Source organism: Streptomyces sp. E-08 (assembly GCF_049913095.1).
GTDB lineage: Bacteria > Actinomycetota > Actinomycetes > Streptomycetales > Streptomycetaceae > Streptomyces.
This window is the reverse complement of the sequence record NZ_CP183971.1, coordinates 1247822-1302918: the sequence shown is the minus strand read 5'-3', so window position 1 is coordinate 1302918 and position 55097 is coordinate 1247822. Positions and strand designations below refer to the sequence as shown.

56 protein-coding genes (2 of these 56 running past the window's edge) are annotated in these 55097 nt (G+C 73.6%); 28 read left to right on the top strand and 28 right to left on the bottom strand.

Translation table 11 applies throughout. The annotated features are described in order from the left end of the window. Positions 1-560: the 5' portion of an NADH:flavin oxidoreductase/NADH oxidase gene (locus tag ACN9MM_RS05910; RefSeq protein ID WP_426362644.1), read on the bottom strand. The gene continues 520 nt to the left of window position 1, outside the view; 560 of the gene's 1080 nt are visible here — the first part of the coding sequence; the start codon lies at positions 558-560; its stop codon lies beyond the left edge, outside the window. Positions 561-683: 123 nt separating this feature from the next. On the opposite strand from ACN9MM_RS05910, the gene ACN9MM_RS05905 reads away from it, so the two are divergent. Next, complete coding sequence (locus tag ACN9MM_RS05905; protein WP_426362643.1) at positions 684-1037, top strand: ArsR/SmtB family transcription factor; 354 nt, start codon at positions 684-686, stop codon at positions 1035-1037. An 83-nt stretch (positions 1038-1120) separates the two neighbouring features. Here ACN9MM_RS05905 and ACN9MM_RS05900 read toward each other — a convergent pair whose 3' ends face one another. Further along, complete coding sequence (locus tag ACN9MM_RS05900) at positions 1121-1771, bottom strand: DUF305 domain-containing protein (protein WP_426362642.1); 651 nt, start codon at positions 1769-1771, stop codon at positions 1121-1123. A 176-nt stretch (positions 1772-1947) separates the two neighbouring features. On the opposite strand from ACN9MM_RS05900, the gene ACN9MM_RS05895 reads away from it, so the two are divergent. Continuing rightward, complete coding sequence (locus ACN9MM_RS05895) at positions 1948-3489, top strand: LVIVD repeat-containing protein (RefSeq protein ID WP_426362641.1); 1542 nt, start codon at positions 1948-1950, stop codon at positions 3487-3489. Positions 3490-3537: 48 nt separating this feature from the next. On the opposite strand, the gene ACN9MM_RS05890 is transcribed toward ACN9MM_RS05895, so the two are convergent. The 4 genes from ACN9MM_RS05890 to ACN9MM_RS05875 all read right to left on the bottom strand — a co-directional run bounded on the left by ACN9MM_RS05890 (position 3538) and on the right by ACN9MM_RS05875 (position 6915). Further along, entirely contained in the window at positions 3538-4161 is a 624-nt protein-coding gene (locus ACN9MM_RS05890) for a TetR/AcrR family transcriptional regulator (protein ID WP_426362640.1), read from the bottom strand. Positions 4162-4290: 129 nt separating this feature from the next. Next, entirely contained in the window at positions 4291-4965 is a 675-nt protein-coding gene (locus ACN9MM_RS05885; protein ID WP_426362639.1) for a phosphatase PAP2 family protein, read from the bottom strand. Between the two features lie 303 nt (positions 4966-5268). After that, positions 5269-6204, bottom strand: coding sequence for a M56 family metallopeptidase (locus tag ACN9MM_RS05880; protein ID WP_426362638.1), 936 nt, complete (start codon positions 6202-6204; stop codon positions 5269-5271). 141 nt (positions 6205-6345) lie between these two features. Then, positions 6346-6915, bottom strand: coding sequence for a DUF5134 domain-containing protein (locus ACN9MM_RS05875; protein WP_426362637.1), 570 nt, complete (start codon positions 6913-6915; stop codon positions 6346-6348). A 172-nt stretch (positions 6916-7087) separates the two neighbouring features. Here ACN9MM_RS05875 and ACN9MM_RS05870 point away from each other — a divergent pair, with 172 nt between their 5' ends. The 5 genes from ACN9MM_RS05870 (at position 7088) to ACN9MM_RS05850 (ending at position 11750) form a co-directional block, all read left to right on the top strand. Further along, the gene (locus tag ACN9MM_RS05870; protein WP_426362636.1) at positions 7088-7639 is read left to right on the top strand and encodes a GNAT family N-acetyltransferase; all 552 of its coding nucleotides are present in this window, start codon (positions 7088-7090) and stop codon (positions 7637-7639) included. 157 nt (positions 7640-7796) lie between these two features. Then, the gene (locus ACN9MM_RS05865) at positions 7797-9203 is read left to right on the top strand and encodes a DUF6421 family protein (protein WP_426362635.1); all 1407 of its coding nucleotides are present in this window, start codon (positions 7797-7799) and stop codon (positions 9201-9203) included. Between the two features lie 35 nt (positions 9204-9238). Continuing rightward, positions 9239-10000 carry an SDR family NAD(P)-dependent oxidoreductase gene (locus ACN9MM_RS05860; protein ID WP_426362634.1) on the top strand — a complete coding sequence of 254 codons (762 nt, stop codon included), beginning with the start codon at positions 9239-9241 and terminating at the stop codon, positions 9998-10000. Then, complete coding sequence (locus ACN9MM_RS05855) at positions 9997-11076, top strand: threonine aldolase family protein (protein WP_426362632.1); 1080 nt, start codon at positions 9997-9999, stop codon at positions 11074-11076. The genes ACN9MM_RS05860 and ACN9MM_RS05855 overlap by 4 nt, the downstream gene beginning before the upstream one ends. Before the next feature lie 74 nt (positions 11077-11150). Continuing rightward, positions 11151-11750: a transglutaminase-like domain-containing protein gene (locus tag ACN9MM_RS05850; protein ID WP_426362631.1), complete on the top strand. Its 600-nt coding sequence runs from the start codon at positions 11151-11153 to the stop codon at positions 11748-11750. A gap of 29 nt (positions 11751-11779) precedes the next feature. Here the strand turns inward: ACN9MM_RS05850 and ACN9MM_RS05845 are convergent, their stop codons facing one another. Next, positions 11780-12502, bottom strand: coding sequence for a lysophospholipid acyltransferase family protein (locus ACN9MM_RS05845; RefSeq protein WP_426362630.1), 723 nt, complete (start codon positions 12500-12502; stop codon positions 11780-11782). Positions 12503-12725: 223 nt separating this feature from the next. Between ACN9MM_RS05845 and ACN9MM_RS05840 the strand changes: the two genes are divergently transcribed. The 6 genes from ACN9MM_RS05840 (at position 12726) to ACN9MM_RS05815 (ending at position 19312) form a co-directional block, all read left to right on the top strand. Next, positions 12726-13037 carry a TlpA family protein disulfide reductase gene (locus ACN9MM_RS05840; protein WP_030686007.1) on the top strand — a complete coding sequence of 104 codons (312 nt, stop codon included), beginning with the start codon at positions 12726-12728 and terminating at the stop codon, positions 13035-13037. A gap of 197 nt (positions 13038-13234) precedes the next feature. Beyond that, positions 13235-13765, top strand: coding sequence for a flavin reductase family protein (locus ACN9MM_RS05835; protein ID WP_426368685.1), 531 nt, complete (start codon positions 13235-13237; stop codon positions 13763-13765). Between the two features lie 200 nt (positions 13766-13965). Next, the gene (locus tag ACN9MM_RS05830; protein WP_426362629.1) at positions 13966-14751 is read left to right on the top strand and encodes an electron transfer flavoprotein subunit beta/FixA family protein; all 786 of its coding nucleotides are present in this window, start codon (positions 13966-13968) and stop codon (positions 14749-14751) included. Between the two features lie 99 nt (positions 14752-14850). Further along, positions 14851-15813 (top strand): electron transfer flavoprotein subunit alpha/FixB family protein, encoded by a 963-nt coding sequence (locus ACN9MM_RS05825; RefSeq protein WP_382860810.1) that lies wholly within the window; start codon positions 14851-14853, stop codon positions 15811-15813. Positions 15814-15969: 156 nt separating this feature from the next. Further along, positions 15970-17262, top strand: coding sequence for a DUF6986 family protein (locus ACN9MM_RS05820; RefSeq protein ID WP_426362628.1), 1293 nt, complete (start codon positions 15970-15972; stop codon positions 17260-17262). 70 nt (positions 17263-17332) lie between these two features. Continuing rightward, on the top strand, positions 17333-19312 hold the full coding sequence (locus tag ACN9MM_RS05815) for a serine/threonine-protein kinase (protein ID WP_426362627.1): 1980 nt from the start codon (positions 17333-17335) through the stop codon (positions 19310-19312). Positions 19313-19318: 6 nt separating this feature from the next. On the opposite strand, the gene ACN9MM_RS05810 is transcribed toward ACN9MM_RS05815, so the two are convergent. Continuing rightward, a complete protein-coding gene (locus tag ACN9MM_RS05810) occupies positions 19319-20353 on the bottom strand; it encodes a LacI family DNA-binding transcriptional regulator (RefSeq protein ID WP_426362626.1) in 1035 nt (344 codons plus the stop codon). Positions 20354-20495: 142 nt separating this feature from the next. Between ACN9MM_RS05810 and ACN9MM_RS05805 the strand changes: the two genes are divergently transcribed. Then, entirely contained in the window at positions 20496-21446 is a 951-nt protein-coding gene (locus tag ACN9MM_RS05805) for an ROK family protein (RefSeq protein ID WP_426362625.1), read from the top strand. Positions 21447-21545: 99 nt separating this feature from the next. Here the strand turns inward: ACN9MM_RS05805 and ACN9MM_RS05800 are convergent, their stop codons facing one another. After that, complete coding sequence (locus tag ACN9MM_RS05800; RefSeq protein WP_382860827.1) at positions 21546-21725, bottom strand: hypothetical protein; 180 nt, start codon at positions 21723-21725, stop codon at positions 21546-21548. A gap of 136 nt (positions 21726-21861) precedes the next feature. On the opposite strand from ACN9MM_RS05800, the gene ACN9MM_RS05795 reads away from it, so the two are divergent. After that, positions 21862-22896 carry an NUDIX domain-containing protein gene (locus ACN9MM_RS05795; protein ID WP_426362624.1) on the top strand — a complete coding sequence of 345 codons (1035 nt, stop codon included), beginning with the start codon at positions 21862-21864 and terminating at the stop codon, positions 22894-22896. Positions 22897-23137: 241 nt separating this feature from the next. Here the strand turns inward: ACN9MM_RS05795 and ACN9MM_RS05790 are convergent, their stop codons facing one another. Together ACN9MM_RS05790 and ACN9MM_RS05785 are read right to left on the bottom strand one after the other, a co-directional pair. Then, the gene (locus ACN9MM_RS05790) at positions 23138-23839 is read right to left on the bottom strand and encodes an MBL fold metallo-hydrolase (RefSeq protein ID WP_426362623.1); all 702 of its coding nucleotides are present in this window, start codon (positions 23837-23839) and stop codon (positions 23138-23140) included. A gap of 119 nt (positions 23840-23958) precedes the next feature. Continuing rightward, positions 23959-25323: a dipeptidase gene (locus ACN9MM_RS05785; RefSeq protein WP_426362622.1), complete on the bottom strand. Its 1365-nt coding sequence runs from the start codon at positions 25321-25323 to the stop codon at positions 23959-23961. Positions 25324-25779: 456 nt separating this feature from the next. On the opposite strand from ACN9MM_RS05785, the gene ACN9MM_RS05780 reads away from it, so the two are divergent. After that, positions 25780-27048, top strand: coding sequence for a geranylgeranyl reductase family protein (locus ACN9MM_RS05780; RefSeq protein WP_426368684.1), 1269 nt, complete (start codon positions 25780-25782; stop codon positions 27046-27048). Between the two features lie 52 nt (positions 27049-27100). On the opposite strand, the gene ACN9MM_RS05775 is transcribed toward ACN9MM_RS05780, so the two are convergent. Continuing rightward, positions 27101-27604: a nitroreductase family deazaflavin-dependent oxidoreductase gene (locus tag ACN9MM_RS05775; protein ID WP_426362621.1), complete on the bottom strand. Its 504-nt coding sequence runs from the start codon at positions 27602-27604 to the stop codon at positions 27101-27103. A gap of 132 nt (positions 27605-27736) precedes the next feature. Between ACN9MM_RS05775 and ACN9MM_RS05770 the strand changes: the two genes are divergently transcribed. The 5 genes from ACN9MM_RS05770 to ACN9MM_RS05750 all read left to right on the top strand — a co-directional run bounded on the left by ACN9MM_RS05770 (position 27737) and on the right by ACN9MM_RS05750 (position 31356). After that, on the top strand, positions 27737-28432 hold the full coding sequence (locus tag ACN9MM_RS05770; protein ID WP_426362620.1) for a TetR/AcrR family transcriptional regulator: 696 nt from the start codon (positions 27737-27739) through the stop codon (positions 28430-28432). A gap of 149 nt (positions 28433-28581) precedes the next feature. Further along, complete coding sequence (locus ACN9MM_RS05765; protein ID WP_426368683.1) at positions 28582-29769, top strand: sensor histidine kinase; 1188 nt, start codon at positions 28582-28584, stop codon at positions 29767-29769. Beyond that, positions 29766-30431: a response regulator gene (locus tag ACN9MM_RS05760; RefSeq protein WP_382860845.1), complete on the top strand. Its 666-nt coding sequence runs from the start codon at positions 29766-29768 to the stop codon at positions 30429-30431. Before ACN9MM_RS05765 ends, ACN9MM_RS05760 begins: the two co-directional genes overlap by 4 nt. Before the next feature lie 68 nt (positions 30432-30499). Next, positions 30500-30934, top strand: coding sequence for a MarR family winged helix-turn-helix transcriptional regulator (locus tag ACN9MM_RS05755; protein WP_426362619.1), 435 nt, complete (start codon positions 30500-30502; stop codon positions 30932-30934). Continuing rightward, positions 30931-31356, top strand: a complete 426-nt coding sequence (locus ACN9MM_RS05750) for a hypothetical protein (RefSeq protein WP_426362618.1) — start codon at positions 30931-30933, stop codon at positions 31354-31356. The genes ACN9MM_RS05755 and ACN9MM_RS05750 overlap by 4 nt, the downstream gene beginning before the upstream one ends. Positions 31357-31389: 33 nt before the next feature. Here the strand turns inward: ACN9MM_RS05750 and ACN9MM_RS05745 are convergent, their stop codons facing one another. Both ACN9MM_RS05745 and ACN9MM_RS05740 read right to left on the bottom strand, forming a co-directional pair. Then, positions 31390-32130 (bottom strand): maleylpyruvate isomerase family mycothiol-dependent enzyme, encoded by a 741-nt coding sequence (locus tag ACN9MM_RS05745; protein ID WP_426368682.1) that lies wholly within the window; start codon positions 32128-32130, stop codon positions 31390-31392. A gap of 47 nt (positions 32131-32177) precedes the next feature. After that, positions 32178-33401: an MFS transporter gene (locus ACN9MM_RS05740; RefSeq protein WP_426362617.1), complete on the bottom strand. Its 1224-nt coding sequence runs from the start codon at positions 33399-33401 to the stop codon at positions 32178-32180. 82 nt (positions 33402-33483) lie between these two features. Between ACN9MM_RS05740 and ACN9MM_RS05735 the strand changes: the two genes are divergently transcribed. Next, a complete protein-coding gene (locus ACN9MM_RS05735) occupies positions 33484-34710 on the top strand; it encodes an ROK family protein (RefSeq protein ID WP_382860856.1) in 1227 nt (408 codons plus the stop codon). A gap of 90 nt (positions 34711-34800) precedes the next feature. Here ACN9MM_RS05735 and ACN9MM_RS05730 read toward each other — a convergent pair whose 3' ends face one another. Beyond that, positions 34801-35277, bottom strand: a complete 477-nt coding sequence (locus ACN9MM_RS05730) for an SRPBCC domain-containing protein (protein ID WP_426362616.1) — start codon at positions 35275-35277, stop codon at positions 34801-34803. A 134-nt stretch (positions 35278-35411) separates the two neighbouring features. Here ACN9MM_RS05730 and ACN9MM_RS05725 point away from each other — a divergent pair, with 134 nt between their 5' ends. After that, complete coding sequence (locus ACN9MM_RS05725; protein WP_426362615.1) at positions 35412-36188, top strand: SAM-dependent methyltransferase; 777 nt, start codon at positions 35412-35414, stop codon at positions 36186-36188. A 20-nt stretch (positions 36189-36208) separates the two neighbouring features. Here ACN9MM_RS05725 and ACN9MM_RS05720 read toward each other — a convergent pair whose 3' ends face one another. Together ACN9MM_RS05720 and ACN9MM_RS05715 are read right to left on the bottom strand one after the other, a co-directional pair. Next, positions 36209-36793 (bottom strand): DUF4865 family protein, encoded by a 585-nt coding sequence (locus tag ACN9MM_RS05720; RefSeq protein ID WP_426362614.1) that lies wholly within the window; start codon positions 36791-36793, stop codon positions 36209-36211. Between the two features lie 31 nt (positions 36794-36824). Next, positions 36825-37406 (bottom strand): TetR/AcrR family transcriptional regulator, encoded by a 582-nt coding sequence (locus ACN9MM_RS05715; RefSeq protein ID WP_426362613.1) that lies wholly within the window; start codon positions 37404-37406, stop codon positions 36825-36827. Positions 37407-37563: 157 nt separating this feature from the next. Here ACN9MM_RS05715 and ACN9MM_RS05710 point away from each other — a divergent pair, with 157 nt between their 5' ends. From ACN9MM_RS05710 to ACN9MM_RS05700, 3 genes are read left to right on the top strand one after another with little or no spacing between them, the layout of a single operon-like run. Then, positions 37564-37875 (top strand): SHOCT domain-containing protein, encoded by a 312-nt coding sequence (locus tag ACN9MM_RS05710; RefSeq protein WP_382860870.1) that lies wholly within the window; start codon positions 37564-37566, stop codon positions 37873-37875. After that, positions 37872-38648: an ABC transporter ATP-binding protein gene (locus tag ACN9MM_RS05705; protein ID WP_426362612.1), complete on the top strand. Its 777-nt coding sequence runs from the start codon at positions 37872-37874 to the stop codon at positions 38646-38648. The genes ACN9MM_RS05710 and ACN9MM_RS05705 overlap by 4 nt, the downstream gene beginning before the upstream one ends. After that, on the top strand, positions 38645-41206 hold the full coding sequence (locus ACN9MM_RS05700; protein ID WP_426362611.1) for an ABC transporter permease: 2562 nt from the start codon (positions 38645-38647) through the stop codon (positions 41204-41206). Before ACN9MM_RS05705 ends, ACN9MM_RS05700 begins: the two co-directional genes overlap by 4 nt. A 24-nt stretch (positions 41207-41230) precedes the next feature. Here ACN9MM_RS05700 and ACN9MM_RS05695 read toward each other — a convergent pair whose 3' ends face one another. Both ACN9MM_RS05695 and ACN9MM_RS05690 read right to left on the bottom strand, forming a co-directional pair. Beyond that, complete coding sequence (locus ACN9MM_RS05695; protein WP_426362610.1) at positions 41231-41824, bottom strand: ATP-binding protein; 594 nt, start codon at positions 41822-41824, stop codon at positions 41231-41233. Positions 41825-41997: 173 nt separating this feature from the next. Beyond that, a complete protein-coding gene (locus ACN9MM_RS05690; RefSeq protein ID WP_426362609.1) occupies positions 41998-42315 on the bottom strand; it encodes a hypothetical protein in 318 nt (105 codons plus the stop codon). Between the two features lie 200 nt (positions 42316-42515). Between ACN9MM_RS05690 and ACN9MM_RS05685 the strand changes: the two genes are divergently transcribed. Beyond that, positions 42516-43646, top strand: a complete 1131-nt coding sequence (locus ACN9MM_RS05685; protein WP_426362608.1) for a PLP-dependent cysteine synthase family protein — start codon at positions 42516-42518, stop codon at positions 43644-43646. On the opposite strand, the gene ACN9MM_RS05680 is transcribed toward ACN9MM_RS05685, so the two are convergent. From ACN9MM_RS05680 to ACN9MM_RS05670, 3 genes are all read right to left on the bottom strand, one after another. After that, on the bottom strand, positions 43606-44106 hold the full coding sequence (locus tag ACN9MM_RS05680) for an SRPBCC family protein (RefSeq protein WP_426362607.1): 501 nt from the start codon (positions 44104-44106) through the stop codon (positions 43606-43608). The two genes, ACN9MM_RS05685 and ACN9MM_RS05680, sit on opposite strands and share 41 nt — an antisense overlap. Positions 44107-44620: 514 nt before the next feature. Beyond that, positions 44621-45055: an SRPBCC family protein gene (locus ACN9MM_RS05675; protein ID WP_426362606.1), complete on the bottom strand. Its 435-nt coding sequence runs from the start codon at positions 45053-45055 to the stop codon at positions 44621-44623. Continuing rightward, a complete protein-coding gene (locus ACN9MM_RS05670) occupies positions 45052-45879 on the bottom strand; it encodes a DeoR/GlpR family DNA-binding transcription regulator (protein ID WP_426362605.1) in 828 nt (275 codons plus the stop codon). Before ACN9MM_RS05670 ends, ACN9MM_RS05675 begins: the two co-directional genes overlap by 4 nt. Positions 45880-46013: 134 nt before the next feature. Here ACN9MM_RS05670 and ACN9MM_RS05665 point away from each other — a divergent pair, with 134 nt between their 5' ends. Beyond that, positions 46014-48413, top strand: a complete 2400-nt coding sequence (locus ACN9MM_RS05665; protein ID WP_426362604.1) for a hypothetical protein — start codon at positions 46014-46016, stop codon at positions 48411-48413. Here ACN9MM_RS05665 and ACN9MM_RS05660 read toward each other — a convergent pair. The 6 genes from ACN9MM_RS05660 to ACN9MM_RS05635 all read right to left on the bottom strand — a co-directional run. Then, positions 48383-50791, bottom strand: a complete 2409-nt coding sequence (locus tag ACN9MM_RS05660) for a right-handed parallel beta-helix repeat-containing protein (protein WP_426362603.1) — start codon at positions 50789-50791, stop codon at positions 48383-48385. The two genes, ACN9MM_RS05665 and ACN9MM_RS05660, sit on opposite strands and share 31 nt — an antisense overlap. A gap of 216 nt (positions 50792-51007) precedes the next feature. Beyond that, complete coding sequence (locus ACN9MM_RS05655; RefSeq protein ID WP_426362602.1) at positions 51008-51616, bottom strand: Rv1733c family protein; 609 nt, start codon at positions 51614-51616, stop codon at positions 51008-51010. A 108-nt stretch (positions 51617-51724) separates the two neighbouring features. Next, on the bottom strand, positions 51725-52549 hold the full coding sequence (locus tag ACN9MM_RS05650; protein WP_426362601.1) for an MOSC domain-containing protein: 825 nt from the start codon (positions 52547-52549) through the stop codon (positions 51725-51727). Between the two features lie 53 nt (positions 52550-52602). Further along, complete coding sequence (locus ACN9MM_RS05645; protein WP_426362600.1) at positions 52603-53097, bottom strand: DUF6643 family protein; 495 nt, start codon at positions 53095-53097, stop codon at positions 52603-52605. A gap of 513 nt (positions 53098-53610) precedes the next feature. Next, positions 53611-53940 carry a hypothetical protein gene (locus ACN9MM_RS05640; protein ID WP_426362599.1) on the bottom strand — a complete coding sequence of 110 codons (330 nt, stop codon included), beginning with the start codon at positions 53938-53940 and terminating at the stop codon, positions 53611-53613. Between the two features lie 237 nt (positions 53941-54177). Next, on the bottom strand, positions 54178-55097 hold the 3' portion of the coding sequence (locus tag ACN9MM_RS05635; RefSeq protein WP_426362598.1) for a serine hydrolase domain-containing protein. The gene runs 253 nt beyond the window's last position; 920 of the gene's 1173 nt are visible here — the last part of the coding sequence; its start codon lies beyond the right edge, outside the window; the stop codon is at positions 54178-54180.

The window sequence follows — 55097 nt, the reverse complement described above, 5'->3', positions numbered from 1 at the left end:
AGGTAGCCGTGTGCGCCGTGCACCTCCAGGACCTCGAAGCCGGCCGCCAGGGCGCGCCGGGCCGCGTCGGCGAACTGTCCGGTGATCTCCCGGATGCGCTCCGCGGTCAGCTCGGTCGGTACGGGGTAGCCCTCGGCGAACTCGACCGGGCTGGGGCCCACGGGCTGCCAGCCCTCGGACGCGTCGACCGGGCCGCGGCCCTCCCAGGGGCGGTTGGTGGAGGCCTTGCGGCCGGCGTGCCCGATCTGGATGCCGGGCACGGTGCCGTGCTCCTTGAGGAATCCGGAGATCCGCCGCAGTCCCTCGATCTGGGTGTCGTTCCAGAGGCCGAGGTCCGCCGGGCTGATGCGGCCCTCGGGGGCCACGGCGGTCGCCTCGACGAGGATCAGTCCGGCACCGCCGGTGGCGCGGGAGGCGTAGTGGGCGAAGTGCCAGTCGCCGGCGACCCCGGCGTGCGGTCCGCTCGTCTGTGCCGAGTACTGGCACATGGGCGCCATCCAGACCCGGTTGGGCACGGTGAGGGACCGCAGGGTGTAGGGCTCGAACAGGGCGACGCTCATGACGGACTCCGTTTCGGGATGCCTCGAAGATGCTCGTACGATAGTCATCGTAGTACGGCATCTGTCAAACTACGAGAGCCCTCGTACAATGGGCGGCATCCCGGATGAAGTGGAGCCGCCGCCATGACGACCACCACCAGCCCGCGCGTCCTCGAACACCCCGCGCGCGACCAGATCCGCCTCGAAGAGGTGCTGCACGCCCTCTCGGACGCCGTGCGCCTGCGGATCGTGCGGGACCTGGCACGCGAGGAGACCGAACTCGCCTGCTCCTCTTTCGACCTCCCGGTCACCAAGTCCACGACCACGCACCACTTCCGGGTGCTCCGCGAGAGCGGGGTCATCCAGCAGATGTACCAGGGCACGGCCAAGCTCAACTGCCTGCGCAGGAGCGACCTCGACGCCCTCTTCCCCGGCCTCCTCGACTCCGTCCTGGCCGCCGCCGGCGCCCAGGCCGACCGCGCGGGGGAGGCGGACTGACAGCCGCGTGGGGGAGAGGGGCCGAAGGCCGTCGCCCCCCACGGGCCAGCGACCGCCGCCCCCCCACGGGCGGCCCGCCACCCCTACAGGGACCGCATCCGGTTGATCTCCGAGGTCTGCTGGGCGATCACGTCGTTCGCCATCTCCTCCACGAGGACGTTGTTCCCCTCGCTCAGCACCTCGGCGGCCATCGTCACGGCACCCTCGTGATGCGTGATCATGAGCTTCAGGAAGAGCTCGTCGAAGGCCGCGCCCTTCGCGTTCCTCAGCTCCTTCAGCTGTGCCTCGGTCGCCATGCCCGGCATCGAGTGATGGTCGTGGGCGCCCTGTTCGCGCGGACCGCCGTTGTTTTTCAGCCAACCTTCCATCGCGTCGATCTCCGGCCGCTGCGCCGCCGCGATCCGTTCCGCGACCTTCTTGACCTGAGGCGAGGACGCCCGCTTCGGGGCCAGTTCCGTCATCGTCAGGGCCTGCCGGTGGTGCACGATCATCATCTGCGCGTACCGGAAGTCGGCGCCGTTCGGGCTCTCGTCGGGGAGCAGCCGGGCGGCCTCCTCGGGGGATATCCGCCGGGCCGGTTCACCGGGCTTACCCGGTGCCACCACCGCGGGCCCGGTCGAGGCGCCGGCCCGCGGCGTGTCCTGGCCGGACCCCGACTCGCAGGCGCCCAGGGCGAGTACGGCGACGGCGGACAGGGCCGCGAGGGCGACGGCACGCTGACGGCGGATCAACAACGCGACCTCCAGATGTTCTTGCGGGGACAGTGACCGTTCCTAGCACTTTTCTCGCGGGGACCGATCAAAAACCTTCATTACGTCTGTGTTGCCATCTGTTGAGATGTGCACGCCACGGAAGATACTGCCGGGGTCCAACACCCGTTCACAGCCGAACGGATACCAGGGAGGACGGAGTGACTTCGTTGCGTACCCCGCGTACCACGTCCGACACGCGAGACCCGCGTGCCCGGTTCAGACGCCTGGGCGTGGCATCCGCCGCAGCCGGGCTGCTGGCCACACTGCTCGCGGCAGGCCCCGCGGCCGCCACCCCCGACCCCGGAGACGCCGGCCCCGCACAGGGCGCGGTCTCCTCGCAGCAGGCGGCCGAAGCCCGCTCCGCCATCCAGAGCGGCGAGATACCCGGCGTGGACGAGATCGTCCACAGCAAGAACATCGAGCATCTCGCGAACGTCCCCAAGGACGCCCTCCAGAGCCTCAACACGGACCTGGCGTTCCAGGGCAAGTACGCGTTCGCCGGCAACTACGACGGCTTCCGCATCTACGACATCAGCGACCCGAAGGCCCCGAAGACCGTCGCGCAGGTCCTCTGCCCGGGATCCCAGAACGACATCTCCGTCTCCGGGAACCTGCTCTTCCTGTCCACCGACTCCTCCCGCAGCGACAACTCGTGCGCCAGCACGACGCAGCCCGCCTCGGTGAAGGAATCGTGGGAGGGCATGAAGATCTTCGACATCAGCGACATCGCCAACCCGAAGTACGTCGCCGCCGTCGAGACTTCCTGCGGTTCGCACACCCACACGATCCTGCCCAAGGGCAAGAACGTGTACGTGTACGTCTCCTCGTACTCGCCCAACGCGGCCTTCCCCGACTGCCAGCCCCCGCACGACGGCATCTCCGTCATCAAGGTGCCGCGCAAGGCGCCCGAGAAGGCGGCGGTCGTCAACTTCCCGGTCCTCTTCCCGGGCGAGGGTCCCGACGGCGGCGGCAACCCGGGCTCGCCCACCAACCCGGGCGTCTCCAAGACCACCGGCTGCCACGACATCACCGTGCTGCCGGAGAAGGACCTCGCGGCCGGCGCCTGCATGGGTGACGGCATCCTCTTCGACATCAAGGACCCCGAGCACCCCCGGGTGATCGACCAGGTCCAGGACAACGTCAACTTCGCGTTCTGGCACTCCGCGACCTTCAACCAGAAGGCCGACAAGGTCGTCTTCACCGACGAGCTCGGCGGCGGCGGCGCCGCCACCTGCAACGCCGAGATCGGCCCGAACCGCGGCGCCGACGGCATCTACGACATCGTCGGCAAGGGCGACAAGCGCAAGCTCGTCTTCCGCAGCTACTTCAAGATCCCGCGCCACCAGGCCGACACCGAGAACTGCGTCGCCCACAACGGCTCGCTGATCCCGGTCAAGGGCAAGGACCTCATGGTCCAGGCCTGGTACCAGGGCGGCGTCTCCGTCTGGGACTTCACGGACTCCTCCGCCCCGAAGGAGATCGCCTACTTCGAGCGCGGCCCGCTGTCCGCCACCACCGTCGCGACCGGCGGCTCGTGGTCCGCGTACTACTACAACGGCCACATCTACTCGAACGACATCGCGAAGGGCCTCGACGTCCTGAAGCTCTCCGACCGTCGTACGGACCCGGCGAAGCGGATCCGGATGGACGAGCTCAACGTCCAGACCCAGCCGGACTACTTCGACGACTTCAAGCACTGATCACCAGGCGGTTCACCAGGCGCTGACCACCTGGTGCCGATCATCTCCTCATGATCGCTGCGCGCCGTCGGGCGGACCCCCGTCCGGCGGCGCGCCCGCCTCCCAGTCGAGCCCGTACCGCTGGAACAGCTCCCACCGCAGGCGCGCCAGCGGCATCGGTGCCCCCGGCAGCAGCACCGCCACCACCGAGCCCATCAGCAGGGCGCGCAGCAGGGGGTAGTCCGTGTCCACGTCCGCGGAGCCGTACCGCGTGACCGTGTCCCGCAGCAGGTGGGCCAGGCGCTGCTGCTCCTCGCACTGCACGAACCCGTCGGCCTGCAGGATGCCCGCCATGTGGGTCCGCATCAGGGTGGGCCGCGTCACCGCGAGCCCCAGGATCGCGTCGATCGCCCGGGCGAGCCGCTCGCGGCCGTCCTCCGTGTGCGGCTCCCGTTCGAGTGCCTCCTCCAGGGTGAGGTGCATCAGCCGGTGCACCGCCGCCTGCAGCAGCACGTGCTTGCCGGGGAAGTAGTACGAGATCAGTCCCCGCGCCGTGCCGGCCCGCTCCGCTATGTCGCCGAGCGTGGTCGCCTCGTAGCCGTGAGCGTCGACCAGGTCCGCCGTGGCCTGGAGGATGCGCTCGCGCGACCTGCGCCGAAGCTCTTCATTGACCGATGGGCTACGCGGGGACATGCTGGACTCCTGCGTTGACTGGCTGCCGGCCAATATACTCGGCGCATCCCGTCGGCATGCCCGTGTGGCATACCGCCGGGGATGCCGTCTGTTCTGGGCGACACGGGGGATCGTCCAGAACAGGCGGCTTCATCTGGTTCCTCCCATTCTGCTCCCGCCGCTCCCCGCGCCGCTGCCGTGTCCCTCCGGTGCGGTCCGCCGGTACGTGAGCACCGCCACGGCCACGCAGCACCAGCCGAGCAGCCAGCCCTCGACGACGTCCGAGGGCCAGTGCACGCCCAGGTAGACCCGCGTCCAGCCGACCCCCAGCACCGAGACGACCGCCGCGCCCGCGAGCGTGCCCCAGCCGCGCCACTCGGCCCGCCAGTGCAGGGCGAGCACCCAGAGCAGCAGCCCGCAGGTGACCGTCGCCGTCATCGCGTGCCCGGAGGGGAAGGCGTCGTACCGCGCGGAGTCGACCGGATCGGTCCAGTGCGGCCGGTCCCGCCCCACCAGCGCCTTGAGGCCCTGCTGGAGCCCGACGGCGAGCAGGCTCGTCCCGGCGACCCACAGCGCCGCCCGCCGCTCCCGCCGCCACCACAGCAGCACCACGGCGCAGGCGGCCAGGGCGCGCATCGTCCAGGGGTCCCACACCCAGTCGGACAGGACGCGGTTGACGTGTGTGAACCCGGGATGCGCGAGGGCGCTGCGGTGGAGCGCCTCGGCGACCGACCGGTCGAGGGAGAGCAGCGGCGACCATCCCGCGGCGACGAGCACGAGCAGGAGCACGGCCAGGGCTCCGGAGATCACGGCGGAGGTGCGCATCCCCCGATCCTGCCCGACGGCCGGTCCCGCGCCGCCGCCCCCGGGCCCGCCGCGCGCCGCGTCCCCGGCAGGGGCGGTGCCTGGGGCGGACGCCCCGTCCGCCCCACGGGGCCCGTCCACCTCGCGGGGCCCGTACACCTCGCGGGCGCCGCCGGCGGTCGGAGCCACGTCAGCGGTCCGAGCGCCGTCAGCGGCCCGAGCCACGGCAGCGGCCCGAGCCACGTCGACGACCCGAGCGCCGTCCCTCGCCCGATTCCCGTCCGCCGCCCGGCCCCCGCCCGTCGCGCCCGCTCGCACCCGTCGTCATCCCAGCGCGCTGAGCGCCGGGACGAAGGCCACGAGCACCGGGACCACGGGCACCAGGGACGCCGCCGCCGTCAGCCGGAGCCGGCGCCCGGCGGTGAGCCGCGGCGCCGCCGTGAGCAGTCGGTCGACCCGCTGCGGGAGGTCCGCGGCAGGGGTCGCTCCCGGGCCGAACACTCCCCGGTCCTCGTTGAGTTCGACCAGGGCGAGGGCGATCGTCAGCCGGCCGAAGCGGCGCGAGGCCACGTCGTCGGCGGCCAGTTCCACCAGGCGGTGCATCTCCTCGCGGAAGGCCGCGAAGACCGGGATCCCCGGGAATCCGGCGGCCAGCGCCCCCGAGCTGTGCAGCAGCCAGTCGTGCCGGGCACGGGCGTGGCCCTGCTCGTGCGCCAGGACCGCGTCCAGCTGGCGCCCCTTCAGGCGCCGCAGCGCCGCGGTCGTGATGACCAGCTGGGGCGTGGAGCCCGCCATCCACCAGGCGTGCGCCCGCTCGCCCTCCAGGACGACGAGCCGCTCGCTGCCCGGCAGCTCCCCGGGCAACAGGGGCGCGCGGACCAGCAGATCGCAGTGGCGCTGCCTGCGCCGGGCACGGGCAAGTCCGATCTCGCGGCCCAGCATCGCCCCGGACCAGAGCCCACCGGCCGCGAGGGCCACCGCGAGGACCGCGGACCAGGGCCCGGACGTGCCCAGTCCGTACGCGTCGACCACCGCGCGCGGCGCGGAGGCGAAGACCTGTCCCCGGACGGCCTGCCAGGCGGTGGAAGCGCTGAAGGTCATGGAGAGTGCGAAGCTCAGCAGCACGGCGGCCACCACGCACTGCCACACCCACAGGGCCACCACGGGTTCTCGCTCCACCCAGTCGGCCCGGGACAGCAGCCGGGGGGCCGCGAGGGCGGTCAGGACGCCGAGCAGCAACAGCGCGAGGGAGACCCACATGGCGTCACCCTATGAGCGCGCTGCTCGCCGGGGGTATGGGCGCGGACGTCAAGTGACGTACGCCACGGTTTGGTTGGCCGGAAGCCGCTGCCGCCGGGCCGGATCCCATGGGGGCTCCCGTGGGCCGGGGCGGCCGGAGCCTCACAGGGTCACCAGCATCGCCAGCATCGCGAGCGCCATGGAGAGCCGGCAGGCGAGGGTCAGCTCGGGCCGTGTCGCCCAGGCGGGCCCCGGCCCGCCGGTGGTCGCCGCCACCGGGACGAGCCGCGTCCCCGCGCGCAGCACGTACGCCATGTAGTAGAGGAGGAGGCCGCCCGTGAGCAGGGGTACGCCCCCCGCCGGTCCCACCGCCCCGGCCGTGTGCCCCGCGTGCGCCCCCGCCGCGCCGGGGACCGCCATCGCCACCGCCATGTAGACCATGGCGAGCGAGCCGACCAGGTGGTGCAGATGGTGGCCGCCGCGCCGGAGTGCCAGGAGACCGTGCAGCGTCGCCGCGCCGAACACCGCCGCGTACAGCGCCCAGCCCCACTCCGGCGGGCTGAGGGCGGCGGCGGGCAGCGCCATCAGGGCCATGCCGAAGCCCATCACCGCCTCGCCGCCCGCGGCCCGCCGCTCCTCGCCGACGCAGGCGCGCATCCGCAGCAGGCAGTACACGCCCGTCGCCGCGCACAGCGCGACGAGCAGCCACCCGGGCAGGGCCGGTCCGTGCACGGGCACACCTCCCCCTGGACGCCGTCCCCTCCAGGAGGGAATGCCCGTCCTGCGGGCGCCGCACGCGGGCGCACGGGCGCGCACAGGTGTACGAGGGGAGTGAAGGGGCGCGCGCGTTAGGCTCGGGACGATCGCGCACGACGATCGTCAGCGCCCGAGGGGAGCCCGAAACATGGACACCGCCACGTCCCAGGAGACCGGCCGGATCAGCTACCGCGAAGCGGTCCTCGACGACGTCCCGGTGCTCGTCCCGCTCGTGGAGTCGGCCTACCGGGGCGACGCCAGCCGGGGCGGCTGGACGACGGAGGCAGACATCCTCCAGGGGCAGCGCACCGACCCCGAGGGCGTGGCCGCGGTCATCACGGCCCCCGGCAGCCGCCTCCTGGTCGTCGAGCGCGACGGCGAGCTCGTCGCCTGCTGCCAGCTGGAGCACCGGGGCGAGGCCGCCTACTTCGGCATGTTCGCGGTCCGGCCCGAGCTCCAGGGCGCGGGTCTGGGCAAGCAGATCATCGCGGAGGCGGAGCGCCGGGTGCGCGAGCTGTGGGACGCGCGCGAGATGCACATGACGGTGATCTCCGTGCGCGAGGAGCTGATCGCCTGGTACGAGCGGCGCGGCTACCGGCGCACGGGCCGGACGACCCCGTTCCCGTACGGCGACGAGCGCTTCGGCCTGCCCCAGCGCGACGACCTGGAGTTCGAGCTGCTGATCAAGCCGCTCGGCTGATCCGTACGGCGGAAGAGTGGCTTCAACCCTGGCGGACAGGAAAAACTTCTGCCGCCAGGGGGGTCGCACAGGATAATTTCCCTTGCCTCCCCTTGTGGGAATCAAGCGTCAATGGTTACGTTGTCTTGACGCAAGGTTCTCCTGTGGAGGAAGAGGCATGACGGAAATTCTTGTGCAGGACGTGACCGGTGGGGGGATATCCACCGACGCTCGTGTGATCGACCACCCGGCCTGGGCCGAGCTCAAGAATGCCGTGGAGGAGATCCGTCCCTGGCAGCGCCCGGACGGCTCCATCGACTTCGAGGCCGAGGGCGCCCCCGCCCGCGCGCTCGTCGAGCTGACCGTGGACCGCCTGGTCGCGGCCGTCGAGCAGCTCTCCCCGCTCCTCCCGCACGACGGCGCCTACCACCGCGCCCTCGTCGCGGACCTGCGCCACTGGGTCGAGGGCGGCTTCGCCGTGCCGGACTTCCTGGACTCCCTCATGGAGTTCCACCCGGCCGCCGGCCGTGCCGACGGGCTCCAGCACCTCGTGCTCTTCCCGATGTACACGCAGAACGGCAACCCGGACCGCAACTTCGAGGCCGTCGTGCTCCGCATGGTCTGGCCGGAGTGGCTCTCCGAGCTGGAGCGCACCCGCTACGACAACCCGGGCTTCTGCGGCATCACCTTCGAGGACTTCACCGCCGGGTACGACACCAACTCGGCCGTCCTCTTCCCCGAGACCGTCGCCGTCCGCGAGGTCCCGGAGCGCTTCACCTGGGGCGGCATCTTCTGCGACCGCGAGGCCGCGCGCTTCCGCAAGGTCACCGAGGCCGCCGTCGACACCCTCGGCGTGAAGCTCCCCGAGGACATCGCCGTCATGCTCGGCGACCAGAAGCGCTGCGAGCAGGCCTTCGCGCTCTGGGACCTGGTTCACGACCGCGCCCACAGCCGCGGTGACCTGCCCTTCGACCCCTTCATGATCAAGCAGCGCCAGCCCTTCTGGATGTACGGCCTGGAGGAGCTCCGCTGCGACCTCACCGCCTTCAAGGAGGCCGTGAAGCTGGAGGCCGAGGGCAACGCGCACGGCCGTGACGTGCAGTACGCCGTCCTCTTCGACCGGATGTTCCGCTTCCCGCTCACCGGCGACCGCGTCCGCAACTACGACGGTCTGGGCGGCCAGCTCCTCTTCGCGTACCTCCACAAGAACGACGTGGTGCGCTGGACGGACAACGTCCTCACGATCGACTGGGAGCGGGCCCCCGAGGTCACCAACCGCCTCTGCGCCGAGATCGAGACCCTCTACCGCGAGGGCATCGACCGCCCGAAGCTGGTCCACTGGTTCAAGGCGTACGAGTTCGTCTCCGGCTACCTCGCCCCGCACCCGGGATCGAAGTGGGCCAAGGGTCCCGACGCCCTCGACCTCTCGCTGCCGCCCCGCAAGCTCGTCGACGACGTGCTTCCGGACGAGTTTCCGCTCAGCATGTTCTTTGAGGCCCTCGCCAAGAAGCTGAAGGGCGTGATCGCCGACACCAAGGGCATCACCGCCGCCGACGTCCCGAGCACCGAGCGGGCCGCCGCGTGAGCGACCTCACCGAGAACACCGAGGAGGCGTCGCCCATGATCTCCAACGGAAACGGCGGACCGCTCGACGGCTCCGTCATCGCGGTCGCCGGCGCGGCCGGCCCCGCGGGTCGTGCCACCCTGCTGCGGCTCGCCGAGGCCGGCGCCACCGTCGTCGCCTCCGACGCCGACCCGGCGCGCCTCGCGGAGGCCGTCGACGCCGCCCGCTACGCGCACGGCGGCGCCAAGGTCGTCGGGGACACCGTCGACCTCCTGGACCTGGCCGCCACGCGCGACTGGGCGGAGAAGACCGAGAAGGAGTTCGGCCGGATCGACGGCCTGGTCCACCTCGTCGGCGGCTGGCGCGGTGCCCCCTCCTTCACCGAGGCCGACCTCAAGGACTGGGACTTCCTGGAGAAGCTCCTGATCCGCACGGTCCAGCACACCTCGCTCGCCTTCCACGACGGGCTGCTGCGCGCCGGCGGGCGCGGCCGGTACGCCCTGATCAGCCAGTCCGGCGCGCACAAGCCGGTCGCCAACAACGCCGCGTACAACGCGGGCAAGGCGGCCGCCGAGGCGTGGACCCTCGCCATGGCGGACTCCTTCCGCAAGCTGGGGGGCGACGACGGCCCGCAGGCGGCGGCTGCCATCCTGGTGATCAAGGCATTGGTGCACGACGCCATGCGCGCCGAACGCCCCAACGCGAAGTTCGCGGGCTTCACCGACGTCAAGGACCTGGCCGAGGAGATCGCCGGGCTCTGGGACAAGCCCGCCCAGGAAGTGAATGGACAGCGTCTGTGGCTGACCCCCAAGCCGTGACCGCGGCACTCGGCCCCAGGACCGACGCACGTCGTCACCACGACCCGTCGGTCCGGGGCTTCGCCAGCGACAACTACGCCGGCGCACACCCCGAGGTCCTCGCGGCCCTCGCCCTCGCCAACGAAGGCCACCAGGTCGCCTACGGCGAGGACCAGTACACCGATCACCTCCAGCGGATCATGCACAGCCACTTCGGCCCCACCGCCGAGGCGTTCCCGGTCTTCAACGGGACCGGGGCGAACGTGACCGCCCTCCAGGCGCTCACCGACCGCTGGGGCGCCGTCATCTGCGCCGAGACCGCCCACATCAACGTGGACGAGGGCGGCGCGCCGGAGCGGATGGGCGGCCTCAAGCTGCTCACCGTCCCCACCCCGGACGGCAAGCTCACGCCCGAGCTGATCGACCGGCAGGCCTGGGGCTGGGAGGACGAGCACCGGGCCATGCCCCAGGTCGTCTCGATCACCCAGAACACGGAGCTCGGCACCGTCTACACGGTGGAGGAGATCCGCGCGATCGTCGAGCACGCCCATGCCAAGGGCATGAAGGTGCACCTCGACGGGGCCCGCATAGCCAACGCGGCCGCCTCGCTCGACGTGCCGATGCGCGCGTTCACGAACGCGGTCGGCGTGGACGTGATCTCGTACGGCGGGACGAAGAACGGCATGCTCTTCGGCGAGGCCGTCGTCGTCCTCAATCCCGACGCGGTCAGCCACATGAAGCACCTGCGCAAGCTGTCCATGCAGCTCGCCTCGAAGATGCGCTTCGTGTCGGTGCAGCTGGAGGCCCTCCTCGCGAAGGACCTGTGGCTGCGCAACGCCCGCCACGCCAACGCGATGGCCCGCCGCCTCGCGGCCGGGGTGCGCGAGGTCGACGGGGTGGAGATCCTCTACCCCGTGCAGGCCAATGCGGTCTTCGCCCGCCTCCCGCACGAGGTGAGCCGACGCCTGCAGGAACGGTTCCGCTTCTACTTCTGGGACGAGGCCGCCGGTGATGTCCGCTGGATGTGCGCCTTCGACACCACGGAGGACGACGTGGACGCCTTCCTCCAGGCACTGAAGGAAGAGCTGGCCCGCTAGCGAGTCATGCATGAATATGCGGCCGGACGGAAAGTCATTGACTCCGTCCGGCCCTCTTCATAGGGTCGTCCCGCATGGAACTCATCCAGCAGAACCCCGACATCGAGGCCTACCTCGCGCCGAGTGAGGCCGTCGATCATGAGCACCCGCTCGTCAAGGCGGTGTCCGACCGCCTCGCCGGCGATCATCCCGACGCATACTCATACGCCGAAGCCGCCTATGCGTACGTCCGCGACACGATCCCGCACTCGATGGACTCCGGCGACCTCCGCGTCACCTGGCGCGCCTCCGACGTCCTGGAGCTGCGCACCGGCATCTGCTACGCCAAGTCCGTCGCCTACGCGGCGCTGCTGCGGGCCCGCGGCATCCCCGCCGCCCTCTGCTACCAGCGGCTCACCGAGGACGACGGCTCGGACCCGGTGATCCACGGCCTGGTCGCCGTCCTGCTGCCCGGCGGGCACGCCTGGGCCCGCCAGGACGTGCGGGGGAACAAGCCGGGCGTCGACGCCCGGTTCTCACTGGGGGAGGAGCGGCTGGCCTGGACCGTACGGCCGGAGCTCGGAGAGGTGGACCACCCCGAGCTGTACGCCGAGCCGCACCCGGCCGTCCTGGGCGCGCTGAAGGCCGCCCCGGACCGCTCGTACCTCGACCGGACCCTGCCCTCGGAACTCTGACCCGGGCGGGGAGTGCCGAAACGGTTCCGTCAGCCGGCTTCCTTGACCTGCGCCGGCGTCGGAGCCGTACCGCCGAGGTGTGCGGGCACCCACCAGGTGTCGCTCGCGTCCTTCGGGCGCACCGGGTAGGCGCGCTGAGCGGCCTCCAGGAGCTCCTGGACGCGCTCGCGCAGACGCCGGGTGATCGCGCCCGCGTACTGGTCGGCGGGGGCCTCGACGGGCTCGCCGACGCGGATCGTCACCGGGATGTGGCTCCGCTTGAAGTTCCGGGGCCGGCCCTTCGTCCACAGCCGCTGGGTGCCCCACAGCGCCATCGGGATCAGCGGGACGCCCGCCTCCTGCGCCAGACGCGCGGCACCCGTCTTGAAGCTCTTGAGCGTGAAGGACTGCGAGATGGTCGCCTCGGGGAAGACGCCGATGATCTCCCCGGCGCGCAGCGACTCCAGGGCGTGCGTGTACGCGTGCTCGCCCGCGGCGCGGTCCACCGGGATGTGCTTCATCCCGCGCATGAGCGGTCCCGAGACCTTGTGCTTGAAGACGGAGTCCTTCGCCATGAAGCGCACGAGGCGCTTCTGCGGCAGCGCGGCGAGACCGGTGAAGATGAAGTCCAGATAGCTGATGTGGTTGCTCACGAGCACCGCGCCGCCCGTCCGGGGGATGTGCTCCGAACCCTGCGTCTCGATCTTCAGGTCGAGCGCCTTGAACAGGGTCAGCGCGGCACCGACGACCGGTCGATAGACGAGTTCTGCCATCGGAGAGGAACCTCTTCTTCAGGTGCCCGGAGCGGGTTCTCCCGGCGAAGTTACGCGGCCGTAGGTTTTCGGCTTTGGGCAGATCGTGCCCCATGTGGGGCCTCGTGACCAGTCCAGACGGCTTCGTGCAGGGAGATTCTCGTCACTCGCGGTGGCCGTGGCGGGAATCGATCGGCGGCGCCCGGTGCTGCACCTGGGGAACGCAAGAACGAAGGGGAGTGGCATGACCGAGGTCCTGGGGCCGGAGGCGCTCGGCGCCGCGCTGGGGGAGCGGGCCACCCTCGTCCAGTTCTCGACGGCGTTCTGCCAGCCCTGCCGGGCCACCCGCCGCACCCTCGCCGAGGTCGCCGCGATGGTGCCGGGCGTGGGGCACGTGGAGATCGACGCCGAGGAGCGGCTCGACCTGGTGCGGGAGCTCGGCATCGCCCGCACCCCCACCGTCCTCGTCCTCGACGCCGCCGGCCGCGTCGTCCGCAGGGCCGCCGGGCAGCCCCGCAGGGCCGACGTCATCGCCGCTCTGGGGCGAGCGGTCTGACGCCGTGACACTTCTCCCACATCCCGGTACGCACTTGACTGCACCGTCCACCGATCGTCACCCTGACGGGGTGCCCATAGAACTCCTTCTCTACGGCCGGGCCCACGTGGACCTGGCCCGCAACGCGAGCGCGCGCTGTCCGGGTGTCTGACCACCCCAGGACTCCTCTCATGACGCCCTCGCAGAAGGACAACTCCATGACGGTCACTCCGGACCTCCAGCTCAGCACGGTTCCCACGATCGGCGCACCCCGGCAGGCCTCCCCCGATCTGCTCCGCTCCGTCTTCCGCCGGCACGCGGCCGGAGTCGCGGTCGTCACCGCGCACGGCGAGCGGCCCGTCGGCTTCACCGCCACCTCGCTCAACTCCGTGGCCGCCGAGCCCCCGCTGGTCTCCTTCGGGGTGGGCACGACCTCCTCCAGCTGGCCCGTGGTCTCCGAGGCCGAGTACATCGGCGTGCACATACTCGGCGAGCACCAGGAGGAGCTCGCGGCCACCTTCGCGCGCAGCGGCGCCGACCGCTTCGGCGAGGGCACGCGGTGGAGCCTCGGCCCCGAGGGCGTGCCCGTGCTCGACGGCGTCCTCGCCTGGCTGGTCTGCCGCGTGGTGGCCCGCGTGCCCGCGGGGGACCACCGGATCGTCATCGCGCAGGCCGTCGCCGGGGACCCGGACGGCGCGGGCCGGCCCCTCCTCTACCACCACGGCCGCTTCAACGCGCTGCGCGACTGAGAGTTCCCGTACGCGCCGCTCTCCGCGCGTTGGCAAGGTCACACGCCTGAGCGCTTGCTCAGCGGTAACGAACTGGGTGTACTGGCGAGTAATATTCGGGTCGGGGCGTGAGGCGCCCCGACCGGAAACCCGCCCTTCAGGCGCCTATGCTGCGAGCAACAAGGCAGCCCAGTAATGACCGATGCAGTAGGAGAGCCGGCGTGAGCTTGAGGATCGTTGTCTGTGTGAAGTACGTGCCCGACGCCACCGGCGACCGGCACTTCGCCGATGACCTGACCGTCGACCGCGACGACGTCGACGGCCTTCTGTCGGAGCTCGACGAGTACGCCGTCGAGCAGGCCCTGCAGATCGCCGAAGAGGCCGACGACGCCGAGGTCACCGTGCTCACGGTCGGCCCCGAGGACGCCAAGGACGCGCTGCGCAAGGCGCTCTCCATGGGCGCCGACAAGGCCGTCCACGTCGAGGACGACGACCTGCACGGCACCGACGTCATGGGCACCTCGCTCGTGCTCGCCAAGGCGATCGAGAAGGTCGGCTACGACGTCGTCATCGCCGGTATGGCCTCCACCGACGGCACCATGGGCGTCCTCCCGGCGATCCTCGCCGAGCGTCTGGGCGTCCCGCAGGTCACCCTGCTCTCCGAGGTCAAGATCGACGGCGGTGTCGTGACGGGCCGCCGTGACGGCGACACCGCCTCCGAGCAGCTGGAGGCCTCGCTTCCGGCCGTCGTCTCCGTGACGGACCAGTCGGGCGAGGCCCGCTACCCGTCCTTCAAGGGCATCATGGCCGCCAAGAAGAAGCCGGTCGAGTCCCTCGATCTGGAGGACCTGGAGATCGAGGCGGACGAGGTCGGCCTCGAGGGCGCCTGGACCGCCGTCGACTCCGCCGCCGAGCGTCCGGCGCGCACCGCGGGCACGATCGTCAAGGACGAGGGCGAGGGCGGCAAGCAGCTGGCCGAGTTCCTCGCGAGCCAGAAGTTCATCTAGGTGCCGGAGGTCCGGGGTCACCCCCCGGGCCCGCGCAGCACCCAAGGCTCCCGAGAGCCCGCCAGACCGCCCCTTCCGTTCGCAGGAGATTGAAGTCCCATGGCTGACATCCTCGTCTACGTCGACCACGTCGACGGAGCCGTCCGCAAGCCCACCCTGGAGCTGCTGACCCTCGCCCGCCGCATCGGCGACCCGGTCGCCGTCGCGCTGGGCAACGGCGCCGCCGACACCGCCGCCGCGCTCGCCGAGCACGGCGCCGTCAAGGTCCTCACTGCCGACGCCCCCGAGTTCGCCGAGTACCTCGTCGTCCCGAAGGTCGACGCGCTCCAGGCCGCCGTCGCCGCCGTCTCCCCGGCCGCCGTGCTCGTCCCGTCCTCCGCCGAGGGCAAGGAGATCGCGGCCCGCCTCGCGGTCCGCATCGGTTCCGGCATCATCACCGACGCCGTGGACCTGGAGGCCGGTGACGAGGGCCCGGTCGCGACGCAGTCCGCGTTCGCCGCCTCCTTCACCACCAAGTCCCGTGTCTCCAAGGGCACTCCGGTCATCACGGTCAAGCCGAACTCGGCCCCCGTCGAGGCCGCCCCGGCCGCCGGCGCCGTCGAGGCCCTCGAGGTCTCCTTCGGTGCGCTGGCCACCGGCACCAAGGTGACCGCCCGCACCCCGCGAGAGTCGACCGGCCGCCCGGAGCTGACCGAGGCCGCGATCGTGGTCTCCGGCGGCCGCGGCGTCAACGGTGCCGAGAACTTCGCGATCATCGAGGCGCTCGCCGACTCGCTCGGTGCCGCCGTCGGCGCCTCGCGCGCCGCCGTCGACGCCGGCTGGTACCCGCACTCGAACCAGGTCGGCCAGACCGGCAAGTCGGTCTCGCCGCAGCTGTACATCGCCTCCGGCATCTCCGGCGCGATCCAGCACCGCGCGGGCATGCAGACCTCGAAGACGATCGTCGCGATCAACAAGGACGCCGAGGCTCCGATCTTCGACCTCGTCGACTACGGCGTCGTCGGCGACCTGTTCGACGTCGTCCCGCAGCTCACCGAAGAGGTCAAGACCCGCAAGGGCTGATGACCTGCGGTTCTGTCGGTCCCGGGGGCCGCACGGCGATCTGTCGCCGTGCGGCCCCCGGTCGTTTCGGACAACCATTGACTCAGGTCCCGACGGCCTACTAACTTCGCTATACGGATTGTTGATTCCGTGCAGCGGAAAACAGGAGGATGCAGGATGGGCCAGCAGGAGAAGGTGTCGACGAGCCTCGCGGGCGCGGTCAGCGAGGGCATCAGCGCTTCGCTCGCAGCGGTGGACGCCGAGCTCGACCGGCGCTACCCGGGAGACCCCGGCACCCGTCAGCCCGTCCACACCGTCTACGTCCCGGGCAACGCCTTCGACGCCGGAACCATCCGTTCCTGGGGCGACCAGGCCCTCGCCGCCCTCGACGAGCACGCCCCCGACGCCGAGTCCTTCGCCGCCGTCCTCGGCCTCTCCGACGACCTCGCCGAGGACGTCTACGGTCGGGTACGGGCCAAGCTGGAGCGCGAGCCCATCGAGGACCTCCGCGTCGACTTCGAGGACGGTTACGCCGGACAGGACGAGGACCAGGACGCCGCCCGCGCCGCCCGCCTGATCTCCGAGGCGTACGCGAAGGGGACCGCCGCCCCGTACATGGGCATCCGGATGAAGTGCATGGAGGCGGCCGTACGCGACCGCGGCATCCGCACCACCGACGTCTTCCTCACCGGTCTCCTGGAGAACGGCGGCCTCCCCGACGGCCTCGTCCTCACCCTCCCCAAGGTCACCTACCCCGAGCAGGTCTCGGCCTTCGTCCGCCTCCTGGAGGCCTTCGAGAAGGCCCACGGCCTCGACGCGGGCCGCCTCGGCTTCGAGATCCAGATCGAGACCAGCCAGTCCATCCTCGCCAGCGACGGCACCGCGGCCGTCGCCCGCATGATCGGCGCCGCCGAGGGCCGCGCCACCGGACTGCACTACGGCACCTTCGACTACAGCGCCTGCCTCGGCGTCTCCGCCGCCTACCAGGCCAGCGACCACCCGGCCGCCGACCACGCCAAGGCGATCATGCAGGTCGCCGCCGCCGGCACCGGCGTGCGAGTCTCCGACGGCTCCACCAACGTCCTGCCCGTCGGCTCCACCGACCACGTCCACGAGGCCTGGCGCCTGCACTACGGCCTCACCCGCCGCGCCCTCTCCCGCGCCTACTACCAGGGCTGGGACATGCACCCCGGGCACATCCCCACCCGCTACGCCGCCGTCTTCGCCTTCTACCGCGAGGGCTTCGAGGCCGCAGCCAAGCGCCTCTCCGCCTACGCCAACCACGCGGGCGGCGACGTCATGGACGAGCCCGCCACCGCCAAGGCCCTCAGCTCCTACCTGCTGCGCGGCATCGACTGCGGCGCCCTCGACACCGCCGAGGTCGGCGCCCTCACGGGCATGACCCGCGCCGCGCTCGACCGCTTCGCCGCCCCGCGCCGAGGCGACCTCACGGTCACCACTGATCGCTAAACGGTCACTTTCGCGCCAACTGCCCCGTACTCTTGTCGAGTTCACATGATCGACAGGGGACGGGGCAGCGGTGTCATCGGGGGAGAACGGGCGGCTCGCGGGCCGCTACAGAATCGTGCGCCAGCTCGGACGCGGAGGCATGGGCGTCGTCTGGCGTGCGGTCGACGAGGTCCTCGGCCGTGAGGTGGCCGTCAAGGAACTCCGTACGTACACGGACGCCGCCGCGCCCGAACTGGCCGACCTGCGCCTGCGGATGACCCGCGAGGCGCGCGCCGCCGCCCGGGTCCGCCACCCCGGAGTCGTGGCCGTCCACGACGTCACCGAGCACGAGGGCCGGCCGGTCATCGTCATGGAGCTCGTCGACGGGCCCTCCCTCGACGACGTCCTCGGCGAACGCGGCACCGTCGACCCCGCCGAGGCCGCCCGCATCGGCGCACACGTCCTGGAGGCGCTGGCCGCCGCCCACGACGTGGGCGTCCTCCACCGGGACGTGAAGCCCGGCAACATCCTGCTCGACCGCTCGGGCCGGATCGTCCTCACCGACTTCGGCATCGCCACGATGGAGGACCCCGGCGACGGCTCCGCGACCCACCTCACGCGCAGCGGCGAGATCGTCGGCTCCCTCGACTTCCTCGCCCCCGAGCGCGCCCGCGGGCAGGACCCCGGCCCCGCGTCGGACGTCTGGGCCCTGGGCGCGACCCTGTACGCGGCGGTCGAGGGCGCCTCGCCCTTCCGCCGCACGTCCACCTGGTCGACCCTCGCCGCCATCGTCACCGAACCGCTCCCGGAGCCCCGCCGTGCCGGACCCCTCACCCCGGTCCTGCTCCGCCTCCTGGACAAGGACCCGGCCTCCCGACCGCCCGCCCGCGAGGCGGCGCGGCTGCTCGGCGCGCTGGCGGAGCCGGAGCCGGAGCCGGAGCCGGAGGCGGTGACGGGCGGAGACGCCGCCGCGGCGGCACAGGCGGCGGAAGCACCGGCCCCCGAGGCACCGGCCCCCGAGGTCCTCGCGCCGAACCCGTACGAGAGCGCCGCGGGGGCGAACCCGTACGAGAGCGCCGCCGGGGCGAACCCGTACGCGGGCGGTGTGGACGCGAACCCCTACGCGGGTACGGTCGCGGGCCCGGAGCAGACCCCGCCGCCCGCCGCGCCACCCGCCGGGGCCTTCGGCCCCGCGGTGCCGGTGCCGCCCGCCCAGCTCGACGCGGGCACGGTCGGCCGCGCCGGGACGCGGGCCGCACGGCGCGCCGGGACGAAGCCGCGCCGGGGCAACGCCGTGGTCGCCGCCGCCGTGGCCGCCGTCCTGCTCGCCGGCGGCGGCATCACGTACGCCCTCATGGACGGCGACGACAGCGCGCGGGCCGCCTCGGAGACCCCGCGGGACGGGGACGGGGGCGGCGGCTCCGTCGGCGACCCCGGCCGCGTCCTCGACCCGGGGAGCAGCACCCCGCCCTCCGGGCGGCCGAGAGGCACCGGCACCCCCTCCGGCGGCTCCACCCCCTCGGGCCGGGAGTCGGGCGCGGCGGCCGGCGGAGCACCGGCCACCGGCGACCCCGGCTCGGACGGCTCCGACCCGGGCTCGGCGGCGGGAGACCAGGCCGCGGGCGGCACGGGTGCGGACGCGGCATCCGGGGCGGGCGGTGGAGGCGGCGCCACGACGGCCCCCGGCAAGCCGGGCGGGAGCACCGCCACGGCCGGCGGCACGAGTGCGACCCGCGACCCCTCCGGGGGCGGCGCGACGACCGCGCCCACCACGGACGCCCCGCCACCCGCGTCCGGCTGCACCGCGTCGGGCTCCTCCGCGACCTGCCAGGTCGTACGGAGCGCCACCACCACCCGGTACGACGGCGGTGAGATGGGCACGGTCGGCGCCGGGCCGCACTCCTTCTCGTGCCAGGTCGACCTCGACCGGACCGAGACGTACGGCGGAACCACCAGCCGCTGGTTCGCCCGCACCGACGACGACAGCGGCAACACCAACGTCTACCTCAGCGTGCTCCACCTGTCGGGCGGTGGGGGCGGCGGCCCCGTGGCGGGCCTGCGGATCTGCTGAGGGGGCTCAGACGGCCGGCGGCGCGATCTCGCCCGATCCACGGGCGAGCAGCGTCGTGCCGAGGACCAGTCGCTCCGGCGCCCCCTCGGCCCCGTCGAGACGCCGGAAGAGACGCTCCGCCGCCGTCCGGCCCAGCGCCGCGGCGTCCTGGGCGACGACCGTGACGCCGAGCAGATCGGCCAGTTCGATGTCGTCGAAGCCGACCAGGGCGACCGGCCGCCCGTGCCGGGCGAGGGCCCGGACCACGGTCACGGTGACCCGGTTGTTCCCCGAGAACAGGGCCGTCACCGGCTCGCCCGCCGCCAGCATCTCCCGTACCGCCGCGCTCACCCGCTCCGGGTCGGTCGACCCGAGGGAGACCCAGGCGTCCCGGACCGGGAGGCCCGCGTCCTCCATCGCGGCGCGGTAGCCCCGCAGCCGCTCGGCCGCGGTGTGGATGCGGGGACGGTCGCCGATGAACCCGATCCTGCGGTGGCCGTGCGCGATCAGATGCGCGACGCCCGCGCGTGCGCCGCCGAAACTGTCGGAGAGGACGGCGTCGGCGTCGATCCGTCCGGCGGGCCGGTCGACGAAGACCGTGGCGACGCCCGCCCTCATCTCGGGCTCCAGATACCGGTGGTCGTCACCGGCGGGGATGACGATGAGACCGTCGACCCGGCGGGCGCAGAGCGCGAGCGCCAGCTCCTGCTCCCGGTCGGGGTCCTCGGCGCTGGAACCGTTGAACAGCAGGGCGCCGTGCGCCCGCGCGACCTCCTCCACGGCCCGGCTGAGCGGCCCGTAGAAGGGGTCGGCGAGGTCTTCCAGGACCAGCCCGACCGTGGCCGTCCTGCCCTTGCGCAGGACGCGCGCGCTGTCGTTGCGGCGGAAGCCGAGGACCTCGATGGCCTCCCGCACCCGGCGCTCGGTGTCGGGGGTGACGCCCGGTTCGCCGTTCACGACCCGGGACACCGTCTTGAGGCCGACGCCGGCCCGTGCGGCGACGTCCTTCATCGTGGGCCGATTGCCGTAGCGGGGCTCGGTGCGGCGGGCGATGTCGGCCACGGTGCGCGGTTCCTCCGGAGCATGTCGAGGGTGTCGAGTCGATCTCGGTTCGAGCATAGAGCCTAGACAACGTTGTCAGAGCGGGTAAGACTGTACAGAACGACTTGCCGCCTCCCGCCTGCCGACCGGAGACCTCGCGCCCATGCACACCGACCCCGCCACGGGCCTCGTCGCCGCCCTCGACATCGGGGGCACCAAGATCGCCGGCGCCCTGGTCGACCGCACGGGCCGCGTCCGCGTCCGCTCGCAGCGGCCCACGCCCGCGCGTGAGGACGGCGAGACGGTGATGGCGGCGGTCGAGGCGGTCCTGACGGACCTGGCGGCCTCCCCGCTCTGGGAGTCGGCGGCGGCCGTCGGCATCGGCAGCGCGGGACCGGTCGACGCCTCCCGGGGAACCGTCAGCCCGGTCAACGTGCCCGGCTGGCGCGACTTCCCGCTCGTCGAGCGGGTCCGCCGGGCCGCCGCCGGCCGCCCGGTCACCCTCGTCGGCGACGGCGTCGCCATGACGGCCGCCGAACACTGGCTGGGGGCGGCCCGGGGCCACGCCCACGCCCTGTGCCTCGTCGTCTCCACGGGCGTCGGCGGCGGCCTCGTGCTCGACGGCCGGGTCCACCCCGGACCCACCGGCAACGCCGGTCACATCGGCCACATCCCGGTGGACCTGGACGGCGACCCCTGCGCCTGCGGCGGGCGCGGCTGCGTCGAGCGCATCGCCAGCGGCCCGCACCTCGCCCGCCGGGCGCTGGACAACGGCTGGCGGCCGGGGCCCGACGGCGACGTCTCCGCCGCCGCCGTGGCCGCCGCCGCGCACGCCGGGGACCCGATCGCCGTCGCCTCGTTCGAGCGCGCGGCCCAGGCGCTCGCGGCGGGCATCGCCGCCACCGCCGCCCTCGTCGAGATCGACATCGCGGTCGTCGGCGGCGGGGTGGCGGGGGCCGGCGAGGTCCTCTTCGCCCCGCTCCGGCGCAGCCTCCGCGGCTACGCCACGCTCTCGTTCGTCCGGGACCTGACGGTCGTCCCCGCCGTCACGGGCACCGACGCGGGCCTCCTCGGCGCCGCCGCGGCGGCGATGCCGACGGACGCCCGCTCCTGACGCTTACCACCGGTCCCGGGCCGGGCGCCCCACCCGCGCCCGGGAGCGGGCGCCCCACCCCGACCCGGGAGCGGGCGCGACCCCGGCCCGCGCCAGGTCTCACTCCCGTACCCGCTCCGGCATCCGCTGCTCGACGATCACCAGGAACGCGTCGGACTCCAGGTCCATCACGACCCGGGCCGGCACCCCCTCCTCGCGCCGCGCGCCGGCGAACTCCTCCGCCGGCCAGCTGCCCCGCGGGCCGCCGGCCGGAAACCGTTCGAGAACCGTACGACTCATCTCCGCACCCCCTCGTGTTCGCCGTTCTCAACGACGGCCCCCCGGAAGTGTCACGCACATGCCGAGACATGTGTTCGTGGTTTCCGTGGCAGGGTGTTGCGGGCAAGCCACTGGGGGCTATCGAAGAGGGGGAAACGTGATCGTCTGGATCAACGGGACGTTCGGCGCGGGAAAGTCGAGCACCGCGCGCGAGCTGGTCGATCTGATCCCGAACAGCACCCTGTACGACCCCGAGCTCACCGGAGGGGGGCTGCGCCGCCTCCTCCCGGCCAAGCGGCTCGCCGAGGTCGAGGACTACCAGGACCTGCCGATCTGGCGCCGCATGGTCGTCGACACCGCCGCCGCTCTGCTCGCCGAGGTCGGCGGCGTGCTCGTCGTCCCCATGACCCTGCTCCGCCAGGAGTACCGGGACGAGATCTTCGGCGGGCTCGCCGCCCGCCGCATCGAGGTGCGCCATGTGCTGCTCGCCCCGGAGGAAACGATCCTGCGGGAACGGATAGACGGCCGGGCGGAGTACGGCGACCCCGAGGTGGACGCCCGCGTCAGGGAGTGGTGCCACCAGCACCTGCCGCCGTACCGCGCCGCCCTGGACTGGCTCGCGGCCGACGCGTACACGCTCGACACCTCGGCACTCACCGTGGCCGAGGCCGCCCGGGCCGTCGCCGAAGCGGTCCGGGCCGGTCAGGTCGCCCCGTGCGGCATCGTCCAGACACCCGAGCCGACCGGCGAGACGCTCGCCGCAGGCGTCCTGCTCTTCGACGAACAGGACAGGTTCCTGCTCGTGGACCCCACCTACAAGCCCGGCTGGGAGTTCCCCGGCGGGGTCGTCGAGCCCGGCGAGGCCCCGGCCAGGGCGGGCATGCGCGAGGTGGCCGAGGAGATCGGCCTCGAACTCGACGCCGTCCCCCGGCTGTTGCTCGTCGACTGGGAACGTCCCCAGCCCCCCGGATACGGCGGGCTCCGCCTCCTCTTCGACGGCGGCACCCTGCGGGCCGCCGACGCCGAACGCCTCCGCCTCCCCGGCTCCGAACTCCGCGGCTGGCGGTTCGTCACCGAGGAGGAGGCCGAGTCGCTCCTGCCGCCCGTCCGCTACCGGCGCCTGCGCTGGGCCCTCCGCGCCCGCGAACGCGGCACGGTCCTCAACCTGGAGGCGGGCGTCCCGGTGGGCTGACCGCGGCGGAACGATCCCCGGGAGGCCGCCCGGCTGCTCCCCGACGAGAGCCCGAACGGCGCCGACTTCCGGTACGCCCCACCGCCGCGGCGGAGTGGCCTCCACCACGGAGGCGGAGTGCCCCCCACCACGGCGGCGGAACGCCCTCCACCACCACGGCGGAACGATCCCCACCGCCGCGGCGGAGTGCCCCCCACCACCACGGCGGCGGAACGATCCCCACCACGGCGGCGAACGCCCCCTACGCCTCGGCCGCGGCTGCCGCCGCCGTCAGCCGCTCCGCCGTGTCCGTGGTCACCGGCGCCCCGTGTCCGCAGCACAGCACCGAGGGGGTGAGCTTCGCGAGCGCCCGCATCGAGTCGAGCGCGAGGGCGCGATCGACGTGCAGGACGCCGAACATTACGTCCGGCACCGAGGCCACCGTGTCCCCGGTGAACAGCACGCCGTGGTGCGGCAGATGGACGGCGATCGAGCCGGGCGTGTGGCCCGGGGCGTGGACCACCAGGGCCCCGTCGCCGAAGGCCAGCTCCTCGCCGTCCTCGACCTCCCGGTCGACCCGCGTGGGCGGCGCCTCCGGCGAGGTCAGACCGTGCGCGAAGATCGGGCGCTCCCAGTCGAGCAGGTCGGGCTCGGGGACCGGGGCCTCGCCCCGGATCACCGGCGCGTCGAGCCGGTGCGCGAGGATCTCGGCCCCGTACCGGTCCGCCAGCTCCTGGGCCGAGCCCACGTGGTCCCGGTGGCAGTGCGTCAGCACGATCCGGCGCAGCCGCTCCGGGTCCCGGCCGGCCGACCGTATCGCCGCGGCGATGCCGTCCGCCGTGCCGGCCCAGCCGGCGTCGATCAGGGTCAGCTCCTCCTCGTCCTGCCACAGGTACGCCTGACCGATGGAGAAGTCGAGGAGGTGCAAGCGAGGGGTGATCCTGGTGAGTTCGATGGATGCCATGCGGCGAACCTACGCATCCGCCCAGGTCCGCCGCGTGCCTCTACGCTCTCGGCGAGCTTCGCCGAGCGCTGAACCGAACCGGCGTCGGGCCCGGCACCGGTGCCGGGCCCGACGCGTCGTCAGACCTGCTTGGAACGGGCGTAGTTGACGAGGAAGTGTGCCTCGGCGACCGAGAGCCGCTCCAGCTCCTCCGGCGAGACGGACTCGTTCGGCGCGTGGATCTGCGCCTCCGGCTCGCTCAGACCGATCAGCAGGATCTCCGACTCCGGGTACAGCGAGGCCAGCGTGTTGCACAGCGGGATCGAGCCGCCCATGCCCGCCGTCTGCATCTCCTCACCGGGGTACGCGACCCGCATCGCCTCGGCCATCGACGCGTACGCCGGGCTGGAGGTGTCCGCCTGGAAGGGCTGGCCCTGACCGACCTGCTCCAGGGTCACCCGGGCGTCCCACGGCGTGTGCTTCTCGATGTGCGCGAAGAGCAGCTTCGTCACCTCGGCCGCGTCCTCGCCCGGCGGCACCCGCAGGCTGATCTGCGCGCGGGCCGACTTCGGGACCGACGGGGTCGCGCCGGCCACCGGGTGGCAGTCGATGCCGATGACCGTGACCGCCGGGCGCGCCCAGATCCGGTCGGCGACCGTGCCGGCTCCCGGCAGGGACACGCCCGCGAGGACCTTGGCGTCCTGGCGGAAGTCCTCCTCCGGGTACTGGAGGCCCTCCCACACCTGGTCGGCCGCGAGACCGTCGATGACGGTGGAGCCGTCCGGTCCGCGCAGCGAGTCCAGGACGCGGATCAGCGCGGCCAGCGCGTCGGGCGCGGCACCACCGAACTGACCGGAGTGCAGATTGCCCTCCAGGGTGTCCATCTGGACCCGGATCATCGTCATGCCGCGCAGGGTCGCCGTCACGGTCGGCAGGCCCACGCGGAAGTTGCCCGCGTCGCCGATCACGATGGCGTCGGCCGTGAGCAGCTCGGGGTGCTGCTCCGCGTACCGCTCCAGACCGCCGGTGCCCTGCTCCTCCGAGCCCTCGACGATGACCTTGACGGTCACCGGCACCCCGCCGTTCGCCTTGAGGGCGCGCAGCGCGAGCAGGTGCATGATGAAGCCGCCCTTGCAGTCGGCGGTGCCGCGCCCGTACCAGCGGCCGTTCCGCTCGGTCAGCTCGAACGGCGGGGAGAGCCAGACGGACTCGTCCAGCTTCGGCTGCACGTCGTAGTGCGCGTACAGGAGGACGGTCGGCGCGCCGGCCGGTCCGGGCAGGACGCCGTACACGGACTGCGAGCCGTCCGGGGTGTCGAGCAGCGCCACGTCCTGGAAGCCCTCGGAGCGCAGGGCGTCCGCGACCCAGTTCGCGGCGCCCTCGCACTCGCTGCGGGGCGCCACGGCCTCGTCCGCCACCGACTCGAAGGCCACCAGCTCCGTGAGCTCGGCCTTGGCCCGGGGCATCAGTGACCGGACGGTCTCGGCGATCGGATTCGAGGTCATGGGCACGCTCCTGATGGGTGCGACGTTACGACGTGAGGACGGCGTTCGTCGTAGGTCGTGGTACGGCGAACGCACCGTCGATCCTACGGGCGGGCCCCTGGCTACCGCGCCGTAGGATGCGTCAGGAGCAGACCACCGGTCGGATCAGGAGCAGAAGCACACGTGAGCAGCGAGCACGCAGAGAACGCCGGTCCGGAGCCCACCGAGTCCGCAAGCGCGGCTCCCGAGGCCGCGGAGAGCGCCGCGGAGAGCGCCGCGGGGAGTGCGGTCGGACGTGCGGACGCGGAGCCGGCGCGCCTGCCGGATGACGCGGTGTCGGACTCGGACGACGCGTCGGACACGGTGTCGGACACGGAGTCGGACACAGCGTCGGGCACGGAGTCGGACACGGCGTCGGGTGAGGCGTCGGGCGGGGCGTCCGCCGCGGAGGCCGAGGAGTCGGCCGACGTCTGGGACGTGGTCGTGGTCGGCGCGGGACCGGCCGGCGCGTCCGCGGCCTACGCGGCGGCGGTCGCCGGCCGCCGGGTGCTGCTCCTGGAGAAGTCGGAGCTGCCCCGGTACAAGACCTGCGGCGGCGGCATCATCGGTCCCTCGCGCGACTCGCTCCCGCCGGGCTTCGAACTGCCCCTCCAGGACCGCGTCCACGCCGTCACCTTCTCCCTGGACGGACGCTTCGCCCGCACCCGCCGCTCGCGCCGGATGCTCTTCGGGCTCATCAACCGCCCCGAGTTCGACGCGCAGCTCGTCGAGCACGCCCAGAAGGCGGGCGCCGAGCTGCGGACCGGCGCCACGGTGACCCGGGTGGAGCAGCACGGCCCGGCCGTCCCGGACCGGCGGACGGTCGCCGTCGTCCTCGCCGACGGCGAGACCGTCCTCGCGCGCGCGGTCGTCGGCGCCGACGGCAGCGCCAGCCGGATAGGCGCTCATGTGGGGGTGAAGCTCGGCCAGGTCGACCTGGGTCTGGAGGCGGAGATCCCCGTGCCGCCGTCCGTGGCGGAGGACTGGAAGGGGCGGGTCCTCATCGACTGGGGCCCGATGCCCGGCAGTTACGGCTGGGTGTTCCCCAAGGGCGACACGCTGACCGTCGGCGTCATCTCGGCGCGCGGCGAGGGCGCCGCCACCAAGCGGTACATGGAGGACTTCGTGGCCCGGCTCGGCCTCGCCGGCTTCGAGCCCACGATCTCCTCCGGCCATCTGACGCGCTGCCGCACCGACGACTCGCCGCTCTCCCGCGGCCGGGTCCTCGTCTGCGGTGACGCGGCGGGTCTCCTGGAGCCGTGGACGCGCGAGGGCATCTCGTACGCGCTCCGCTCGGGCCGTCTCGCGGGGGAGTGGGCGGTACGGGTCGCCGAGTCGAACGACGCGGTCGACGCGCGCCGCCAGGCCCTGAACTACGCCTTCGCCATCAAGGCGGGGCTCGGGGTCGAGATGGCGGTCGGGCGGCGGATGCTCGCCGTCTTCGAGCGGCGGCCGGGACTGCTGCACGCGACGATCACGGGCGTGCGGCCGGCCTGGAACGCCTTCGCGGACATCACCCGCGGCGCGGCCACGCTCGGCGGGATGGTCCGCTCGAACGGCCTGGCGCGGCGGGCCCTGGAGCTCCTCGACAAGCGGATGGACACCACGTCCGGTGTCGGCCCGGCGGGGCGGGGCGTCAGCCCGCGCGAGCGCGCGGGGTCCGAGCCGGAGGACACGAAGTCCCCGGAGGGACCGGAAGAGGTCTGACCGCGGCGCGCGTCGCGGATCGACGGGTACGGGCTCCGCTGCACCGGCCGGCTCACGCCGCCGGGGTGGCGGGGCCCGTCGTCGTGATGCGGAAGACCGGGTGCTTCGGCGCGATCGCCCGCAGCTCCTCGTCGGAGGAGTCGGGGCCGACGCCGTCGAAGAAGACGCCGACCTCGGCCTTCCAGCGCTTGAGGTAGGCGCGGAGCAGGGCGGCCTTGTCGTCGTCGGCCACCTCGACGGCGGTGAACTCCTCCGCGTGCTTGCCGAGGTGCAGCTGCCCGCCGCCGGCGGCCCGCATGTTGTGGGTCCACTGGACGTGGCCGCGGGGGGCGACGAGGTACTGGGCGCCGTCCACCGTCAGGAGGTTGACGGGGGTGCGGCGCCATTCGCCGCTCTTGCGGCCCCGGACGGCGAGGACGCGGGAGCCCCAGACGCTGATGCCGCGGCGGGTCATCCAGGCGACGGCGCGGTTGAAGACGTTCACCGTGAACCAGCCGGGCTTCATGACGTGGGCGGCGGGGGTGGGGCCTGCGGGCTGGGCGGGCTGGGCGGACATGGAAGCCTCCTGTGCGGAATCGAACTGTGAGCACTGCTCTCGCTTGAGATCAGTGTGCACGGTTCGGTACTCACAGGCAAGAGCAGTGCTCTCGTTTCGTTCCAGTGCTCCGAAAGTGGCACACTGCTCTCCATGACGACCGTTCGAGGAGCCCGCGCCCGCGCCCGTATCGAGATCACCGCCGCCATCAAGGACGAGGCCCGCACCCAGCTCGCCGCCGAAGGGGCGGCCAGGCTGTCCCTGCGGGCCGTCGCCCGCGAGCTGGGCATGGTGTCCTCGGCCCTCTACCGCTACTTCCCCAGCCGGGACGACCTGCTCACGGCGCTCATCGTCGACGCCTACGACGCCATCGGCGCCGCCGCCGAACAGGCCGCCGCCGAGGCCGGGACCGACCGCCCCCTGGACCGCTGGACCGCCGTCTGCCGGGCGGTCCGCACCTGGGCCGTCGCCCACCCCCACGAGTACGCCCTCATCTACGGCTCCCCGGTCCCCGGCTACACCGCCCCCCAGGACACGGTCGTCCCCGCCTCCCGCGTCGGCCTCGTCCTCATCGAGATCGCCCGCCGGGCCCACACGGGCGAGGGTGTCGCCCTCCCGCCGCTCGCCGACGACCTGCGTCCCGAGGCCGTCCGCATGAGCACCGACTTCGCCCCGGACCTCCCCCCGGCACTGGCCGTCGCGCTCGTCGCCGCCTGGGCGCAGCTCTTCGGGCTCGTCTCCTTCGAGGTCTTCGGCCAGTTCCACCGCGTCGTGGAGGACCGGGACACCTTCTTCGCGACGGCGGCCCGCCGCCTGGGCCAGGACGTGGGCCTGCTCCCGCGCGGCTGACACGACGACCCGCCGCCCTCGCACTCCTGACCGTCCCGCCGGCCCCGCCCCCTCGACCCCGTACTCCCGGGGGAGTAGGCGCGACCACCCCGCCGGGCTGACGTGCGCGCGGGGCGGGCGCGGCTAGCGTGACCGGTATGGACGCCGGGATGCACGAGGAGCGGCCGCGCGGGCCCTGGGAGCGGTGGGGGCGCGGCGGCGGTCTGCCCTGGCGGTCGACGCTGCTGATCGCGGTCCTCGTCATGGTGGGGACCGGGTTCTCCGCACGGAACCAGCCCGGCCGGGAGGCGCTCGACGCCGCCGGGCGGACCCTGCTCCTGCTCGGGGCGGTCCCGCTGCTGTTCCGTCACCGCAGGCCCGTGCCGGTGGTGTTCGCCGTCGCGGCCGTCACCCTCGGCTACCTCGCGGCCGGATACCCGTACGGCCCGGTCTTCGTCATGATCGCCGTCGCCTGCTTCGCGGCCGTCGTGCACGGTCACCGGACCGCCGCCTGGTGGGCCATCGGCCTGGTCTGGGCGGGGCACCTGCTGTTCTCGCACTGGCTCTACCGGTGGCTGCCCCCGCCCGGTGACGGGCCCGCGCCCTGGGGGCAGGAGCTGCCGGCCGCGGCGTTCGCCGTGGCGGTGCTGGCCGCCTCCGAGGCCGTCCGGGTGCGGCGCGAACAGTGGGCGCAGCAGCGGGCGGAGCGGGCCGCCGCCGAGCGGCGCCGCGCCGACGGGGAACGGCTCCGCATCGCCCGCGAACTCCACGACGTGCTCGCCCACTCGATCTCCGTGATCAACGTGCAGGCGGGTGTGGGCCTCGCCCTCCTGGACTCCGACCCGGAGCAGGCCAGGACCGCGCTGACCACCATCAAGGCGGCCAGCAAGGAGGCGCTCGGCGAGGTGCGGCAGGTCCTCGACACCCTCCGTACCCCCGGCGATGCCCCGCGCGCCCCGGCCCCGGGCCTCGGCCGGCTCCCCGAGCTCGTCGAACAGGCCGCCGCCGCGGGTCTCACCGTCACCGTCGCGACGAGCGGCCCCCGGTCCGCGCTGCCGCCGGGCGCCGACCTGGCCGCGTTCCGGATCGTGCAGGAGGCGCTCACCAACGTGGTGCGCCACTCCGGTTCGCGTACGGCCCGGGTGTCGATCGGGCACGGCGCCGGGGGCCTGGAGCTGACCGTCGACGACGACGGCCCCGCCACCGGCACGGAGGCCGGCGGCAGCGGCAACGGACTGGCCGGAATGCGGGAGCGGGCCGCCGCCCTCGGTGGCACCATCGAGGCGGGCGCCCGGTCGGACGGCGGCTTCCGCGTCCATGCCGTGCTCCCGCTGCGTCCGGAGGGAAGAACCCCGTGATCCGTGTGCTGCTCGCCGACGACCAGTCGCTGGTACGGGCGGGGTTCCGCGCGTTGCTCGACGCCCAGCCCGACATCGAGGTGGCCGGCGAGGCCGCCGACGGCGACGAGGCGGTGGAACGGGTCCGCGCCCTGCGCCCCGACGTCGTCCTCATGGACATCCGGATGCCCCGGCTCGACGGTCTGGAAGCGACGCGGCACATCACGGACGACCCCGATCTCGGGGAGGTCCGGGTCGTCATGCTGACCACGTTCGAGCTGGACGAGTACGTCTTCGAGGCGATCCGCGCGGGTGCCTCCGGTTTTCTGGTCAAGGACACCGAGCCGGAGGAGCTCCTGCGGGCCGTGCGCGCCGTCGTCCACGGGGACGCGCTCCTCTCCCCGGGCGTCACCCGCCGGCTCATCGAGGAGTTCGCGGCCCGCTCCAAGGCGCCGGCGGCGACGGCGGCGCTGGGCGCCCTGACCGAGCGGGAGCGGGAGGTGATGGCCCTGGTGGGCATCGGCATGTCGAACGAGGAGATCGCCCGCAGGCTGGTGGTGAGCCCGCTCACGGCGAAGACCCATGTGAGCCGCGCCATGGTGAAGCTCGGCGCCCGGGACCGCGCCCAACTGGTGGTTCTCGCCTACGAGTCGGGCCTGGTCCGGCCCGGCTGGCTGGGCTGAGCCCACGGGCGGCCCCCGCCGGGACGCCGATGGCCAGCCGTTCCTACGAAATCGTATAGTCCGATCTCGTGACTTCCCTTCCCCCGCCCTCCGAGGGTTCCGCGCTGCTCGCACTCCAGGGCGCGACCCACGCCACCCTCCAGATCCTCGCCACCGAGCTCGTCGACCTCGACCTGACCGCGTCCGAGACCAACGCGCTCGCCATCCTGGCGGACGGCCGGGGCCGTACCGTCTCCGAGCTCGGTGCCGCCGCGGGCACCCGCCCCACCACGCTGACCAGCGTGCTCGACCGGCTGGAGCGCCGCGGTCACCTCACCCGCGGTACCCGCCCGGGCGACCGCAGGGTCGTGGTCGTGGAACTGACCGAATCCGGTCGGCTGACCGCCGCCACCATCCGCCGGACCATCGCCGAGGTGGAGACCCGCGCGCTCGACGGCCTCTCCGCCGAGGCCGTCGCCGGCTTCCACGCGGTCCTGCGCGCCCTCGCGGAGGTGCCCGCGTGAGCACGACGGCACAGGACACCCCCGAGGACGTCGCGCTCTTCCGGGAGCTGATGGCCGAGGCCATGGCGGCCACCGGCGGCTTCGGCCACCGCGAGCACGTCCACCTGACCTGGCTGGCGGTCCGGCGGGTCGGCATGCCCGAAGCCGTCGCCCTCGTCGGCGAGGGCATCCGGCGCACCGCGACCGCCGCGGGAGCGCCGCAGAAGTTCCACGTCACGATGACCAGGGCGTGGGTGGAGCTGGTGGCGCTGCGCGAGAGGGAGAGCGGGCCGCAGGACTTCGCGGCGTTCGCCGGGGCCCACGCCGAGCTGCTGGACAGGAACCTGCTCGCCCGCTTCTACCGGCCGGACACGCTCGCGTCCCCCGAGGCCCGTGCCGCCTGGGTGGAACCCGACCTGGCACCGCTCGACGCCGCCCTCTGACCTCCCGCGCCCGGTGTTCCGGTTCGCTCGGCCTCAGGTGATCGAGGAGGTCTCCCGCCACAGCCGGGCGAGGTCCGCGTCGCCGGTGACCGTGACGGCGCCGGCGGGGAGCCGGTTCCACAGGGTCAGGTACAGCCGGTCGGCGGGCCCGCTCAGTTCGGTGTCGGCGGGCCCCTTCGCACCCCGCTCCGTCCGGGGAGGCTCGGTCGGGGACAGGCGCACGGTCCAGAGGTCCCCGGTGTCCGTCGCCCGCACGCGCAGCGTGCCGGGCTCGTCGGGGCGCACGCGGCTGCGGTCGCCGGAGTGGAAGGCGCCGAACAGTTCGTCGATGCCGTCGACGGCGATGGCCGGATCCACCGCTCCGGGACCGCCGGCGAGGGCGGACTGGGCGTCCGCGCGGTGGACGGTCGTCTCGTGGGTCTGCCGCCGGGCCCAGAAGGCCAGCGGGGAGGGCGCCGGCAGGAAGGTCCAGCACTCCAGCGCCTCCGGCGCCGCGCGCAGGGCGGCGACCAGCCCGGCGTGCCCGGCGCGGAAGTGCGCGAGGAGTTCCTCCCCGTCGAGCGTGCTCTCGCCCTCCCCGGGGTGGTACGAGGTGCGGGCCTCGGCCACCAGGGTCGTGGCCCAGCGGTGGACCATGGCCGTGTGGCGCAGGAGGTCGCGGACCCGCCACCCGGGGCAGGTCGGTACCTCGGCGTCGGTCCCGGCCTCCGCCGCGGCGTCCGCGAGGCCGCGGCCGGCGGAGTCGAGGGACTCGATGTACTCCGTGATCGTCAGGGTGTCCATGGAGCGGATTCTGGCAGGCGGGTGACGGGCGGGGTGGCTCAACTCTCCCTGGCGGCTCCCGCGTTGCGTGCCCAGTAGCCCATGGCGGCCGCGCCGGCCGCGAGGACCGCGACCGTCGTGAGGGCGACCGGCAGGGAGAACCAGTCGGCGAGGAAGCCGATGGACGGAGGGCCGAGGAGCATGCCCCCGTAGCCGAGGGTGGAGGCGGTGGCGACCCCGCCGGGGCCGGCGACCGCGCCCGCGCGGGCCACGGCGACGGGGAAGATGTTGGCGAGGCCGAGGCCGGTGATCGCGAAGCCGAGGAGCGTGGCCCAGACGCTCGGGGCGAGCGCGCCGAGGAGCATGCCGGCCGCGGCGGTGGCACCGCCCGCGACGAGGGTGCGGGTCTGGCCGAGGCGTTCGAGCAGCGCGGTGCCGGAGAGCCGTCCAGCGGTCATGGTGAGCGCGAAGACGGAGTAGCCGGCGGCGGCCACGCCGGGGTGCGCGTGCAGGTCCTGCGCCAGGTGGAGGGCGCCCCAGTCGGCCAGCGCCCCTTCGCCGTACGCCGTACAGAGCGCGATGACGCCGAAGACGAGGACCGTACGGCGTGACCCGGACGCCCGTGAGGCGGCGGCGGGCGACGCGGGGAGCGCCTCGTGGCGCACGGGCGAGGGGTGCCGCAGGAGCACGGGCCCGGCCAGGGCGGTGAGGGCGAGCCCGACGACGCCGAGTCCGGCGAGATGGGCGGTGGGGGACAGGCTTCCGGCGAGCAGCCCGCCGATGCCGGCACCCAGCATGCCGCCGAGGCTGAACGCGGCGTGGAAGCTGGGCATGACGGGCCGGCGCAGCGCGGTCACGAGATCCACGGCGGCGCTGTTCATGGCGACGTTGATCCCGCCGTACGCGGCGCCGAAGACGAGCAGGACGAGGCCGAGCGCGAGCGGGGACCGGGTGAGCGCCGGAAGGGTGACCGACAGCGAGAGGAGGACGGCGGTGGCGACCGTGACGGCGTGGGACCCGTACCGGCGGCAGAGCCGCCCGGTGAGCGTCATCGTGATCACGGCGCCCGCGGACACCCCGAGGAGGGCGAGGCCGAGGTCGCCGGCCGAGGCGCCGGTCTGCTGCTTGACGGCGGGGATCCGGACCACCCAGCCGGCGAACAGGAAGCCGTCGAGGGCGAAGAAGAGGGTCAGGGCGGAGCGGAGGCGGGGCAGGGAGCGGGTGGCGGTGTCTCCGCCGGGGCCCCCCGATACGGCCGTCCGCACTTTGTTTAGTAGCGGCACAAACTCAGGATAGGGGGCGGACGGCGAGGGAATCAACCGGGCGGGGACGGCGGGCGGGCCCGATCATGGGAGACTCACCTCCATGAACGGCAAGGCGACGACGACCCGGACACGGCTGGACAGGGGGCGTAACGCGCTCGGCCCCGCGCTGGAACTGGTCCACACCGGCAGGGCCCCGACCCGGGCCGTCCTCACCGCCGAACTCGGCGTCACCCGGGCCACCGCGGGCGCCGTCGCCGCCGAGCTGGAGGCCCTCGGCCTCATCCGCGTCGACTCCAACCCCGGTGCCGCGGCAGGCTCCCAGGGCCGGCCCTCGCACCGCCTGGCCGTCGACGAGAAGGGCCCCGTCGCCCTCGCCGCCCAGGTCCACGCGGACGGCTTCCGCGCCGCCCTCGTCGGCCTCGGCGGCACGATCGTGGCCACGGCCCCAGGCTGTGTCACCGTCTCCGCCGACCCGGCGCAGGTCCTCGGCGCCGTCGTCGACGCGGGCTCGGCGCTCCTCGCGGAGACCGGCCGCCGCTGCGTCGGCGCCGGACTCGCGGCGCCGTCCGCCGTGGCCGAACCCGAGGGGACGGCGCTCAACCCGCTCCACCTCGCCTGGCCCGCCGGAGCGCCCGTCCGGGAGATCTTCGCCGAGCGGGTACGGGCCGCCGGCATCGAAGGCCCCGCCTTCACCGGCAACGACGTGAACCTCGCCGCGCTGGCCGAACACCGCCACGGCGCGGGGCGCGGCGCCCGGGACCTGCTCTGCGTCGCCACCGGCCACCGCGGAGTCGGCGGGGCGCTCGTCCTCGACGGCCGCCTGCACACCGGCAGTTCGGGCCTGGCCCTGGAGGTCGGCCACCTCACGGTGAACCCGGAGGGCCGCCCCTGTCACTGCGGCAGCCGCGGCTGCCTCGACGTCGAGACCGACCCGCTCGCCTTCCTCACGGCCGCCGGCCGGGTCCCGGGCCCCGAGGTCTCGCTGCTCCAGCAGTCCCGCGACCTCCTGCGCACCAGCCCCGACGACCCGGGCGTCCGGGTCGCGGTGGGGGAGCTGATCGACCGCCTGGGCCTCGGCCTCGCCGGCCTCGTGAACATCCTCAACCCGGACCGGATCATCCTCGGCGGGCTCCACCGCGAGCTCCTCGACGCCGACCCCGAGCGCCTCCGCGCGGTCGTCGCCGACCGCAGCCTCTGGGGCCGCAGCGGCGGGGTGCCGATCCTCCCGTGCACCTTGGACCACAACAGCCTCGTGGGCGCGGCCGAACTGGCCTGGCAGCCGGTACTGGACGACCCGCTGGCCGCCCTGGGGCGCGAGACGGTCTGATCAGCGGCCGGCGGGATCGGACCGGCCCTCCGCCAGGGCGGCGAGTCAGCGGCCGGCCGGATCGGACCGGCCCTCCGTCAGGGCGGCGAGTCAGCGGCCGGCCGGATCGGACCGGCCCTCCGTCAGGGCGGCGAGCCGGTCCAGGGCCATGCGCGTTCCGGTCTCGTTGTCCGCGGCCGGAACGGCGTCCGGCACCCCCTCGTGCACGACCCGCACCTCGGTCCCCTCGCCGATCTCGGTCAGCGTCGTCGTGAGGATCATGGTGCCGTGCAGCAGCGGGTCCGGTGTCTCGAACTCGATGCTCTCGACGACCCGTTCGTACGGCACGAGCTCCAGGAAAGTGCCGTGGTAGGTGTCCGTACGGGCCCCCGACTTCCCCGCGCCGCCGCCCGGCCCGTACCGCAGCGACACCCGGAAGGCGCCGCCCTCGCGCGCCTCGAAGGCGTGGACCTCGCAGGTCATGCCGTACGGGACCCGCCAGCGGGCGACGGCGTCCGGATCGAGGAGCGACCGGTAGACGACCGAGGCCGGGGCGTCGATGTGACGGGACACGCGCGTGGTGTACACGCCTCCCAGGCTAGCCGCGCACCGGCAGGGGCGCCGTCGGAAACGGTGTGCGGCTGGCCCCCGGAGACGTGTGTGCGGCGGGACCCCGAAAACAGGCGTGCGGGGGGACCCGGCGCGACGTACCGTTCCTCCTCATGATCACTTCCGATTCCTCAGCCGATCTCCCCCCGCGCCTCGGCAGCCTCGTCTTCCACGGCCCCCTCTCCGACGCCCGGGCCACCCGCATGATCGAGCGGCTCGCCGCCACCGAGCCGGCCGACGTGCTCGACATCGGCTGCGGATGGGGCGAGTTGCTCCTCCGCCTCCTGGAGGCGGCGCCCGACGCCAAGGGCGCCGGGATCGACATCAACGGCGAGGACCTGGCCCGCGGCCGGGCGCTCGCCGAGGAGCGCGGTCTCGCCGACCGCGTCACGTTCGTCGAGGAGTCGGCCCTCGGCACCGACCGGGGCCCCGTCGACGCGATCCTCTGTCTCGGGTCCAGCCAGGCGCTCTGCGACCCCGAGCTGGGGCACGACCCGGCCGTCGCCCTGCGGGAACTGCGCCGGCTGGTCCGGCCCGGCGGACGGGTCGTGCTCGGCGAGGGCTTCTGGGAACACACGCCCACCGAGGCGGAGCTCGCCGGGATGTGGCCCGGGGCGCACGCCGGAGACCACCGTTCCCTCGACGCGCTCGTCGACCTCGCGATCGAGGCCGGCTTCCGGCCCGCGTGGATCGAGACGGCGAGCGCGGACGAGTGGGAGGAGTTCGAGTCCGGCTACCGGTACGACACCGAGGTCTGGCTCGCCGCCCACCCGGACCACCCCCTGGCCGCCGAGACGCGCGAGCGGGTGGACCGGCAGCGTTCGAGCTGGCTGGGCGGCTACCGGCGCGCCCTCGGCATCGCCTACCTCACGCTCGTCGCGGTGGCCTGAGGCTCACCGCAGGAACCCGCTCACCACAGTCGCCCGCTCCGGAGCGCCGCCCGGCCGGGCTGCGACAGATGCGGCACCCGGAAGCGCTCGCCCTCGCCGGCGGGCGCTTCCGGGCCCGCCCACAGGGTGAAGGCGAGCAGTTCCCAGTGGCGCGGATCCACCGCGAGGGCGGACGCCACCACCCCGTCCCGCCGCGCCTCGCGCGCGTGCCGGGCGACGGCCTCCGCCACGGCCTCGCCGGGCGGCACCGCCTCCCCGAGCGGGGTCCTGCGGCGCGTCGCGGCACCCGGCACCGCGGCGGCCGCCGGCCCCTCCTCGTACGACAGACCCGTCCAGTGCTGCACCACCGGCCGGCCGAAGTCGTTCACGATGCCCTGGAAACCGGGGCCCCAGAGGAAGGAGTTCATGCCCGCGGAGGTGTTCCAGAGATAGAACGGCGCGTACTGGTTCACGGGGGAGCCGGACTCCCGCTCCCGGATCAGATAGGCCTTCAGGCCGAGTCCGGGGAAGTCGTCGAGCAGATGGCCCCTGGTCGACACCCGGTCGCGGATGATCGCCATGTCGTAGTCGGCGGGCAGGGTGATCTCGTACTGCATCACATGCACGGGAAGGCTCCTTCTCTCCGGGTCCGCATGCTCACGCCGCAGGGGCGAGCAGGGCGAGCAGCCCGCGCACGGCGCTGTCGAAGGGCGCCCGAGAACCCGTCGCGCGGGCCAGCACGTACCCGCCCTGCACGGTCGCGAGCACCGAGGCCGCGATCTCGTCCGGGTCGAGGGCACCGCTGAACTCGCCGCTGGCGAGGCCCTCCCGGACGACCTCCGCGAGCCTGCCGCGCACGCGCCCGAGCACCTCCTCGACCGGTGCGCGCAGCTCCGGGTGCGCGATCACCTCCGGGTCCATGGTCAGCCGCCCCACCGGACAGCCGCGCAGGACGTCGCGCTCGCGCAGCAGGTACGCCTCGACGCGCGCGTACGCCGAGCCCTCGCCGCCCAGGACCGCTTCGGCCGCGGCCCCCAGCTCCTCGGCCGAGCGGCGGATCGCCGCGAGCGCCAGGTCCTGCTTGCCGGCGAAGTGGTGGTACATGCTGCCCTGGCCCGCCCCCGCCGCCTGCTGGACGGCCTTGGGGCTGGTGCCGACGTAACCCCGCTCCCACAACAGCTCGCGGGTCGCCTCGATCAGCCGCTCGGACGTGTCCATGCTCATGAGGGCACTGTACATACCAGTAGGTACAGAAGGGAAGCAGTCCCGCCGCACCGGCGTACTCCCGGTGTCGTACGCCGGAAGCCGCTGCCCGTACGACGACCCGGACCCCCTCCCGGAGCGACGCTCGAACCACGGACAACACCGCATCCCCCAGCGGAGGAGCTGAACCCCCATGAACACACTCGCCTACGCGGGCCCCGGCCCGTGGATCCTCTTCTTCCCGCTCGTCTGGGCGGCCGTCGTCATCGGGATCGTCACCGTCGCCCGCCGGGCCGGATGGCGCCGCGGACGCGGCTTCGGCCCCGGCGCGGGCTTCGGCGGCGGCTTCCGCCGCGACGGCGGACCGGACGAGAACTCGCCCATCGCCCTGCTCGGCCACCGGTTCGCGGCCGGGGAGATCGACGAGGACGAGTACTGGCGGCGCCTGAGCGTCCTGGACGAGCAGTTCGGCCGCGCCGCGGACCCGAAGGGGCGCCGGACATGACCACCCCCGCCGCCCGCGTCGTCGACGCCGTCAAGGTCTACGGGCGCGGAGACACCGAGGTCAGGGCCCTCGACGGGGTGAGCGTCGGCTTCCCCGCCGGCCGCTTCACCGCCGTCATGGGCCCGTCCGGATCCGGCAAGTCCACCCTCATGCACTGCGCCGCCGGACTCGACACCCTCACCTCCGGCGCCGCCCTCGTCGGCGACACCGACCTGTCCACCCTCGACGACCGGCGCCTGACCCTGCTGCGCCGCGACCGGATCGGCTTCGTCTTCCAGGCCTTCAACCTGCTCCCGACCCTCACCGTCGCCGAGAACATCACCCTCCCGCTCGACCTCGCCGGGCACCCGGTCGACCGCGAGCGGTTCGACCGGCTCGTCGACACCGTCGGCCTGCGCGACCGCCTCCACCACCGACCGGGCGAACTCTCCGGAGGACAGCAGCAACGCGTCGCCGTCGCCCGGGCCTTCGCCGGTGCCCCCGACGTCGTCTTCGCCGACGAACCCACCGGCAACCTCGACTCGCGGTCCGGCGAGGAGGTCCTCCGCCTGCTCGGCCGCACGGTCCGCGACACCGGCCGCACCGTCGTCATGGTCACCCACGACCCGGTCGCCGCCGCCCACGCCGACGAGGTGATCTTCCTCGCGGACGGCCGGCTCGTCGACCGGATGACCGGCCCCACGGCCGACCGCGTCCTCGACCGCATGAAGGCCTTCGACACGGGAGCGGCCGTCGGCGGCGCACCCGCCCTGTCCCGTGGAGTCACCCCGTGAACACCCCCGCCACCCTCCGCCTCGCCCGTTCCTCCCTCCGCGCGCACCGGCGCCGCTTCCTCGGCACCTTCGCCGCCGTCCTCCTCGGCGTCGCCTTCCTCACCGGCACCCTCGTCATGGGCGACACCCTCCGGGCGAGCTTCGACTCGATGTTCACCAGCGCCACCCGCGGCACCGACGCCGTCGTCCGCAGCGCCACCACCGTGACCGCCTCCGGGGACGCCCAGGGAACCCGGGGACCCGTCGACGCGGCGCTCGCGGAGCGCCTCGCCGCGGTCCCCGGGGTCGCCGCCGCCGCGCCCCGCATCGAGGGCGCGGGCCAGCTCCTCGCCGCCGACGGCACGCCCGTCGGCGGCAAGGGCCCGCCCACCCTCGCGGGCAACTGGATCGAGGACCCCGCCCTCAACCCGTACCGCCTCGCGGAAGGCCACGAACCCAGCGCCCCCGGCGAGGCCGTCGTCAACCGGGGCGCGGCCAAGGCCGCCGGTCTCGTCGTCGGCGACACGACGGTCCTGCGCACCCCCGACCCGGTGAAGATCACCGTCGTCGGCCTGGCCACCTTCGGCGGCGCCGACGGCATGGGGCAGGTCACCTGGACCGGCCTCACCCGCGCCGACGCCGAGAAGTACCTGACGGCCCGGCCCGGCGAGGCGACGAGCATCGCCGTACGCGCCGGGCCCGGCGTCTCGCAGGACGAGCTGGTCGCCGCGCTCACACCCGCGCTGCCGGACGGCGTCGAGGCGATCACCGGACAGCAGGCCGCCGAGGAGAACACGCAGATGGTCTCCGGCCGCTTCCTCGACCTCTTCACCACCTTCCTGCTGGTGTTCAGCGGGGTCGCCGTGCTCGTCTCCGTCTTCACCATCCACAACACCTTCGCCGTCCTCGTCGCCCAGCGGACCCGCGAGAACGCCCTGCTCCGCGCCATCGGCGCCGCCCGCCGCCAGGTCGTCACCGGCACCCTCGCCGAGGCGCTCGCCGTCGGACTCCTCGCCTCCCTCGCCGGGCTCCTCGCCGGGATCGGCGTCGCGGCCGGACTCCAGGCGCTGTTCCCCGCGATCGGCTTCCCCTTCCCCGAGGGCGACCTCGTCGTGACCGGCACCTCCCTCCTCCTGCCGCTCGGCGTCGGGCTCGCGGTCTGCGCGGGTTCGGCGCTTCTGCCGGCCGTACGGGCCGGGCGCACGGCACCGCTGGCCGCGCTCCGTGAGACGGACACGGACGCCTCGGGCACCTCGCGCCGCCGCGCCCTGACCGGCGGCGCGCTGCTCGCGGCCGCCGTCGGCACGGTCCTCGCCGGTGTCCTCGGCACCACCCCGTCGCTGTGGCTCGCCTCGATCGGGGCCGCGCTGGCCGTCGCCGCGTTCGTGGTCCTCGGACCGGTCGCCGCCACACTCGCCGTACGGGTGCTCGGCCGGCCCCTGCGGGGCGTCAACCGCGGCCTCGCCCGCCGCAACGCCCTGCGCAGCCCGGGCCGTACGGCCGCGACCGCCACCGCCCTGATGATCGGCGTCGCCGTCGTCACCCTCTTCACGGTCTTCGGCGCCTCCCTGAAGGCGACCATGGACCGCACCGTCGACCGCTCCTTCGCCGGCGACGTGGCCATCGGCACGCCCTCGTTCGGTGCGGGCGGCAGCGGGCTCAGCCCCCGCCTCGCCCCGGCCGTCGCCGCGCTGCCCGAGGTCGACACCGCCGTGGGCCTGGGGCGGGGCGTCGCGGAGGTGGACGGCCGGGGCCGCGCGCTCACCGTCACCGACCCGGCCGCGCTCGCCCGCACGCTGGACCTGGGGGACGTACGGGGTTCCCTCGCCGGACTCGGTACGGACGGGATCGCCGTCGCCGCCGACGAGGCCGCCGACTCCGGTCTGGCGCCCGGCCGGACCGCCGTGCTGACCTTCACCGACGGCAGCCGTCACACCTTCACGGTCCGCGCGGTCTACCAGCGCGCCGACCTCGCGGGCGACTACCTCGTCACCCGGGCGGCCTGGGCCCCGCACCGCACCCAGGACGCCGACCGGCTCGTCGCCGTCTCCTTCAAGGACGGCGTCGGCGCCGAGGAGGGCAAGGCCGCCGTGACGAAGGTCGCCGACCGGTACGGCCACCCGGAGGTGCAGACCCGGGAGGAGTACGCGGAGGCCTCGGCGGGCGGCATCGACATGATGCTCACCCTGATCTACGCGCTCCTCGCGCTCGCGGTCCTCATCGCCCTGCTCGGCATCGCGAACACGCTGACCCTCTCCGTCCACGAACGCACCCGCGAACTGGGCCTGTTGCGGGCCGTCGGGCAGACCCGGGCGCAGCTGCGGGCGATGGTCCGCTGGGAGTCCGTGCTCGTCGCCGCCTTCGGCACGGTCGGCGGACTCGCGCTCGGCGGCTTCCTCGGCTGGGTCCTCGTCCGTGCCTCGGGCGGCTCGGGCGACAGCGCCCTCGCGTTCGCCGTCCCGGCCGTACGGCTCGCGGCCGTCGCCCTGGTCGGTCTGGTGGCGGGGGCCGTGGCGGCCTGGCGCCCGGCCCGCCGGGCGGGCCGCCTGGAGATCCTCCGGGCGATCGCCACGGAGTGACCGCCCGGAGTCCCGCCGGCCCCGTCAGCCCGCCCGGCCCGCCAGGACCGGGCCGGCCACCGACGGGGCCGGCACCGTCTCGGCCGGCGAGCTGAGCGGCACGCCCGGGAACCGGCTGTAGCCGACGCCCGCGAGCGGGCCCTCGGGCGCGGCGCCGCACCCGGCGTGCGCGCACTCCTCGACGGGGTCGCCGACCGGCGGCGCCGTGAGCGTGAACCACACGACCTTGCCGGCTGCGCCGCACGGCCGGATGCCCCAGCTCTCGCTGACCGCGCCGACGATGCCGAGCCCCCGTCCGGAGGTCGCGAGCGCGTCGAGGTCGTCCACCGGGCCGAAGGGGTCCACGCGGACGACCTCGGGGAGCCGGGGATCGTGATCCCGGACGGAGACGGTGAGCCGGTCGAGCAGCAGCTCGATCTCCACCGTGCAGTGCTTGTCCGGCTGGGCATGGCGGTGCACGTTCGTCAGAAGTTCCGTCACGCCGAGGACGGCCTGGTCGATCAGGGCGTCCAGCTGCCAATGTCGGAGATGGGCGGAGATGATGCGGCGGACCTGTCCGATCCGCGACGGCAGGGCCTGAAGCTCCACCGCGTAGTACCTGCTCGGCTCGCTGATCACGGCTGCGACTCCCCGAAGTGGTCCGGAAGAAGACGAAGATTCGGATCTGTCAATGCGGTACAGAAGGGGGCGGTGACCCGATCGCAGCGTCACCACCGCTGAACCCTCAGTGAGGTGGGTTCCAGCCTGGACCAGCCGTGACCGCCCCGCAACTCGCCGCGAGCCGTCGCAGCTCAGGACCGTCCGGCAGCCTTCTTCAGCGCCGCGAGGAAACGCCTCGACGTCCGGGAGCCGCTGTCACGGCCGCGCTCGTGATCCTGGAGCGTCAGCCGGTACCGCGTGCCGTTCACGGTCGCCACCGTCTCGTCCGACTTCGCGAACCACGGGCGTCCCGCCCGCACCGCCGAGACCGGCGCGCTGTCGATCTCGCTGCCGTAACTCGTGAGGAGCGCGAGGCGGCCGTCCTCGATCCGCACCTCTCCCGCGCGCGTCAGCGAGCGCGGCCAGCGCGCGATCCGTACGCCCCTGGCACTGAACTCCGGCTCCGCCATGCCGATCCGCCCCTTTCACCCGGTTGCCGTACCCAGTGTGCCGGGCCGCCGCCGCCCGCACCAGTAGCCCTCCCGAAGGACTTCCCCGGCCCGTCCACAAGGCAGGCCTATGGATCGTCAAAGGGAACGTTTGCCCAGGTGAGAGGGGGTATTGTCGATGCTGGGGGAGCCCACGGGGCGACAAACGAGAAGAGGGACGGATGAGCACCACCCACGAGAGTGCGACCGCCGCGGCGGCCACCGTCGACGTCGACCGCAGCGACCCGGCGTACCGGTCCTGGCTGAAGGAGGCCGTGCGCAAGGTCCAGGCCGACGCCAACCGCTCCGCCGACACCCACCTGCTGCGCTTCCCCCTCCCCGAGAAGTGGGGCATCGACCTCTACCTCAAGGACGAGTCGACCCACCCCACCGGCAGCCTCAAGCACCGCCTCGCCCGCTCCCTCTTCCTGTACGGGCTCTGCAACGGCTGGATCCGCCCCGGAAAGCCCGTCATCGAGGCGTCCAGCGGCTCGACGGCCGTCTCCGAGGCGTACTTCGCGAAGCTCATCGGCGTCCCCTTCATCGCCGTCATGCCCCGCACGACCAGCCCCGAGAAGTGCCGCCTCATCGAGTTCCACGGCGGGCGGTGCCACTTCGTCGACGACTCCCGCACCATGTACGAGGAGTCCGCCGCCCTCGCCGAGCGCACCGGCGGCCACTACATGGACCAGTTCACGTACGCGGAGCGGGCCACCGACTGGCGCGGCAACAACAACATCGCCGAGTCGATGTACCAGCAGCTGAAGCTGGAGCGGTACCCCGAACCCGCCTGGATCGTCGCCACCGCCGGCACCGGCGGCACCTCGGCGACCATCGCCCGCTACGTCCACTACATGCAGCACGACACCCGGATCTGTGTCGCCGACCCCGAGAACTCCTGCTTCTTCGACGGCTGGACGCACCACGACCCCCACGCCACCGCCGACTGCGGCTCGCGCATCGAGGGCATCGGCCGCCCCCGCATGGAGCCCAGCTTCGTGCCCGGCGCCGTCGACCGCATGATGAAGGTCCCCGACGCGGCGAGCGTCGCCGCCGTCCGCGCCCTGGAGACCGCGATCGGCCGCAAGGCGGGCGGCTCCACCGGCACCGGCCTGTGGAGCGCCTTCAAGATCGTCGCCGAGATGGTCGCCCACGACCGCACCGGCAGCGTGGTCACCCTGATCTGCGACGGCGGCGAACGCTACCTCGACAAGTACTACTCCGACGACTGGCTGGCCGCCCAGGGCCTTGACATCGCCCCCTACTCCGCCGCTATCGAGCGTTTCCTCGCGACGGGGGCCTGGCCGGAGTGAGCCGCCGGTCGAGCCGACGGGCCGCGTCCCGGAACGAGAACCCGACTCCCGGCGCCGCGAGGCGCAGCGCCAGCCGGAACGGGGCGGTGCCGTCGGCGGCCATCGTCCAGCGCAGCGTGGTCCCCGTCCCGGTGGGGGACAGGGCCCACTCCTCCGCCATCGCGGTCACGCCGGGGGCGTTCGTGACGTCCACCCGGTACGCGTAGCGGAGGTCGGGCTCCGACGCCAGGATCGTCTCGTCGAACGCGATCCCGCCGCGCAGCCGTATCGTCCGGCCCGCGCCGTCACCCGTCGTCACGGCGGACGTCACGGCGGTGAACCAGGACGGCAGACTCCCCACCTCCACGGCCACCGACCGGTAGACGGCGGGTGGCGGGGCGGCGAGGGTCGCGGTGTAGACGAGGCGGACGGGCGCGGAGGCGGTGAAGTCGAGCTCCACCGGCTGCAGTCGGCGCGGCATGGACCCTCCTGGGGGCGCGAAGGAATGCAGCACGATAGCTGACGCTCCATCAACATCCCAGAGGCCCTCACCGGACGCGCCCCCGCGCGGGCCCGCGCCGGGTGGGGCGTCGCCCACCGCCGTGTGGGCCCGCGCCTGGGTGGCCCGTCGTCCGCGCCCGTGTGGGCCTTCGCCCGCTGCCGTGTGGGCAATCGTCCCGCTGGGCGGGACGGGTGGGCACACGGGACGGCGCCCTTCGCGGCGCCTCCGCGTTCCGTGCCTGGACCCGCACCTCAGTGACGGTGCACGGGGTGCGGGTTCGGGTGCGTAAGCCTCTGGCGCCGGCAAGGGCGCCGTCCGTTGTGCCCACCCTCCCCCAAGCTCTCGGCTTCGCTCGAGCAGGGGGACCCCCATCGCCCCGGCGGAACGCATGCCCACAACGGGGCGGGCGCGGGCCCACAAGGCGGTGGGGCGCCGCCCGAGGCGCACGCGGGCTCACAGCCTGTGGGGCGCCGCCCGCAACGGGGCGTGGGGGTCACGTCCGAAGCAGGGCGTCCAGGGCTCGGCCGAACAGGGCGCGGCCCGTCGCCGCCAGCACGGGGTCCAGGGCCCGGGGGACTCCCCGGAGCGTCAGCTCCTCCGTCCAGTCCACCCGGCAGCGGCCGCCCGTTCCCGTCACCTCGATCCGCGCCCAGCCCCGCACCACCCGCCCCGACTTCTCCAGCCGGACGACGCCGGGCCGGCCGGCCGAGGGGGGTTCCCAGTGCACGACCTCCATCGGGTCGTCGAAGGACAGCCGCCCGATGCCCGTCCGCGCCGTGAACCGCGTCCCCGCCCCGTTCGGCCCTGCCGTCAGCACCCGCGTCCGGGTCAGCGGCACCTGGCGGCCGTGCGCCGGCCAGTCGGTGAGCCTGAGCCACACCTCCTCCGGCGCCAGCGGCACCGTCCGCTCGACCCGGATGAGGCTCACGCCTGTTCCTCGCCCGGCACCATGAGACCCGGCAGGTGCTCGGCCACCTCGGCCCGTACCCCTTCGGGCAGGCCGCGGTCCGTCACCCAGGTGTCGACCTCGTCGAGGGCGGCGAAGGAACTCAGGCCCACCGTGCCCCACTTGGTGTGGTCGGCGACGACCACGACCCGCCGTGCGGAGCGCATCAGGCACCGGTTGGTCTCGGCCTCCGCCAGGTTCGGCGTGGAGAGCCCGGCCTCCACGGACACCCCGTGCACGCCGAGGAAGAGCAGGTCGAAGTGGAGCGAGCGGATCGCCCGGTCCGCGACCGGTCCGACGAGCGCGTCGGACGGCGTGCGCACCCCGCCGGTGAGGACGACGGTCGCCGCCCCGCGCCGCGACTCGCCCCCGCCGCCGCTCTGCTGCGCCTCGTGGAACACGTCGGCGACCCGTACCGAGTTGGTGACCACCGTGAGGTCGGGCACGTCGAGCAGGTGCCGGGCGAGCGCGTAGGTCGTCGTGCCGCCGGACAGGGCGATCGCCGTTCCGGGCGAGACCAGGGCGGCGGCGGTCCTGGCGATCTCGTCCTTGGCGCTCGGTTCGAGCACCGACTTGGCCTCGAAGCCCGGCTCGTGGGTGCTCGCCTCGACGACCGGTACGGCCCCGCCGTGCACCTTCGCGACCATGCCCTGCCGGGCGAGCGCGTCCAGGTCGCGGCGGATCGTCATGTCCGAGACGTTCAGACGGCGGGTCAGTTCGTTGACCCGTACACCGCCACGCCGCCGTACCTCGTCGAGGATCAGGGCACGCCGCTGCTCCGCGAGGAGGTTCTGGTTGTCAGTCACCGCCGGGGCCGGTCCTTCCGCAGGAGACAAGGGGATGATTGTCGGATTCGGTGAGAGTCCGTGCGCGGGCGCGCGGACTTCCGGGATCCTGTTGCCGACGTCGCATCTTCCCACTCCGAGAGGAAGTCGCCTCAGTGTCCCCTGCCACACCCGCCCCGGAGAGCGGGGGCGCGGCGCTCGAACTCCTCGTCCACGGAGTCGGCGGAACCACCCCCCAGGACATGCTCGACGATCCCAGGACCGTACGGGTCACCGGCGACCGGACCGCCGCGATGTACCGGCGCGGCGAGGACCTCGACGCCGAGGACCACCCCGAGCGGTACGCGGCACGCCCGGTCCCGGAGGCGTACTGCTGGTCCAATCTGACCTCGGGCGACGGCGCCCGGGCGCTGTGGCTGCTGCTTCTGCCCTTCATGGTGGCCAACCTGGCGCACTGGATGCGGCCGCCGGCCCAGGGCAGGCCGGGGCTCGTGCGGCTCTACGGGGTCCTCGTGCGGCTCGTCGCCCTCACCCTCACCGTGCTCCTGACCGCCGCCGCCTGCGAGGTCGCGCTCGACCTGACGGCCTGGCAGTGCGCCGCCACCACCGCCTGCACCGACCGGTACTCCTGGCTCGGGTTCCTCTCCGCGGGGCGCGGCGGCTGGTGGTCCCCGCCCGGCCGCCGCCTCGCCCTCGCCGCCCTCGTGCCGACCGCGCTCGTCGGCCTCCTCTGGTACCTCTCCAACCGGACGTGGAGCGCGTACGAGGCGCAGCGCCCGCCCACCGGATACGACGTGCCCGTCGCGGAGCCCCCGGCCGACACGGAGGCCGCGGACGCCGCCGACCCCGCCGGTCCCGTCGAGCTCCGTCCCGCGCTCGGCCGTCCCGGCTTCTGGTACGGCCGTCGGCTCGTCGCCCGCCTGCGCGCCGCCCACACCGCCGCCGGGTTCCTCACCGTCGCCGCCGCCCTCGTCACCGCGACCGCCCGCCACGACGCCGGCGCCCCCGGCCTGGGTACCGTCCTCGGCTGGGGCCTCCGGGCCGCCGTCGTGGTCCTCGCCCTCGTCGTGGTCTGGGTCGTCTGCCGGCGCGGCCGCAGCGAGCGCCGCCTCGACCTGCGCGTCGAACGGGCCCTCGTCTCCTGGCTGCCCGCCACGTCCCTGATCCTGCTCGCGCTCGCCGCCCTGCACGCAGGATGGCCCCGCCCCGGCTGGACCTCCTCCGGAACCCTTCCCGGCGACGCCGTCTTCGGTGCGCTCACCCTCGCCCAGGGCGGTCTCGTCGTCGCCCTCGGCGTCGTCGCCCTGCTCCTCCAACGACCTCGCAGGGACCCCCGTACCGCGCTGCGCGGACTCGGCGGGCCCGCCGTCGCCATGCTCGCCTGCGCGCTCGCCGGGGTCATGTCCGGGGGAGTGGCGCAGCGGGTCGCGGACTGGCTCGACGGCCCCGCAACGCCCGGCATGGGCGACCACGGGGGCCCCAGGATCGGCCCGCCCGTCCTCCTCAGCTGGCAGGCCTCGGTCATCCCCCTCCTGCTCCTGCTGCTCCTCGCGCCCGCCGTCCTCCTCGCCGTACGGACCGTCGTCGACGCCCGGCGCCTGCGCTCCGCCGTCGAGTCCGACTACGACGCGGCCGCCGAGCGCGACCCGGTCCGTACGGGACAGATCGCGGCCGGCCGGGCCCGCGCCTCCCTCACCGACTCCGCACCCGTCCTCGTCGGCGTGATCTCGGGCGCGACGCTGCTCCTCGGGGCCGCGTCCGTCGCCGGTGCCTGGGCCAGCGGCAACGTCCCCGGCCGGGCCTTCGACGGGGCGCATCCCGCGATCGCCTCCCTCGCCTCCGTCACCCAGGCCCTGGGCTCCTGGATGATCGGCTTCGGCTTCCTGCTGTTCGTCACCTGGGGCCGCCGCGCCTACAAGGACGCCTCCGCCCGCCGCACCATCGGCATCCTCTGGGACGTCGGCACGTTCTGGCCCCGGGCCGCCCACCCGTTCGCCCCGCCCTGCTACGCCGAGCGCGCGGTCCCCGACCTCACCTGGCGGATGAGCTCCTGGACCCGCGGCACGGGCGGGCGGCTCGTCATCTCGGGGCACTCCCAGGGCAGCGTCCTCGCCGCGGCCGCCGTCTGGCAGCTGCGCCCCGCGACCCGGAGCCGGGTCGCGCTGCTCACGTACGGATCACCCCTGGAGCGGCTCTACGGCCGCTGGTTCCCCGCGTACTTCGGCCCCGAGGCACTGCGCGGCCTGAACCGCACGGTGCACTGCTGGAGCAACCTGTACCGCGCCACCGACCCCATCGGCGGCCCCGTCCGGGTCCCCGCGGAGGACGGCCGGCCGGCCGTGGACGGAGCGGTGCTCCTCGACCCCGTCGCGTACGGCCGCACCCGCGCGCACCCGCTGCCCGAACCGATCCTCGGCCACTCCGACTACCAGGCCGACCCGGCGTTCGCGCGGTGCCGCTCGGCGCTCCTCGACCGGCTGCCACCCGCCCTGCCCCACCAGCGAGCGGCGAACGAGGGCGCGGATCAGGGGAGTTCGGGCAGGTCCTCCGGGTAGAGCAGGGTCAGGTCGTCCGTGCTCGGCTCGGCGAGCGCGGCGACCCGGCCCGCGTGCCGCTCCACCATGGACTCGAACGTCTGCCGCGCCGTGCGGCCGTTGCCGAACGCCGGACCCTTGGGCAGCTTCTCGAAGTACGTGAGGAGCGCGTCGTCCGTGCCCGGGGAGAGCCGGTACTCGTGCTCGTCCGCCTGCTGCCCGACGATTCGCAGCAGCTCCTCCGGCGCGTAGTCGCCGAAGGTGATGGTCCGTGAGAAGCGGGAGGCGACACCGGGGTTGACGGTGAGGAACCGCTCCATCTCCGCCGTGTACCCGGCGACGATGACGACCACCGCGTCCCGGTGGTCCTCCATCAGCTTCACGAGCGTGTCGATCGCCTCGCGGCCGAAGTCCCGCCCCGAGTCCTCGGGCGACAGCGCGTACGCCTCGTCGACGAAGAGCACACCGCCGCGCGCCCGGTCGAAGGCCTCCTGCGTGCGGATCGCCGTCGAGCCGATGTGCTCGCCGACCAGGTCCACCCGGGAGACCTCCACCAGGTGCCCGCGCTCCAGGACGCCGAGCGAGGCCAGGATCTCGCCGTACAGCCGGGCGACCGTCGTCTTGCCCGTGCCCGGGTTGCCGGTGAAGACCAGATGGCGGCGGACCGAGGCCGCCTTGAGCCCCGCCTCCTGACGCCTGCGGCCCACCTCGATCATGTTGGTGAGGGTCCGGACCTCCAGCTTGACGCTCTCCAGACCCACCAGGGCGTCCAGTTCACCGAGCACGTCCTGCGAGGAGCGGGCCTCCGGTGCCGGCTCCGGCACGGCCGGGGCGACCGGCACGGGGGCGCGCGGCGGGGGCACCGTCCCGAGCAGCCCCGCGGACTGGGTGGCCGTCAGGACCGTCCCGCCGTCGGGTACGGAGGAGCGGACCGCGCTCTCGTCGCTGGTGCAGTCCTCGGCGCTCGCACCCTCCTCGGGGAACTCGTAGCCGCCGCGCGCACACCGCTCCGTACGGCACTTGCGCAGGGTCGTGCGGCAGCCGTCCGTGACGTGGAAGCCGTACCCGCCGCTGCCCGTCACCCGGCAGCCGTGGAAGGAGCCGCGGCCCTCCGCCGACACGTAGAAGCCGGCCTCGGCGGGCGAGGTGACCACGCACCGGTCGATCGTGGGGTCGGCGCCCTTGGTGACGATGACCCCGGTCTGCACGGAGTCGATCGTGCAGCCGCCCAGGGTGCCGCCGCTGCCGTGGTCCCGGAACCAGGCGCCCGTGGAGGCCTCCCGGATCCGGCAGTCGTCGAGCTGGGCCGTGGCCCCGTCGCTCACGGACACGGCCGTGTTCCGCACCTGGGTCAGATCGCTGTCGACGACGTCCACGCGCGAGCCCCGGTCGAGGACGAACAGCGCGTCCGGCACGTCGTGCACCCGGCAGGCGTCGAGCACGGCGGTCGCGCCGTCGCTCACCCACACCGCCGGGTAGTCGCCCGTGCTGTCGTGGATCTCGCACTGGTTGGCGTCCACCCGCGTCCCCGGGTCCCACACCGAGAGGCCGTTGCGCCCGAAGCGGCGGACGGTCGACCTGGTCAGCGTGAGGACGGAGCGCGAGCGCAGGTCGACGGCGTTCTCCGGAACGTCGTGGATGTCGCAGTCCGAGAGCGTGAGCACCGCGTCCGTGTCGAGCGTGATGCCGTCCGCCGAGGTGCGGTGCACCGAGGAGTCGGTGAGGTGGGCGGTGGCGCGGGCCGCGATCTGCAGTCCGGCACCCTTGATCTCGTACACCTCGCAGCCGACGCCCTCCAGGCCGCTGCCCTCGCCGGTCACGGCGATGCCCGCGCCGTTGGCGTGGTGCACCCGGCAGCGCTCCAGGCGCGGATGCGCCCCGCCGCGGACCGAGACGCCGGCCTGCCCCGCGGAGACGACCTCGCACTCCTCGAACACCCCGCCCGCGCCGTCGAGCACGGCGATGCCGACCCCGGCCGGATTGTCGACGGTGCAGCGGCGGACCGTCGGGCGGGCGGCGCCCCGCACCTCGATCCCGGCGGCCGAGCGGGTCATGATCCGCAGGTCGAGCAGTTCGGGGGTGCCGTCCTCGACGAGCAGCGCGGGCGCGGCCACGTCCTGCCCCTCGATGTGGAGGTCCTGCACGGTGACGGAAGCCCGGAGGGTCAGCGGGACGCCGTCCGGGGGCGCGATCCGCACCGAGCCGACCCCGCCCTCGGGGCCGCGCAGGGTGACGGCGCGCCGGATCACCAGGTTCTCCCGGTAGGTGCCGGGCGCGACGGTGAGGACGTCTCCGTCGCCCGCGGCCTCCAGGGCGGCGGCGAGGGAGGGGTACTCACCCGTGCGGCGCCGCCACCGCGATGTGCCGGTGTGCGTCACCTGGACCGTGCCCTGTGCCATGGGTGTGTCCTGCCCCCGCCTCATGCCTCGCCGCTGATCCGATGCCCCACCGTAGCGCGCGCGGCGGCGCCGGGCTGACGGGTCGGCGGCCCGCACCGGTACCGGAGGCCGGGCGATGCCGGACACGCGTCACGGCCGGTCCCGGGTGGTCCGGAGCGGTCGGGCTCGGTCGCCGAGCGGTCGAACCCGAACGCGGTCCGGGTGGGGGCGCCGGACTCAGCTCCCCGTGCCCGTACGGCCCCAGTCGGGACCCGCCGCGGCCCACGCCCGGTCCAGGCGCGCGTGCCGCGCCACCACCAGTCTTCGGACGGCGAGGCGGCGCACCAGTTCCACCAGCAGCCCGGCGAGGAGGGCGGCCGTCAGACCGGCGATGACCGCGTGCGCGCGAGCCGTCGACGCCTGCATGGGCGGTCCCACCGGCCGCCCGTCCCGGTCCGTCCACAGCGTGAACGCGGCGCCGGGCGCGGAGTGCTGCCGGGCCGTCGCCACCGTCCCCGTGCGGGCCGAGCCGTCCGGCGCCGTCCAGCGGGCCACCACGGAGCGCCGCAGCCGCTCCTCGCCCGCCGTCTCGACGGACCGGGGGCCGCTCACGGGACCGTCGGCGAGGCGTACCACCCGGGCCGTCGTGGGCAGTCGCTGCTCCTGCTGCGTGCGGACCGCGCGCGACAGCGAGCCGTACGCGGAGGTGCCGGCCGCCCAGGCGGTCAGGGGCACCACGAGGCAGAGCAGTACCACCGCCGAGAACGCGACCCACGCCTCGACGAGATCAGTGGTCCGGCGCAGGGGATTGTGCCGCCAGCGCCAGAGTCCGGTGGCTGCGCGCACGTGTGGACCCCCTCGTCGTCAACCGCTCCTCCAACGAGTGTGCCCCGGCGGTGGGTTCCCCGCCTGCCGGGCCCGTGAAGTGTGACGCGCGCCAGCGGTGTCCCCGGGTCAGTCCAGGATCTTCACGGCGTCGCCGACCCGGACCGTGCCGGTGTGCTCGGGGACGAGGTTCTGGCCGAAGAGGACACGGCCGTCGCTCTTGCGGTGCCGGGCGAGGGTCCGCAGGGGCTCCTTGCCGCGCTCGGCGGTGAGCTGGTCCGTCGTGGTGACGACGCAACGCCCGCACGGCCGTGCGACCCGGAAGGTGACCTCGCCGACGGCGAGTCGCGTCCAGCCGTCCTCCGCCCAGGGCGCGGTGCCCTCGACGACCAGGTTCGGGCGGAACCGGCTCATGGGCAGGGGACCCTCGTGCGCGTGGTCGCCCTGGGCGATCAGGGAGTTGAGGGCGTCGAGCGAGGACGTGGTGGTGACGAGCAGCGGATAGCCGTCGGCGAAGCTCACGGTCTCGCCGGGCAGCGCGTAGTCGGGGTCGACCGGCCGCCGGTGCTCGGGCGCGTCCATGTGCACGAACCGTACGTCGGTCTCCAGGAACGCCGAGAGCCAGGCTGCCGCGGCGGGGCCGGCCGGGACCGCCTCCACGGGCTTGTCGAAGATCTCCACCGTGAGGGTGGTCGAGGGGTGCGGGACCTCGACCTCCAGTATCGGATGGCCCGGAGCGGACAGGGCGACCCCGCCGCCCGGCAGCGGCTCCGCCGTGGCCAACGCCATCCGGGGGTGACGGCGTTGGGTCACGACCTTGTTCGCCGCGTCGACGACGGTCCACCGACGGTCCGTGGCCAGCCCCCAGGGCTGCACCTCGGCCTCCGTGCGGTCCAGCGCGCGCATGGCCTTCACAGGATGGACGTGGACGGATCGGAGCACGGGAGTCTGCATGTCCTCATCCTGCCAGCCGCTCCGGCCCCCTCGGAGGCCGGAGCGCGAGGCCGTCAGTAACCCCCACCCTGGTAGGGCCGGTTGTACGGGTCGTCGTACGGCGCGGGGGCGGGGACCGGCGCGGGCCGGGGCGCCGCCGGGCGCATCGCCTCGTATCCGGCGGCGGCCGGGCGGGGCTGCTGCGGGTACGGACCGCCCTGGTAGCCGCGCGGGGCCACCTGCTGCTGCGGGATGTACGGGGCCGGGGCGTGCTGCAGCGGTACGGGGGCCATCTGCGGCGCGGGCTGGGGGTAGCCGTAGCCGCTGTTGTAGGCGGGGGTGGGCTGCGGGGTGGGCGCCGCCGGGAGGGCGGGCAGTGCCGCGGGGAGCGCCGGCAGGTAGGAGCCGCTCACGGGGAAGCTGCTGCCGGTGTCGTAGGCGGCGGGCACTCGGATCGGGGCGATCTGAGGCGTGCCCCGCTCCGCGACCAGGGAGTCGTAGATCGGGGTGTCCGGGAAGGACGGCGCGGTGTGGTAACCGCCTCCATAGGTGGAGCGGGGGGAGGTCATGGCACATAAGTTAAGCCCACGATGTGCTGGTTGGGGAGCCCCCATCTTGCGGTTATCCGTTTTACGCTGGTTTTGTCGGCCTGACCTGCCAAAACGTTGTTAAAGGCTGCGTTAACGGCGGGAGATTTTCACCCGATGGGCGCACAGTCGACGAGGGATCGCGGGCAGCTCGCAAGGCTGGCCTCCGCCCGCTGGCCAGGGCGGATGGCTTCGATCTTGAACGTCAGAAACTCAGGATTATCGAGCCATTACCGACCGTAACTGCAGGTCGGTCGATGCCCCGCCGATGGCGCGCTCCGTGACGATTTGGTTACTGGTGCGGGGGGTGGTATCGGCAGGTTCTGGAAAGGGGCAGCATGGATAGCCCTGACTTGCGAGTGAGGCGGCTCGGTCAAGGCCGAATCGGATGGGTGTATTACGGCGACCCGGGCCGCGCGTGCTACGGGACTGAGAGATGGCTCCTGTAGATCCGGAGACCTTGACCGGCACGCCGTTTCGGGCACTCCGACACGGTCAGGTGTACCAGTCGGCCTCCGTCGGCCGCGCCTGCCGGGGCACCTCCCGGGCGACCATGGGCCTGCGCTCGCCACCCGCGAGCAGGGTGCTTGTCGGATGGCCACCGAGAGCGCCCGGGAGCGTCACCTCGACCTCGATTCCGCGAGGCGGGTCGGTCGGCAGGATCGTGGTCAGCACGGTCGTCTGGGAGTGGTGGCCATGGGCGCGGACGGCGGCGACCTGCTTCCCGTCCACGAGGAGCTCCAGCTCCCGCTTTCCGCCCATCCGCAAGTCCACGGTGACCGAGCAGCCGGCGTGCTCGCAATGAAAGTGATACTCGCGGCCCATGGTCGCCTCCCTGAAGCGCCTGGCAAGGAAGACCCTTCCCTCCATCCTGGCATTGGATGGTGGCTGCGTCGCTCCGCGGCCGCCACCGCTACACCACCTCTCACCCACCCACACGCTGCGCCCCCTGAGCGCGGGATCGAGGGCGACTGTCGCGGACGGCGGCGTGGCGGAACGGGGCCGGGGCCACCGGAACGCGTCGGCGACCGCGGGCCGTCATCCCGCTTGCCGCTGCCTGGATCAGCGGCACAGCGCCGTGTCGACGGCAGCCTCCACCCGCTGGGAGGCGGCACCCGTCGGGGTGGTGGTCACCGCGATGCCGGCGGCGCGTCCGTCCTCTGTGACGCCTCCTCGCGTCCGGTAGCCCAGGGCGGTTCCGCCGTGACCCCAGTAGACGCCGCCGCATGACAGCGGCGTGCTGGTGAGACCCAGTCCGTAGCGGACGCCGGGGCCGCGTGCCTCTGCGGGGACGGTGGTGCGCATCTGGGTGAGCTGGGCCGGTGGCAGGAGCCTGCCGTCGAGGAGTGCGGCGTAGAAGCGGTTGAGGTCGCTGTTGGTGGAGACCAGGGCACCCGCAGCCCAGGCCATGGACATGTCGATGGTGGTGTAGTCGATCAGAGGTGCGTCGTCCGTTTCCCGTTCGTAGCCCTTGGGGTGGGGCTCGTGGAGGGTCGTCTCACCGGGGGTGGGGAAGTAGGTGTGGCGCAGTCCGATGCGGTCGACGATGCGCCGGTCGATCTCCTCGCCTATCGGGCGGCCGGTGACCTTCTGGATGATCAGGCCGACGACCAGGTAGTTCGTGTTGCTGTACTCCCACTTCGCGCCCGGGGAGAAGTGGGCCTTCTGTGCGAGGGCGCCGTCAAGCAGATCGCGTGGCTCGAAGTACCGGTACCGGACGGCGGGGAAGTCCGCGAAGACGGGGGACTCCAGGTATTCGGGCAGGCCGCTGGTGTGCTGGAGGAGTTGGCGGATGGTGATGTGGCGTCCGTCGATGCCTTCGCCGCGCAGCAGGCCGGGCAGGTAGGTGTCGACGGGGGCGTCCAGGGCGAGCTTCTTCTCGGCCACGAGCTGCAGCGTGACCACGGCCGTGAAGGCCTTGGTGTTGCTGCCTGCCCGCACCTGCCCGTCCTTGGGTACCTTCGCGCCGGTCCTGAGGTCGC

Excerpts from the sequence above, each read along its gene's own strand:
- ACN9MM_RS05785 (WP_426362622.1), bottom strand. The coding sequence starts at position 25,323 with ATGACCTCGAATCCGATCGCCGAGACCGTCCGGTCACTGATGCCCCGG.
- ACN9MM_RS05850 (WP_426362631.1), top strand. The coding sequence starts at position 11,151 with ATGGAACTCATCCAGCAGAACCCCGACATCGAGGCCTACCTCGCGCCG.
- ACN9MM_RS05870 (WP_426362636.1), top strand. The coding sequence starts at position 7,088 with ATGGACACCGCCACGTCCCAGGAGACCGGCCGGATCAGCTACCGCGAA.
- ACN9MM_RS05790 (WP_426362623.1), bottom strand. The coding sequence starts at position 23,839 with ATGGCATCCATCGAACTCACCAGGATCACCCCTCGCTTGCACCTCCTC.
- ACN9MM_RS05775 (WP_426362621.1), bottom strand. The coding sequence starts at position 27,604 with ATGTCCGCCCAGCCCGCCCAGCCCGCAGGCCCCACCCCCGCCGCCCAC.
- ACN9MM_RS05880 (WP_426362638.1), bottom strand. The coding sequence starts at position 6,204 with ATGTGGGTCTCCCTCGCGCTGTTGCTGCTCGGCGTCCTGACCGCCCTC.
- ACN9MM_RS05865 (WP_426362635.1), top strand. The coding sequence starts at position 7,797 with ATGACGGAAATTCTTGTGCAGGACGTGACCGGTGGGGGGATATCCACC.
- ACN9MM_RS05680 (WP_426362607.1), bottom strand. The coding sequence starts at position 44,106 with ATGCCGCGCCGACTGCAGCCGGTGGAGCTCGACTTCACCGCCTCCGCG.
- ACN9MM_RS05825 (WP_382860810.1), top strand. The coding sequence starts at position 14,851 with ATGGCTGACATCCTCGTCTACGTCGACCACGTCGACGGAGCCGTCCGC.
- ACN9MM_RS05725 (WP_426362615.1), top strand. The coding sequence starts at position 35,412 with ATGATCACTTCCGATTCCTCAGCCGATCTCCCCCCGCGCCTCGGCAGC.
- ACN9MM_RS05645 (WP_426362600.1), bottom strand. The coding sequence starts at position 53,097 with ATGACCTCCCCCCGCTCCACCTATGGAGGCGGTTACCACACCGCGCCG.
- ACN9MM_RS05650 (WP_426362601.1), bottom strand. The coding sequence starts at position 52,549 with ATGCAGACTCCCGTGCTCCGATCCGTCCACGTCCATCCTGTGAAGGCC.
- ACN9MM_RS05770 (WP_426362620.1), top strand. The coding sequence starts at position 27,737 with ATGACGACCGTTCGAGGAGCCCGCGCCCGCGCCCGTATCGAGATCACC.
- ACN9MM_RS05690 (WP_426362609.1), bottom strand. The coding sequence starts at position 42,315 with ATGGCGGAGCCGGAGTTCAGTGCCAGGGGCGTACGGATCGCGCGCTGG.
- ACN9MM_RS05840 (WP_030686007.1), top strand. The coding sequence starts at position 12,726 with ATGACCGAGGTCCTGGGGCCGGAGGCGCTCGGCGCCGCGCTGGGGGAG.
- ACN9MM_RS05765 (WP_426368683.1), top strand. The coding sequence starts at position 28,582 with ATGCACGAGGAGCGGCCGCGCGGGCCCTGGGAGCGGTGGGGGCGCGGC.
- ACN9MM_RS05710 (WP_382860870.1), top strand. The coding sequence starts at position 37,564 with ATGAACACACTCGCCTACGCGGGCCCCGGCCCGTGGATCCTCTTCTTC.
- ACN9MM_RS05890 (WP_426362640.1), bottom strand. The coding sequence starts at position 4,161 with ATGTCCCCGCGTAGCCCATCGGTCAATGAAGAGCTTCGGCGCAGGTCG.
- ACN9MM_RS05835 (WP_426368685.1), top strand. The coding sequence starts at position 13,235 with ATGACGGTCACTCCGGACCTCCAGCTCAGCACGGTTCCCACGATCGGC.
- ACN9MM_RS05705 (WP_426362612.1), top strand. The coding sequence starts at position 37,872 with ATGACCACCCCCGCCGCCCGCGTCGTCGACGCCGTCAAGGTCTACGGG.
- ACN9MM_RS05735 (WP_382860856.1), top strand. The coding sequence starts at position 33,484 with ATGAACGGCAAGGCGACGACGACCCGGACACGGCTGGACAGGGGGCGT.
- ACN9MM_RS05905 (WP_426362643.1), top strand. The coding sequence starts at position 684 with ATGACGACCACCACCAGCCCGCGCGTCCTCGAACACCCCGCGCGCGAC.
- ACN9MM_RS05660 (WP_426362603.1), bottom strand. The coding sequence starts at position 50,791 with ATGGCACAGGGCACGGTCCAGGTGACGCACACCGGCACATCGCGGTGG.
- ACN9MM_RS05685 (WP_426362608.1), top strand. The coding sequence starts at position 42,516 with ATGAGCACCACCCACGAGAGTGCGACCGCCGCGGCGGCCACCGTCGAC.
- ACN9MM_RS05885 (WP_426362639.1), bottom strand. The coding sequence starts at position 4,965 with ATGCGCACCTCCGCCGTGATCTCCGGAGCCCTGGCCGTGCTCCTGCTC.
- ACN9MM_RS05805 (WP_426362625.1), top strand. The coding sequence starts at position 20,496 with ATGCACACCGACCCCGCCACGGGCCTCGTCGCCGCCCTCGACATCGGG.
- ACN9MM_RS05860 (WP_426362634.1), top strand. The coding sequence starts at position 9,239 with ATGATCTCCAACGGAAACGGCGGACCGCTCGACGGCTCCGTCATCGCG.
- ACN9MM_RS05715 (WP_426362613.1), bottom strand. The coding sequence starts at position 37,406 with ATGTACAGTGCCCTCATGAGCATGGACACGTCCGAGCGGCTGATCGAG.
- ACN9MM_RS05640 (WP_426362599.1), bottom strand. The coding sequence starts at position 53,940 with ATGGGCCGCGAGTATCACTTTCATTGCGAGCACGCCGGCTGCTCGGTC.
- ACN9MM_RS05845 (WP_426362630.1), bottom strand. The coding sequence starts at position 12,502 with ATGGCAGAACTCGTCTATCGACCGGTCGTCGGTGCCGCGCTGACCCTG.
- ACN9MM_RS05800 (WP_382860827.1), bottom strand. The coding sequence starts at position 21,725 with ATGAGTCGTACGGTTCTCGAACGGTTTCCGGCCGGCGGCCCGCGGGGC.
- ACN9MM_RS05820 (WP_426362628.1), top strand. The coding sequence starts at position 15,970 with ATGGGCCAGCAGGAGAAGGTGTCGACGAGCCTCGCGGGCGCGGTCAGC.